Raw genomic sequence first — 57671 nt, 5'->3', positions numbered from 1 at the left:
AATATAATTACATTCCTTATAAATATCCTCAACATTATAAACTGGCTTAACTTCTCTAGAAAGATTAAGAGCTGCTGCCACTGATAAGTATGGATCATAACCATAAACTTCCATACCAAGGCTAATTGCTGCATTAGCAACTAACTGACCAATAGCACCAAGACCAATAACACCAAGCTTCTTTCCTGCAATTTCTCCACCAGCAAAAGCCTTCTTAGCTTTTTCAGTAGTCTTAGCAATATCAGAATCTGCCTTATTATCAGCTACCCACTTATTTCCACCAATTAAATCACGAGATGCAAGTAAAAGGCAAGCTAAAACTTGTTCCTTTACTGCATTGGCATTAGCACCTGGTGTATTAAATACAACCACACCATTTGCTGCACACTTTTCAAGTGGAATATTATTAACACCTGCACCTGCTCTTGCAATTGCAACTAAATTATTAGATAAATCTAAATCATGCATCTTAGCAGAACGAACTAATACAGCCTCTGCATCTTCATATGAGCTCTCAGTATTATAATCTGCTCCAAATAAATTAAGACCGCAGCTTGCAATATTATTTAAACAATGTACATTAATCATCTTTACTCTCCCTATACCAAAATTTATATTATCCATTTATAATTTTATGCATTTTCTTTTTCGAATTTTCTCATAAATTCTACTAATTTTTCTACGCCTTCAATTGGCATAGCATTATAAATAGATGCTCTCATACCGCCAACTGTTCTGTGTCCTTTTAAGTTAACAAAACCAGCCTTACTAGCTTCACTTATAAATTTAGCATTAAGATCGTCATCGCCTGTTATGAAAGGCACGTTCATTAAAGATCTGTCTTCTTTACGAACTGTTCCCTTAAACATCTTAGATTCATCTAGGAAATCATAAAGGATCTTAGCCTTCTTCTCATTATGTTCCTTCATAGCCTTTAAGCCGCCCATTTTCTTAATCCACTTAAATACCTTGCCACAAATATAGATGTTATAACAAGGAGGTGTATTATAAAGGGAATCATTATCGCTTTGTGTCTTCCACTTAAGCATTGTTGGTGTACCTGGCAATACATCGTCTGTAATTAAATCTTCTCTAATAATTGCAATTACAACACCAGCAGGTCCAATATTTTTTTGAACGCCGCCATAGACTACACCATATTTTGTAACATCCATAGGTTCTGATAAGAAACATGATGATACATCACTTACTAATATCTTACCCTTTGTATTTGGTAATGTCTTATATTTAGTACCATAAATTGTATTATTCTCGCAAATATATACATAATCCATATCATCTGTTATAGCTAAATCAGAACAATCTGGAATATATGTAAATGTCTTATCAGCAGAAGAAGCAAGTTCTACAGCCTCTCCATAAATCTTAGCTTCTGCAAATGCTTTCTTAGCCCACTGACCTGTAATAATATATCCAGCCTTCTTATTCTTCATTAAGTTCATTGGAACTTCAGCAAAAAACTGTGAAGCACCACCCTGAAGAAATAATACTTTGTAATTATCTGGGATTTCAAGAAGATCTCTTAAGTCTTTTTCTGCCTCTTTAATGATTTCATCATAAACTTTTGATCTATGACTCATCTCCATAACAGACTGACCGCTGCCCTTATAATCCATCATTTCATCTGCTGCTTCTTTTAATACTTCCTCAGGTAAAACAGCTGGACCTGCACTAAAGTTATAAACTCTTGCCACTTTCGCTTCCTCCTACATAGTTATTTAATTATCCTAAAGTAGCCATATTCTCAATTTGCGGTTAGAGAAATTAGGATAATTAGAACCCCCTTTATTTATCCTCATTAATACAAGGGGGTAGTTTAATAGTTGTACTTACAAACGTAAATACAACTATTAAAATCTAAATAAATGCCTTAGCAATTATTAGTTATTTAAGCCTGCTTTTCTCTTTTATTAAGATCCTCTCTATCAAATGCATCAGAAATAGCGGCACCTGGTGAAACCATAGGGAATACCTTATCATCCTTGCCAATCATACATTCAATTACGCAAGGTATATTAAGACTTAAACTTTCCTTTAGGGCATTATCAAATTCTTCAATTGTAGTAACTCTTACAGCGTGAGCACCTAGCCCTTCTGAAACCTTAACAAAATCAACCTGGTCATCAAGAACTGTAGCTGAATATCTCTTGCCATAAAAAAGATCTTGCCACTGTCTAACCATACCAAGTACCTGATTATTAAAGATAATTTCAATAACCGGGATATTATATCTAGTTGCTGTTGCAAGTTCATTCATATTCATTCTAAAGCAACCATCACCTGCAATATTAATAACAACCTTATCTCTTCTACCAACCTTAGCACCAATTGCTGCACCAAGACCATATCCCATTGTTCCAAGACCACCTGATGTAAGAAGTGTACGTGGGTTTGTAAATTTATAATGTTGTGCTGCCCACATCTGATGCTGTCCAACATCTGTTGCTATAATTGCTTTGCCCTTAGTTATTTCATCAATATGTTCCATAATATTAGGGCCATTTAATGTATCCTTATTAAATCTTAATGGATATTTAGAAGCATACTCACTTATATGATCAATCCACTCTTTATGATTTTGCTGTGTTAATTCTTTATTAAGTCTAGTAAGTACTTCCTTAGCATCCCCAATAATAGAAGCATCGCTATGAATGTTTTTATTGATTTCAGCTGGATCCACATCAATATGCAAAATCTTAGCGTGACGGGCAAACTTCTTAGCATTACCTGTTACTCTATCAGAGAATCTTGCGCCTATTGCAATAAGTAAATCACATTCTGATACGCCAAAATTAGATGTCTTTGTACCATGCATACCTATCATACCTGTATATTTACTATCATGACCTGAAAAAGCACCCTTACCCATTAAAGAATCACAAACTGGTGCATCTACTAAATTAGCAAATTCACGAAGCTCATTAGATGCATCTGATAAAATAACACCACCACCTACATAAAGGAATGGTTTTTTAGATGCTTTAATCATATCTACAGCCTTTAAAATATCCTCATCTTTTAAATCTGTAACTTTTCTCTTAATAGGCATTATTTCTTTCTTAACATAATCACATACATTAGCTGTTACATCCTTTGTAACATCTACAAGTACAGGACCTGGTCTGCCTTCCTTAGCAATTCTAAAAGCATCTCTTATAGTATCTGCTAATTTTTTAACATCCTTTACAATGTAGCTGTGCTTAGTAATTGGCATAGCCACACCTGCAATATCAACCTCCTGGAATGAATCCTTTCCAAGAAGAGGTACTGTAACATTACATGTAATAGCAACAACAGGAATAGAATCCATATATGCTGTTGCAATACCTGTTACTAAATTTGTAGCGCCAGGGCCAGATGTTGCAAAACATACACCAACCTTACCTGTTGCCCTAGCATATCCATCAGCTGCATGAGCAGCTCCCTGCTCATGACTTGTAAGTACATGAGTAATCTCATCTGAATGCTTATAAAGGGCATCATATACATTAAGGATAGCTCCTCCTGGATATCCAAAAACAGTATCAACGCCCTGTTCTTTTAAACATTCCACAATAATTTCTGAACCATTAATTTTCATAATCCTTCTCTCCAATTTGCTTTTTATTTTTATGGATATAAAGAAAAGCCACTATCTTTATAGTCCATCTCGTAAAGCTTTTGTAAATGTGTCTTAAAGTTACTATTTATCACATCAATAAGTTGACGCGTTAGTGCAACTTAATGTTTAGTTTATAACTTTTTTGAAAATAAATAAAGTCCAAATATCAATTTATCACTATTTAACTTCTAGAATTGCACCTCTATTACCTGATGTAACCATTGATGCATATCTTTTTAGGTATCCTGTAGTAACCTTTGGTTCTCTTGGAGTCCAAGCCTTCTTTCTCTTTTCTAATTCTTCATCAGAAACCTTTAGATTAAGGCTTAGATTTGGAATATCAATAGAAATAATATCTCCTTCTTCTACTAATGCTATAGGTCCACCCACAGCAGCCTCTGGTGATACATGACCAATTGATGCACCACGGCTTGCACCTGAGAATCTACCATCTGTAATTAAAGCAACTGATGAGCCAAGTCCCATACCTGCAATTGCAGATGTTGGGTTAAGCATCTCTCTCATACCTGGGCCTCCCTTTGGACCTTCATATCTAATAACAACCACATCACCTGGCTTAATTTCTCCGCCCTTAATTGCAACAATTGCATCATCCTCACAATCAAATACTCTTGCTGGTCCTTCATGTACAAGCATTTCATCAACTACAGCTGAACGCTTAACAACTGAACCATCTGGAGCTAAATTTCCTGAAAGAACTGCAAGACCACCTGTCTTAGAATATGGATTTTCCACAGGTCTAATAACTTCAGGATTAAGATTTTTAGCTGATGCTATATTCTCTCCTACTGTCTTGCCTGTAACTGTCATACAATCCTTATTAATAAGGCCAAGCTTATCAAGTTCCTTCATTACTGCATAAACACCGCCTGCCTCATTTAAATCCTCCATATATGTTGGACCTGCTGGTGCAAGATGACAAAGATTAGGTGTTTTTTCTGAAATTGGATTAGCAAATTTAATATCAAAATCAAAGCCTACTTCATGAGCAATTGCTGGTAAATGAAGCATTGAATTTGTAGAGCATCCAAGGGCCATATCAACTGTTAAAGCATTCATAATTGCTTCCTTTGTCATAATATCTCTTGGACGAATATTCTTTCTATACATTTCCATAACTGCCATACCTGCATGCTTAGCAAGCTTAATTCTCTCAGAATAAACAGCCGGTATTGTTCCATTTCCACCAAGTCCCATACCAAGTACTTCTGTTAAACAGTTCATTGAATTAGCTGTATACATACCTGAACAAGAGCCACATGTAGGACATGCCTTATGCTCATATTCCTTTACATCCTCTTCACTCATCTTACCAGCTGCACAAGCGCCAACTGCCTCAAACATAGATGAAAGACTTGTCTTGTGTCCCTTTACACGACCTGCAAGCATTGGACCACCTGATACAAAAACAGTTGGTACATTAACTCTAGCTGCTGCCATAAGTAAACCAGGAACATTCTTATCACAGTTTGGCACCATAACCAATGCATCAAACTGATGTGCAAGAGCCATTGCCTCTGTGGAATCAGCTATTAAATCCCTTGTTACTAAGGAATACTTCATACCAATATGTCCCATTGCAATACCGTCACATACAGCTATTGCAGGAAAAACCACTGGTACACCACCAGCTTCTGCTACTCCAAGTTTTACAGCATTAACAATCTTATCTAGATTCATATGACCTGGAACAATTTCATTATAGGAACTTACAATACCAACTAATGGCTTTTCCATCTCCTCTTCTGTAAATCCTAATGCATTAAATAAAGATCTGTGTGGTGCCTGTTGCATTCCCTTTTTTACATTATCACTCTTCATAAACTCTTCTCCTTTTACTTTTATTAAATTCTATCTGCTATTAAGCTACCCATTTCCTTAGTTCCAACAATTTTTTCACAATCACTATCTGCAATATCAACAGTTCTATAGCCCTCTGATAATACTTTTGCTACAGCCTCCTCAATTGCATCAGCTTCCTTAGTTAAATTAAGGCTATATCTTAGTAACATAGCTGCTGAAAGAATAGTTGCAATTGGATTAGCTTTGTTTTGTCCTGCAATATCTGGAGCTGAACCATGACTTGGCTCGTATAAACCAAGCTTTGATTTACCAAGGGATGCAGAAGATAACATTCCAATTGAGCCTGTAATCATACTTGCCTCGTCTGATAGAATGTCTCCAAACATATTCTCAGTTAAAATAACATCAAACTGCGCTGGATTCATTACTAACTGCATTGCACAATTATCAACTAACATATAAACTAGCTCAACTTCGCTATATTCCTTACTAACCTCTGCTACTACCTTTCTCCAAAGTCTAGAAGAATCTAGAACATTAGCCTTATCAACTAAAGTTACCTTCTTTCTTCTCTTCATGGCAATTTCAAAAGCCTTAATTGCGATTCTTCTAATTTCGTTCTCATTATATGAAAGTGTATCTATAGCTGTTTCTACACCATTAACTTTCTTAGTTTCTCTCTCACCAAAATAAAGACCACCTGTAAGTTCTCTTACAATTACCATATCAAAGCCATCGCCAATTATTTCTTCCTTTAATGGGCAAGCTTTTTGTAATTCCTTATAAAGGTAAGCAGGTCTTAAATTTGCAAAAAGTTGTAATTCCTTTCTTATCTTTAAAAGTCCTGCCTCTGGTCTTAAATTTGGTGCCACATCATACCATCTTGAATTTCCCACATTGCCGCCTACAGCTCCAAGTAATACTGCATCACTGTTTTTAGCAATTTCAATTGCTTCATCAGTAAGTGGAACTCCGTATTCATCAATTGAACAGCCACCCATTAAAATCTTAGTAAATAAAAAGCTATGATTAAATTTATCAGCCACCTTATCTAATACTTTAACTGCTTCTGCAACAATTTCTGGACCAATACCATCACCTGGTATTAACGTAATATTATAAGCCATATTCTTTACCTCATTTTCCTATTTAAAAATAAAAGCATATCCCTTAAACTATCCTCATTATTTAAGGTCAAAGCTAATTATTTTTTAATTATATATTATAGTTGTCTAACCACATTCGTCAAGTTGTATTACAACCAAAAATTAAAAAGGCCAAACAGGAAACCTAAAGGGTTCCTATTTGACCAAGTTTAATTTACTTTAATTGATCCACTATCCAGTCCATAACCGGATGGTCTTCCTCCCCTTCTTTAACTTCCCTCTTAACAGACTTAGGTTTATCATCTGCGCTGTCTGTTTCTTCTAATTTTTCCTCTTCTTTTTCAAGTCCCTTTTCTTCAATGCTTTCTATTTCTTCTTCATGTCCTTTTTCTTCAATACTTTCTATTTTTTCATGTCCTTTTTCTTCATTACTTTCTATTTCTTCTTTATGTCCTTTTTCTTCAACGTCTTTTTCGTCAATGTCGTTTTTTTCAAGTTCTTCTTTAAATCCATCCAAACTTTCTTTTTTAACATTCTTTGTTTGCTGCCTTTGTTCTTTAAGTCTTTCCTTTCTTTCCTTCCTTGCCTTATATATAACCTTTGTTGCCTTTAAATAAGCATAGGCATTTCTATAAAAATCCGGTATATATACATAACAAATTGAACAAATCAGACATGTTATAAGCCAAATAATAACTAAGGCAATAATAAAAATTCTTACATTAGCAATCCATCTAGCTGTTGATACTGAAATTGTAACAGTGCCAACTACAACAGACTTTTCGTTTGTTAAATTGCCACCTTTATATATACAGAGCTTATTATTTACCTTACCTATTGATGCATTCTTTTTTAGAACCAACTTAGTATAATAATCGTAACTAAGGCCTCTGCAAAAGCCCAAATCATAAGCCCCTGAATCTACTAAATAAACCATTCTATTATTATCTATATCAATATAGAGAATTCCTAAGTCGTAAATATCCCTATTAGATTCCTTAATTAAAGCTATTTCCCTTTGTATAGTTTTATATTCTTCATATTCCTTTAAATGACCAAAAGCTGATACATGGTCCTTATTTACTTCATTTTCACCAAGGGAAATATTTCTTGAGGAGAAAATTGTCCCTACATATTCGTTTAATTCCTCTAGATCTCCTAAAGATATATTATTTTGTATACTTGAACTAGTGCTTTTGATTAAGGAATTACTTCTGTTAATAAAGCTTATTGATAAAATGCATACACCAACTAAACATACTATAAATGCATATAAAAAAATGATTGCATTTAGCTTAAATAAAGCTTTTACTTTACTTTTCATTATTCCCCCAAAATAAAAATCACAATAATTTTAGATAATTATACCATAAGTAAAAATTATTTGCATTAAAAAAAGACTTAAAACTTTAATAAGTTTTAAGTCTTTTCTATTTAAGAAAAATTAGTTTTCTGAATTATCAGTCTTTTCAACCTGAGCAATAGCCTTCTTCTGAACTGTTATTCTGCAATTCTTGTTACCACCAAATTCAACAATAACATCATCTTCGAAAATGCTAACTATTGTACCATAAAAGCCGCTTGTTGTTAAAACTGCATCTCCTACTGCCATAGATTCTAAAAGCATTTCCTGTTCTTTTTGCTGCTTTCTCTGTGGTCTAATAGCTAAGAAATACATCATAACCACGATAGCAACAATATAAATAATCATAATAATTGCCTGATTCATAAAATCCTCCTATATTTTGCTTAATATGATTGGTCTAATCCCTAACATACTTTAAAAATAATAAACCAAAATCCATTATATGTCTATTAAATAATAATAAATTACAAGTTATTTCTTATCGTATGTCTTAAGAAGATATAATCTCTCATCCTTAAAGCTCTTATAATTACCTGCTTCAATAGCAGCTCTTATATCTGTCATTAAATGATTATAGAAATAAAGGTTATGTAATACACAAAGTCTCATACCAAGCATTTCCTTAGCCTTAAGTAGGTGTCTTATATAAGCTCTTGAATAATTACGACATGCAGGACAATTACAGCCTTCTTCAATTGGCTTTAAATCCTTCTCGTACTTAGCATTAAAGAGATTAATCTTACCAAATTTAGTATATACATGACCATGTCTACCATTTCTTGAAGGGTAAACACAATCAAAGAAATCAATACCTCTATCAACAGCTTCAAGAATATTAGCCGGTGTACCAACACCCATAAGATAAGTTGGCTTATCCTTAGGTAAATAAGGAACTGTTACATCAAGTACATGATACATTTCCTCATGAGTCTCACCTACTGCAAGACCTCCTACTGCATATCCATCTAAGTCCATTTCTGCGATTTTTTTAGCATGCTCAATTCTAATATCATCATAAACTGCACCCTGATTAATACCAAAAAGCATCTGATGTGGGTTTACTGTATCTTCTAATGAATTTAATCTATCCATTTCCTTTTTACAACGATTAAGCCAGCGAGTTGTTCTTGCTACGGATTTTTCAACATAATCTCTATCAGCCTTAGCTGGTGCACATTCATCAAAGGCCATGGCAATAGTAGAACCAAGGTTTGACTGTATCTGCATACTTTCTTCAGGTCCCATAAAAATCTTATGTCCATCAATATGTGACTGGAAAGTAACTCCCTCTTCCTTAATCTTACGTAATCCAGCTAAAGAAAATACCTGGAATCCGCCTGAATCTGTAAGAATTGGCTTATCCCAATTCATAAATTTATGAAGTCCACCTAACTCCTTAATTAATTTATCTCCTGTACGTACGTGAAGGTGATATGTGTTAGACAATTCTATCTGTGTGTCTATTTCTTTCAAATCTGTAGTTGCCACTGCTCCTTTAATGGCAGCCACTGTACCAACATTCATAAATACAGGTGTCTGAACTGTACCATGAACTGTTTGGAATTCAGCTCTTTTGGCATTTCCAGATGTTGCTAAAATCTTATACATCTTTTTCTCCTACTTTCATTATTGTGCTTTTTATATTTTTATCTTTTATAAAATGATACAATCTCATCCATTTTAGAGGTCATGTTCATAAAAATCAAGTCCACAAGTGTAATTGCTGCCATTGATTCTACCACAACCACAGCTCTTGGCACTACCATTGGGTCATGACGCCCCTTAATACTTACATCTATTTCTTCCATTGACTTATTTACTGTTCTTTGAAGCTTAGAAATTGAAGGTGTTGGCTTAAAGGCTGCTCTAAATACAATGTCACTACCATCAGCCATTCCACCAAGAATGCCTCCTGCATGATTAGTCTTCTTATCTAGCTTTCCATCATTAACTGTAAAACTGTCATTATTAGTACTTCCAAGGGATTTTGAAACTTCAAAACCATCACCTATTTCAAAGCCCTTACAAGCTCCAATGGACATAATAGCCTTAGCTAAATTAGCATCAAGCTTTTCAAAAACCGTTTCTCCAACTCCAGGCATAACTCCTTTAATAACGCATTCAATTACGCCACCAACTGAATCACCTTCTGCTCTTTTTTGCGCAGCAAAATCCTCTATAGCTGCTGCTGCCACACTATCTGGCATATAAAAAGGATTATTATTACATTCCTTTGCATCAAATCTAGAATAGTCTATTGAAATGCCGCCAATTTCCTTAGAATAAGCATTAATTCTAATGCCAAGTCTATCAAGAATCTTTATGGCAATGGCGCCTGCTGCCACTCTTCCAATAGTTTCTCTACCAGAGCTTCTTCCACCACCTCTATAATCTCTAAATCCATATTTAGCATCAAATGTATAATCCGCATGTCCTGGTCTATAATATGAGGCTATTTCACTATAATCTATTGATCTTTGCTCTTTATTATAAACAAGCAATGAAATAGGTGTTCCCGTTGTCTTACCTTCAAAAACCCCTGAAAGAATCTCCACCTCATCATTTTCTTTTCTTGGTGTTGTAAACTGCGATGTTCCAGGCTTTCTTCTATCAAGAAAAGTTTGAATATCATCTTCACATAAATCCAATCCTGCCGGACATCCATCAATAACTACTCCAACTGCTTTGCCATGAGATTCACCCCATGTGGATATTTTAAAAATATTACCTAATATTGATCCTGCCAATTTTACCTCCCACAAGTCAATCTGACTTCCTACAAGCTTTAACTATTAGTTAAAAACACATTTATTACCATAATAAATTACCATATTTCAAGCTAAATATAAACAATAAATTCTCATAAGCTAAATTTATACTTTTTTTATTATTTATTATTGTTTATGCATTTTAAATTGAAAATTACATGCTAAAATATAACTTAGTAAAAACAAAGGAAAGGCTATTTATGGGAAAAGTTATTGGCATTGATTTAGGTACAACAAACAGTTGTGTTGCCGTTACAAGAGGGGATTACCCAGTGGTTATAACCAATCAAGAAGGTTATCAAACAACCCCTTCTGTAGTTGCTTTTACTAAGCAAAATGAACGCTTAGTTGGTGATCTTGCAAAAAGACAAGCAGCTCTTAATCCGGAAAACACAATTTTTTCAATAAAACGATATATGGGAACTAACCATCAAAAAAAGATAGGTTCAAAAACCTTCTCACCACAGGAAATATCAGCATATATTCTTATGAAGCTTAAGGAAGATGCAGAAAGCTATTTAGGCGAAGAGGTAACAGATGCTGTAATTACTGTTCCTGCATACTTTAACGATGCACAAAGAACTGCAACTAAGGATGCTGGAAAAATTGCAGGACTAAATGTAATTCGAATTATAAATGAACCTACAGCTGCTGCCCTAGCCTACGGTCTTGACAATGGTAAGCCACAAAAAATCCTTGTTTATGACTTAGGAGGAGGCACCTTTGATGTGTCTATTATTGAAATTGATGATGATACCATTGAAGTACTAGCAACATCAGGAAATAACCGCCTTGGCGGAGATGATTTTGATGAAAGAATTTGTCAATTTCTTATAAAGGAATTTAACGAATCCACAGGAATTAACTTATCTAAGGATTATGTAGCCTTAACTAGACTTAAAGAAGAGGTTGAGAATGCTAAGAAAGTACTATCCTGTGCCCTAAGCTTTACAATTAATATTCCCTTTATTACCCAGGTTAAAGGTGTACCATATCATCTAGAATATAACCTTACAAGAGCCAAATTTAACGAACTTACTAAGGACTTAGTTGATAAAACCCTTATACCTGTAGAAAATGCCCTTAAAGATGCCAGACTAAAAAAAGAAGACATTGATTCTGTAATATTAGTTGGTGGGTCAACTCGTATGCCAATTGTAGTTGATACCCTAAGACAGGTTATGAAACAAGAGCCTACAAGAAATATTAATCCTGATGAATGTGTAGCTCTTGGTGCTGCTATATTAGGAGGAAAGCTAAATAATCAGCTAACTCCAAGCTCTAGAGCCTCACAAATTCTACTTATGGATGTTACCCCTCTATCTTTATCCATAGAGACAATAGGTGGTATTTCCAATAGATTAATTGAGCGAAATACAACTATACCAACTAGACATAGTCAAATTTTTACAACTGCAAGTGCTTTCCAGACCTCTGTAGATATTAAGGTTTTTCAAGGGGAGAGAAAGTTTACAAGGGACAATAAACTAATTGGAAATTTTAGACTTTCAGGAATTAAAAAAGCTTTAAGTGGCGTACCTCAAATTGAGGTTACCTTTGATATAGACGCCAACGGTATACTTAGTGTTTCTGCCAAGGACCTTGGAACCGGCAATAAACAATCAATAACCATTACTGCTAATAACACCATGTCAGATGAAGAAATTGAAAAAGCAAAATGGGAAGCTAATATTTTTGGAAAAAAGGACGAAGAATATCAAAAATTAATTGATATATATAATGATTCAGTGCAAACATTAAATCAGTATAGTAGCTATATTAAAGCCCATAAAAAAGAGCTTGATAAAAGCACCTATAGAGAATTAAAGCACAAGACCTATGAATTAAAGCGATGCATCTCAAAATGCAAATTGGATAAATTAGACACTAAAATAATAAACAAATTATCTGATATAACAACAAGTATAAAAAATACATACAGATTTTAAATAAACCCTAATTGATTATTATAATCAATTAGGGTTTTTATTTTAAAGCATTATATCCTTTAGAACTCTTAATAGTTCATCTACATTAACAGGTTTTACAATGTATGCATCCATTCCAGCATCCATTGCTCTTTCCTTATCCATAGGATAAACATTGGCGCTAATTCCAATAATTGGAATGGAAGCAATAGTTCTATTATCTAGCTTTCTAATTTCCCTAGTTGCCTCATCTCCATCAAGAATAGGCATCTTAATATCCATTAATACAGCATTATACTGATATATATCACTATCACTAATTATCTTAATAGCATCCATTCCGTTAGTTGCAATATCAATTGTTGCTCCTAAATCCTGTAAAAAAGTAGATAATATCTCTAAATTAGCCTCATTATCATCCACAATTAAAAATCTCTTCTTGTTGAATGTTCTCTGATTAGCAATATCTTCTGCTCTTCTTAGATTTCTAATATTAAAATCCTCATATTTAGCTAAAATATCCTGTCTAAATGGCTTAAAGCTTAAGTCTATTACAACCTTAGTACCCTCGTATTTCACGCTTTGTATATCAATCTTACCATCAAGTACCTTTATGATTTCCTTTGTAATTGATAGTCCTAGGCCTGTTCCTTGAATTTGAGCGATTTCTCTATCATTCTCCCTTTCAAAAGGCTCAAAAATTCGCTCTAAAAAGCTTTTATCTATTCCAACGCCATTGTCTTCAATTTCAAATCTATAGCCTAAATTACCATCAGCCACGTCCCCTTTAGCCAAAATTCTAAATATGATTTTTCCGCATCTATGAGTGTATTTAATAGCATTATTAAGTACATTTATAAGAATTTTTTCCACCTTAATCTTATCCATTAATACTTCATCATTCTCATATGATTTCTCAACAATTAATTCCTGCTCTTTTTTATTAGCAAGGGGAGTAATTAAAGCTACAATTTCATCAACCACTTCATTTATGCTAAACTTTTGCTCATCTACTGTTACTCTACCACTTTCAATTTGAGAAATACTAAGTACATCATCGATTATTCCAAGTAATTGGTCGCAATTTGTGTTTATCTTTTTTAGATAATCTTCAACTAATTCCCTATTATCAAGGTGCATATTGGCTAAGTTTATATATCCCATCATAGAACTTATAGGAGTTCTTAAATCATGGGACATATTAGATAAAAACCTTGATTTTGACTGACTAATTTCTTTTATCTTATTTAATTCTTCTTCAAGTAAATCCCTATGTTTTTGTCTTTCTTTTTTTAATTTAAAAGCACTAGCTCTGTCATCTTCTAGTCTGCAAAATGACATTAAAACCTTTCTTATATCATCATTATCTAGTGCTTCTACCCTTCTATATTCTACAGTTCTAACCTTTCCGTCATATCCTGCAAAACTAAATTTAAAACTAATTTTTTCCTTTAATTCTCTTCTTAAATTATCAATAGCACCGCGTCTTTCAAATTCTCTTGAATATTCTTTCTCAATTTGATTAATCGCATATTTTGAATTTATTAATGAATATCTTCCCTCATCTAAAAAATTGCTTAGATCTTCTCCTTCGTCCTTATAAACCAAACTAATTAAGTCTTTATCCAAATCAATTTCGTAAACCACTATATAATTTGTAAAAATAGCATTTACTATTTCCTTACGGTATTCCTTCATTTTTCCTCCAACAAACTATCTTTTGATAGCCATTTCCTTACTTTGTCTTTTATATTTGCAATCTCTGCAAACATAAAATTGATTATCTACATTAGTTGTACCACCCTCGCTTAAAGGAACAATATAATCTACAACTCTATCTGTACCTACAAGTTTCTTACCACAGATATTACAGGTATCTGACCACTTTACTTCCATTCCATTATGACCACAACAGCTCATATCTTCAAAAAAATCCATAAATACCTCCAATTAATCATTGGTCAGCTATATTTAATTCTTAATATATAGCAATTTTTGTTCTTAACAACAGTATAGCATATAAGCATAAATTAACAAAATCGATAAAAAAAGACCCGAATAGCATTACTATTCGGGTCTTTGCGTACCAACTGTTCTTAATAACTAATCCCTAGTTATTATCTATTAAATTAAAGTCTTTATTAGTCTTCCTGTCCGTAAAGAGCAACAAGCTTCTGAAGATGCTTAAATCTGTCATTAGCAGCCTTTTCTGATTCAGCGAAGAGTTTTTCAGCTCTTTCTGGGAATGGCTTAACAAGTCTTGTATAACGAGCTTCATTGTTAAGGAATTCCTGATAAGATCCGTCACCTTCCTTAGATGTAAGTGTGAATGGATTCTTACCTTCAGCCTTATTAGCTGGGTTGAATGAGAAGAGGTTCCAGTAACCAGACTTAACAGCCTTCTTCATTTCATCCTGACAGTGGTTCATACCACCCTTAGCGATACCGTGAAGTTCGCAAGGAGCGTAACCTATGATAAGTGATGGACCTGGATAAGCTTCAGCTTCAGCAATTGCCTTAACAGCCTGAGCTGGGTTAGCACCAAGAGCGATCTGTGCTACATAAACGTAACCATAGCTCATAGCGATTTCAGCAAGAGACTTCTTACCGATTTCCTTACCAGCAGCAGCAAACTGACAAACTTCACCAATGTTAGAAGCCTTAGATGCCTGTCCACCTGTATTAGAATACATTTCTGTATCGAATACCATTACATTAACATTCTCGCCTGAAGCAAGTACATGGTCAAGACCACCGAAACCGATATCGTAAGCCCAACCATCACCACCGAAGATCCATACAGACTTCTTAGCAAGGTAATCCTTCTTAGCAAGAACTTCTGGAGCGATGTCACAACCTGCAGCAGCAGCCTTCTCTAATTCAGCTACTAATACATCAACAGCCTGTGAGTTATTTCTTGTATCTTCCTTAGTTTCAATGAACTTATCGTAAGCAGCCTTAAAGCTATCTGTAGCCTTATCTGAGTTATACATTTCTGTTAACTTAGCAATAGCCTGCTCTCTAAGAACCTTCTGTCCTAAGTACATACCGAAACCATGCTCAGCATTATCTTCAAATAATGAGTTAGCCCAAGCTGGTCCCTTTAATGAGTCTTTATTTACTGTATATGGTGATGTAGCAGCTGGACCACCCCAGATTGAAGAACAACCTGTAGCGTTAGAGATGTACATATGCTCACCAAATAACTGTGTAATTAATCTAGCATAAGATGTTTCTGCACAACCTGCACATGAACCTGAGAATTCAAGTAATGGCTGGTTATACTGAGAACCAATAGGAGTAAGGTCTGTAAATGCAGGCTTAATCTCCTTCTTACCAACATTTTCTACTAAGTAGTTAAATACTGGCTGTTCTTCTGCCTGTGATTCCTGTGGAACCATCTTTAATGCACCCTTAGCAGCAGCTGGACAAACAGTTACACATTCGCCACAACCCATACAATCAAGTGGAGATACAGACATTGTAAACTTCATTGTTGTATCTACTGCATGCTTAGAATCAGCTAACTTAATATTAGCTGGAGCAGCCTTAACTTCTTCTTCATTTAAGATGAATGGTCTGATTGTTGCATGTGAACAAACAAATGCACAGCTATTACACTGAACACAGCTTGTTGGATCCCATTCAGGAACCATAACAGCTGTACCTCTCTTCTCATACTGAGAAGCACCTGTTTCAAACTGACCATCTGCACAATCCTTAAATGCAGATACTGGAAGGCTATCACCATCCATTAATCCGATAGGATCAAGTAATTCGTTAACCATCTTAACTGTAGCTGGACGACCCTTACGATCTACTACCTTCTTCTCAGCTGTAGCATTAGCCCAATCAGCTGGGATTTCTACCTTATGAAGAGCGTCAACACCAGCATCAATAGCCTTGTAGTTCATTTCAACTACTGCGTCACCCTTCTTAGAGTAAGACTTCTTAGCAGCTTCCTTCATAAATGTAACTGCTTCATCGATTGGCATTACGTTAGCAAGCTTGAAGAATGCTGACTGTAAGATTGTGTTAGTTCTCTTACCCATACCAATTTCAATAGCCTTATCAATAGCGTTAATTGTATATAACTGAATATTGTTCTTAGCGATATACTGCTTAGCTTCAGCAGGCATATGTTCATTTAATTCTTCGTCTGACCACTGGCAGTTGATCATAAAGATTCCGCCTGGCTTAACGTCCTGAACCATCTTGTAACCCTTGATTACATATGATGGGTTATGACATGCAACGAAGTCAGCCTGGTTAATATAGTAAGGAGACTTAATTGGGTTATCGCCAAATCTTAAGTGAGAAATTGTGATACCACCTGTCTTCTTTGAGTCATACTGGAAGTATGCCTGAATATACTTATCTGTATGGTCACCGATGATCTTAGTAGAGTTCTTGTTAGCACCTACTGTACCATCACCACCAAGACCCCAGAACTTACATTCTACTGTACCTGCAGCAGCTGTAATAGGAGCTGGCTTAACCTCTGGAAGTGAAAGGTTAGTAACATCATCAACGATACCAATTGTAAATCTATTCTTAGGAGCATCCTTCTCTAATTCCTTATAAACAGCGAATACAGATGAAGGTGGTGTATCCTTAGAACCAAGACCGTAACGACCACCAACTAATGTGATGTCATTTAAGCCTGCTTCACGAAGTGTTGTAGCAACATCAAGGTAAAGAGGTTCACCAAGAGAACCTGGTTCCTTTGTTCTATCAAGAACAGCAATCTTCTTAACTGACTTAGGTAATACCTTAAGTAAGTTCTTAGAAGACCATGGACGATATAATCTAACCTTAATAAGGCCGACCTTCTCACCCTTAGCTGTTAAGTAATCAATAACTTCTTCACATACGTCGTTGATTGAACCCATAGCTACGATAACTCTATCTGCATCAGCTGCACCATAGTAGTTAAATAAATCATAGTTAGTACCTAACTTTTCATTAACCTTAGCCATATATTTTTCAACAACAGCTGGAAGAGCATCGTAAGCTGTGTTACATGCTTCTCTATGCTGGAAGAATACATCGCCATTTTCATGAGAACCACGCATTGCTGGATGATTTGGATTAAGAGCATGAGCTCTGAATTCTTCTACTGCATCCATTGGGCACATATCCTTAAGGTCTTCGTAGTCCCATTCTTCAATCTTCTGAATTTCATGAGATGTTCTAAAACCGTCGAAGAAGTTAAGGAAAGGCACCTTACCTTCTAATGCTGCACAGTGAGCTACTGGAGAAAGATCCATAACTTCCTGTGGATTTGTTTCACAAAGCATTGCAAAACCTGTCTGACGACATGCGTACACATCACTATGATCACCAAAGATATTAAGTGACTGTGTTGCTACTGTACGAGCAGATACGTCGAATACACAAGGTAACTGCTCACCAGCAATCTTATACATATTAGGGATCATAAGTAAAAGACCCTGAGAAGCTGTAAATGTTGTTGTTAAAGCACCTGCTGCTAAAGAACCATGAACAGTTCCTGCTGCACCTGCTTCAGACTGCATTTCAGAAACCTTAACTGTGTTTCCAAAAATATTTTTTCTACCGGCTGCAGACCACTGGTCTACTACATCAGCCATAGGGCTTGATGGTGTAATTGGATAGATACCAGCTACTTCTGTGTAAGCATAAGCTACATGAGCTGCGGCTGTGTTACCATCCATAGAATGTTTCACTCTTGCCATTTTTATTTCATCCTCCTTTTGATGATTTGACATTATTAGTTCATAACGCCAACTATTGTTATTTTATTATTTTCGCACAAAAAAGTAAACCGAAAAACATAAACTTTTAATTAAAATACATAAATTGACACTATAATTTGTATACCATCAATTTACTTAGTTAAATTTTTCACGTTATGTGATAATAAAATAACTATGTTATTAGTGAGGTTTTGTTTTTTTATCTATTACTATAGTTGAATGTTATAAAATTAACATTATATATTATAGAAATAATCAATAGTTTATGGATTAATTTTACCGCCTATTATGATTTTTTGAATAAATTGGACATAATTTTATTGACATTAAATTCTTATATTATTATAATAATACTATATATTACTACAAAATTTGTTTTTTTATTTTTAGTAACGTCGTATATTTTATAAAATAATATTAAGGAGGTAAATATGAGTATAGCTAGTAATATGATTCAGCCTTTCTTTGGATTAGACACTAGTGCATTTACAGTTACTACTAATACACTATATTCGCCTAGTCGAATGGTTGTTTACGAACTTGATGCAAGTAAAGCTACACCACTTACACTTAGAATTATCCCTTCTCCTTATACAGAATGGATAATTGGTTACAATGATGATGACGATGATTCTATCTTTTGTTGTATAGGTTTACACACAGAATATACTGAGGTAAATCTTAAAGCATATAAGCATTTCTTTGGAATTCGCTTTGATGAAAGAGGAGCTTATTTTGGTAAGGGCGCTGATAATTCATCATATCCTGCACTTTTAAAAGATACTGTTTCGGATTATACTCCTGAAAAAGATTCATATGAAAAAATGCTCGTAGATTCCCTTAGAAACTGCAAATCATCAAAGGAACGTTTAAAGGCATTTACATCTTACTTAGCTAATAGTAAGACTTATGTACCTGTAGCTCCTTTTGTAAATACTTTACTTGATGATATTATTAATAGCGACGGTTCGTGTTCAATTCTAGATTTTGCTGCTAAGTACGGATATTCATCAAGACATATTACAAGGATATTCTATACAGCATTTGGTATTACACCTAAGGATATGGCCAAACTAATAAGATTCCAATGCGTTATTAAGGAATTTATTAAGTATCCTAATCTTGAAATTGGTAAATTAATTTCAGGCTATGGATTCTCAGATCAGTCTCATTTCCATAGAGAATTTAAGAAATTTATGGATACTACACCTAAGACATTTGCTAATTCTTATAGAGAATTCCTAGAAAGTAAAGAAAAAAAATAAAAGAAAACTCCGTAGTCTAGATTAATCTAAATTACGGAGTTTTATATATTATATGATAAAATCAGACATAACTGTATTGCTTATATCAATACCCTTAGCTGTTAATTTAAGTCTATTATTTTCTAAAATTAAAAGACCCTTATTTATATTGTCTTCTATTTCTTTGCTATATTGTTCATAAATCTCTTGATTAAATTTTTCCTTATAATCAAGAATTGATATGCCTTGAATCTTTCTTAAACCAAGGAACATAAATTCTTCTTTTGCATCATTAATGTCCAATTTTTCAAAGCTAGCATAAAGAGAAGATAAATCTATATTTATTAACTTATTATCCATAAGCTCATCCATTAATTTAGATGTGATATCTATATAGCTATTAATATCCGTAATATTAGAATATCTCTTCTCATCTATAAAGCTTGCCGCTCCTATACCAAAGCCTAAATATTCCTCTCTATTCCAGTATTTTAGATTATGAATACATTCATAGCCAGGCTTTGCATAATTAGATATCTCATATTGAACATATCCTGACTTTATAAAGCTCTTTCTTGTAATGTCATACATCTGCCTATCAAGTTCTTCGCTTGGTATTGGCGGATATTCATTGATTCTATCAAAGAGAACTGTTCCCTCCTCTAATATAAGGCCATAAGCCGATATATGCTCAGGTTTAAAGGCAAGGGCAGTCTTTAAAGTCTTTAATAGGCTTTCCTTTGTTTGACCGGGTAGGCCTGTCATTAAATCCACGTTAATATTATTAAATCCATAATTTCTTGCCATTCTAAAGCTGTCTCTAAAATCATCAAAATCATGAATTCTTCCAAGCATCTTAAGCTCTTTATCATCACATGACTGTAATCCAAAACTAATTCTATTAATCCCTGCATTTCTATAACTATAGGCCTTATCTTCACTTAGGGTTCCTGGATTACATTCTATAGTTATTTCTGCAAATTCGTTTACTCTAAAATTATTCTTTATAGTATCTAATACGCTTTGAATTAACTCTGGGTCTATGCAACTTGGAGTTCCTCCACCAAAGAAAATAGAATTAACCTCTATTTCTTTTTCTTTATTATTTAGACCTACAAGCTCTATTTCTTTTTTTAGCGCCTCTATGTATTTAATTTTCACATCATTAGTTGCTGGTGCAGATAAAAAATCACAATAGACACATTTCTGCACACAAAAAGGGATATGTATATATATCCCTAATTGATTATTATTCTTCATCTAATTTTAGAACGCTCATAAACGCCTTCTGTGGAATATCTACATTACCTATCTGGCGCATTCGCTTCTTTCCTTCTTTCTGCTTTTCAAGCAATTTTTTCTTTCTAGAGATATCACCACCATAACACTTAGCAAGTACATCCTTACGAAGTGCTTTAACTGTCTCTCTAGCAATAACCTTACTTCCAATTGCTGCTTGGATTGGAATTTCAAATTGCTGTCTAGGAATTTCAAGCTTTAACTTCTCACACATTTTTCTTCCACGCTCTTCTGCGCTTCCAGCAAATACAATAAATGATAAAGCATCCACTTCTTCTTTATTAATAAGTATATCAAGCTTAACAAGCTTAGATCTTACATATCCCTTCATTTCATAATCAAATGAAGCATAACCTCTTGAACGAGACTTTAAGGCATCAAAGAAGTCATAAATAATTTCATTAAGTGGTAATTCATACTTAAGTAATGCTCTTGTCTGTTCTATATATTCCATGCCAAGATAAACGCCACGTCTTTCCTGACATAATTTCATGATTGGTCCAACAAATTCTGTTGTTACCATAATTTCTGCTGTTACAAATGGTTCCTCCATAAAATCAATTTCTGAAGGATCTGGCATATTGGATGGATTAGTTAAATCAATAACTTCTCCGTTAGTCTTATGTACTTTATATACTACACCAGGTGCTGTTGTTACAAGATCTAGATTATATTCTCTTTCTAGTCTTTCCTGTATAATTTCAAGATGTAATAATCCAAGGAATCCACATCTAAAGCCAAATCCAAGGGCTATACTTGTCTCTGGTTCAAAGAAAAGGGATGCATCATTTAACTGTAATTTTTCAAGGGCATCTCTTAAATCCTGGTATTTAGAGCCATCTGCTGGATATAAACCGCAATAAACCATAGGATTAACCTTCTTATATCCTGGAAGAGGTTCACTACATGGTCTATTAGCATCTGTTACTGTATCACCTACTCGTGTATCTGATACATTCTTAATACTTGCTGTAATATAACCAACCATACCTGCTGAAAGTTCATCACAAGGGATAAACTGCCCTGCGCCAAAATAGCCAACTTCTACTACTTCCTCAGATGCGCCTGTGGCCATCATCTTAATCTTAGTACCCTTCTTTACTGTACCTTCCTTAACTCTAACAAATATAATTACACCCTTATATGCATCATATATAGAGTCAAAAATAAGAGCCGAAAGTGGAGCATTTCTATCACCTGTTGGTGCTGGAATCTTAGTTACAATCTGTTCTAGAACTTCTTCAATATTAATGCCATTCTTAGCTGAAATAAGTGGAGCGTCCTGTGCTTCAATTCCTATTACATCTTCAATTTCATCTATAACTCTTTGTGGCTCTGCACTTGGCAAGTCGATTTTATTAATTACAGGAAATACATCTAAGTCATGATCTAGAGCTAAATATACGTTAGCTAAAGTCTGAGCTTCGATTCCCTGTGCAGCATCTACGATTAAAATAGCGCCATCACAAGCTGCAAGCGCTCTTGATACCTCATAATTAAAATCCACATGTCCTGGAGTATCAATTAAATTAAAAATATATTCTTCACCATTCTTAGCTTTATAGACTGTTCTTACAGTCTGAGCTTTAATTGTAATGCCTCTTTCTCTTTCAAGGTCCATATTATCTAAGACCTGTTCCTGCATTTCTCTACTAGTAAGTAATCCTGTCTTCTCAATAATTCTGTCGGCTAATGTTGATTTACCATGATCAATATGTGCGACTATGCAAAAATTTCTAATATTTTCCTGTTTAATGCTAGCCATATTTTATTCCTTTTCTATATATTACTTTCCACGCCTTTGGCGTTTTATATTATACTCATTTTCGTCTAAAGAAACAACAACATCTAATAATCGATATTAATCAAAGTATATCATAAGAACAATTACAATTAAGGTTATTATTGATAACAAGGCAAAAATCCTGTCATAATAATAACTTTTCTTCTTTTTCTTCTTCATATACTTTTGTCTCCTAATATAATTTCAGATTAATCTGTAAAAACAAAAATCCGGACGATTGGTTACCCCCGTCCGGATTTAATATTCATTAAATCTAAATTACTTCTTGCTTTTCTGTAGGAATGTAGGAATTGTTATTCCTTTCTCCTTAACATTACTTGTAATTGGTTCTGGTTGCTTTAGACCAGGAAGTGGAGTTTCTTCAGCCTGAGCTACCTTAGGTGCTGTAGAACCGCCATTATATGTATATGTTGGCTTAATTACAGTCTTAGGTGCTGTAGTTGCCTTAGCTGAGAATCCTGCAAGAGCTAAATTAACATTGCTATCTTCAAGACCTGTAGCAATTACTGTAATTGTTGCTCTATCAGTAACTGTTTCATCGATCATAGCACCAAAGATAATATTAGCATTATCTCCTGCTAAATCCTGAACATAACTTGCTGCTTCATTAGCTTCCATAAGGCTTACATCACCTGAAATGTTAATAATAACATGTGAAGCACCTTCAATTGTTGTTTCAAGAAGTGGACTTGATACAGCCTGCTTAACAGCTTCAATTGCCTTGTCATCACCTGTTCCTGTACCAATACCAATATGTGCAATACCCTTATCTGTCATTACAGTCTTAACATCAGCAAAGTCTAAGTTAATAAGACCTGGAACATTAATAAGATCTGTAATTCCCTGTACTGCCTGTTGTAAAACTTCATCAGCTTTTCTTAATGCATCTGGCATAGATGTTCTTCTATCTACGATCTGAAGTAATCTATCATTAGGAATAATAATAAGTGTATCAACACTTTCCTTTAACTTCTCTATACCTACATTAGCGTTGCTCATACGAGTCTTACCTTCGAAAGCAAATGGCTTTGTTACTACACCAACTGTAAGGATGCCTAATTCTTTAGCTACTTTAGCTACAACTGGTGCTGCACCTGTACCAGTTCCGCCACCCATACCACAAGTTACAAATACCATATCTGCGCCTTCTAGTGCCTGAGTAATATCTTCAATATTCTCTTCTGCTGCTTTTTCTCCGATTTCAGGAACTGCACCTGCTCCTAAACCCTTTGTAAGCTTCTCTCCAATTTGAATTGCTTGTGGAGCCTTACACAATTGAAGTGCCTGACCATCAGTATTAATGCCTACGAATTCTACCCCACTGATATTCTCATCTATCATTCTGTTAACAGCATTGTTGCCTGATCCGCCGACTCCCACTACTATAATCTTTGCAGAGCCTTCTGCGTCGTTTGTCATAATTTCTAACAAAGTTGTTGCCTCCTTCTACTCCCTTAAAAATCACTTATAAAATATAATATCGTTTTTCATTCAAAATATCAACCGTTTTGAGAATCTTTCTTAAAAATAATTGAGGATGTGTTGCCGTCAAAACTGTCTAAATATAGGGTTCCGGACAATCCATTTAATTTCTCATATAGTTGTTTTAGTTCAAATAATCTTTCACTATAATCATCTGTATTTCCCATAGCTACCTTAACATTTTGTATGTTTAGGTAAATGTTTCCTTCGTTATCAAAGAAAATAGAATCCACATCCATATCGTATTTATCAAAACCCTGGGCCAGATCTAGTATCTTATCAAAAATACTTGTATCTGATACCTGAAGTTTCTCATTTAACACAATTGATGAATAATCTAATCCTTGAATCTCTGGGAGGGAGTTTACTAACTCATTAGAGCTTTCAACCACAATTCCATCCTTATCAAAATACATATAACTGCCCATGTATTTAACATAGCCTATAATAGCTTTCTCATAGACATTTACATGAATCTTTCTTGGCCATTCAATCTCGACATCATATTTTTGGATAAAGGGAATCTCAATATTCGTATTACCAAATAAAAAATATATAAGTGAATTTGGTGTCTTATCATTAAAAATGCATTTAGACATTTCCTCATCACTGTAATGAGTATTGCCTTCATACTCTATTACATCTACTTTAAAACCAAAATAAACGCCACCACAAATGCAAGTTACAATCAAAAATATTACCAAAATTTTCATTAGAAATCCATCTCTTTTTTTATTTCTTTTTTGGCGTTTATTTTTTTTAGATTTCTTAGATGATTTTTTAGTCCTACTTACTCTGTCCTTTTCTTCCTGTTCATCATCCACATCTATAATCTGAAATCCTTCTAACTCATCTACTTTACTCATTTAGTTCATCCTTAATTTGACTACTTACATTAAATACTACTCCCATTTCCATAAGAAGAATAAGAAGCGCCGTTCCACCCTTACTTATAAATGGTAATGTAACACCAGTGTTTGGTATAGTATTAGTTACTACAGCAATATTTACCAATACCTGTAAAGAGATATGGGCAAAAACCCCTGTACATAACAGTGCTCCCAAAAGGTCTGGAGCATTTTTTGCCACATGGGCAATTCTCCAAAGCAAAACACTGAAAGCAAGTAATACGCAAAGCGCACCAAATAAACCAAGCTCTTCACAAATTATGGTAAAAATCATATCATTATATGCTTCTGGCAATTTTATTTTTACCATACTCTTTCCAAGTCCCTTACCAAAAAGTCCGCCAGAGCCTATGGCATATAAACCATGAATTGTTTGGTAAGCCTTATTATCTGCGTAATCCTCAGGATGTAGCCAAGCAAGTATTCTTGCATGTCTAAAATTGTCTCCTGAATTTAGTGTACTAACAAGTCTTGTTACAAGAAGGGTTGCAAAAGCGCCTCCTACACCAACTACTGCAGCAAAGGGCTTATACCCTGGAAATGCCACAAATGTTATTATAAAGCACATTCCAGAAATAATAATAGCACTACTTAAATTATTAGATATTACATATAATAATCCCGCAGGTACTACTCCATAAAAAAACCATAGCCAAAATAAACTAAAAGTATTATTCATTCTATCCCCTAAGTTGACTATTCTAAAGGATAGTGCCGCTATGACACCTACCTTAACCACTTCAACAGGCATAAATGAAAAAGAGCCTAGTCCAATCCAACGTGTGGCACCATTAACATTTTTACCAAGTGGTGTTAAAAGTAATAATACTAGGAAGAGTGAAAAAATATATAGTCCATATGAAACCCACTTTTTACTATATATATGATAATCAACTATTCTAGCTTCTAGTATCATAAAAAATATTCCAACTACCGCAAATAAAACCTGACTTTTTAATATATCAAAAATCGTTTCTTTGGTGGTTGAAGAACTACTATATACCATAACAAGGCCAACACCTATAAGTAAAAGCATTATAAACATTAAAGAATAATCAAGATAAAATCCTGCTTTTCTTTTTATGTTTAATCTAAATCTTTTCTTTCTTCTATGGCTTTTTATGTAGTTTTGTTGCTTCTTTTTTGCTTGTCTATTTATCCTTGTCCTACTGATATCTTTTTGAGTATTACGTTTGTTTGTAGATCTTTTTCTTACATCATTTGCCATATACTCTCCATTAAATATTAAGGAAGCTTATTAACTAAATCCTTAAATATTCTTCCTCTTTGCTCATAGTTATCAAACATTCCCCAGCTAGCACAAGCAGGTGATAATAAAACTGCCTCTCCTTCTTTAGCAGTTTTGGCACAAATATCAACAACCTCTTCCATTGAATTAGCAAATACATAATCTGTAAAACCATACTTATTAGCTGTATCTGCTATCATCTGGCTTGTCTGACCAAGTAATACCATAAATCTTACTTTACCCTTAAAGGCCTTAATGTAGTCGTCAAATTCTACGCCCTTATCATAGCCACCAGCTATAAGAATTGTTGGTTTTACCATTGCCTCAATGGCCTTAATTGCTGCATCTGTATTAGTTCCCTTTGAGTCATTATAATAATCAACTCCAGATTTTGTTGCTACATATTCAATTCTATGTTCAACAGCTCTAAAGTTCTTTATTTCTCTAATAATTACATCATCAGGTACTCCCATTGCCTTAGTCATGGCAATTGCTGCACATACATTCTCATAATTGTGTACTCCAAGAAGTCTCATGTCATGTACATTTAAAAATTCTTTATCATTAACGCCATCTGTATAATGAATCATATCTCCATCAACATATGCGCCAACTTCTACTTTTCTCTTTGATGAGAACCAAACTATCTTAGCTTTGCAGTTCTTTTTAAAATCCTGTAGCCACTCATCTTCATAATTTAATACACATACTTCATCTTTATTCTGCATTAAGGCTACTCTTTCCTTAGTTTCTGCATAACATTCCATTGTATGATGTCTATTTAGATGATCTGGTGTAATATTAAGAATTGCTGATACTCTAGGGTGGAAATTCTTAGTTGTTTCAAGCTGGAAACTACTAATTTCTGCTACTGTAACTGAATCTTTACTTGTATTTAGCACTTCTCCAGTATAAGAGCGTCCAATATTACCAACTACAAATGTCTTCTCATTATATGCCTTCATTATCTGGCCAACTAAAGCTGTTGTAGTTGTCTTTCCATTAGTTCCTGTTATGGCAATTATCTGGCCCTTATCATAGTTATAAGCTAATTCAATTTCGCCCCAAACTTCAACGCCAGCTTCCTTAAATCTTATTACAAGTTCGCTATCTATTGGAACACCTGGGCTAATTACTAATAAATCAACTCTCTTTATTAATTCATCGCTACATTCACCTATAATAATTTCTGCCTTATTAAAACCTAGTTTATTCTCTACATCTTCTACTTTTAATTTATCATTGCAATCATAAAGGATACAATCTGCACCTACTTTATTAAGTAAGTTTACAGCTCCTATTCCACTTATTCCGGTTCCAACTACCATTACTTTCTTATTTTTTAAATCCATAACTTCCTCCAATTAATTCTGTGTAGTATTTGGTACTTCTACAGTTAGTTCATCTTCACTATTTTGTGTATTAATCTCGCTAGCTGTTAGATCCTCATATATACCTAAATAAGGTAATAAACTCTCTAAAACATCATGACTTAGTGTTAATACATCTGCTGAAGAACCGGATGTTCCTGTTGTTCCATCTGGCTCATCAATAATAACATATATAGCAATCTGTGGGTCATCTGCTGGCACATGTCCAATAAATGAAATAAGCCATTTTTGTTCATCTCTGTTAGCTTTCTGAGCTGTACCTGTCTTACCTGCAACACTGTATCCCTTAACTGCTACTTTCTTAGCTGTACCTTCATTAACTGTTGAAAAAAGGTATCTTCTAAGTAATTTTGATGTATCTGCTGTACAAGTCTGTTTTATAAGTGTTTGATTAAAGGATTTTACCACATTACCATTAGAGTCCTCAATCTCTTTTACAATATGTGGCTGATAGTAATTACCATCCTCAATTAATGAGCAATATGCTGATAACATCTGGACCATATTAACATTTATATTCTGTCCAAATGAGTTTGTTGCAGCATCAATTACTGTCATTTTATCTGCCGGATATATAATACCGCCTGTTTCTCCAGGTAAATCAACACCTGTAAGACTACCAAATCCAAAAACTGATACGTATTGAGCAAACTTAACTGTTCCAAGCTTAATACTTAAATTAATCATATATGGGTTACAAGATTCCATAATTGACTGTTCTAGGGTTAATTGTCCATGTCCTCCTTGTCCATAAGCATGACACTTAACCTTCCAACCACTTACCTCTTCATAACCGTTACATACATAGGTATCCCCATCCTTAACGACACCCTCATCAAGTGCTGCTGCCACAGTTATTGGCTTAAATACAGAACCTGGCTCATAACTTTCTGATACACAGAAATTCTTCCATAAGTCATACATAGCATTAGTCTTATCTTCATCAGACATAGCCCCTAATTGTTCCTCAGTAAAGCTTTTTGTTAAATCCCTCGGATCATTTAAATTAAATGTTGGATAACTTGCCATTCCAAGGATTTCACCATTACTAGGATTCATTACCATTATTGCTGTATTTTTTGATGGTTTTTCCTGATTGTAAGCTATTATTTTTTCTTCGATTATTTTTTGAATATTATAATCGATTGTTGTTACTACATTTAATCCATCTGTAACGCCCTTTGTTTCATTGGCTATTTCAAGGCCGTCATCTACGTAACTATATGTAAGTCCGTTAACCCCTGTTAAATAATCATTATATTCTAATTCTAATCCTAATTCTCCGCCGTTGTTCTGGCTATAAAAACCCACAACATCCGCCGCTAGATTATCATATGGATATCTTCTAACATAAGTCTCTTCAAACCAAACATCCACGACACTTGTCTTAGTTTCGTTTCCCTTATCATCTGTTACAATCATAAGATTTTTAAAGCCTTCCATCTCTTCACTAGAGATTTCTTTTACAAGCTTTAGATATCTGCTAGATTGGTTGTCATACACTTTAGCTATAAGTTCTGATCTATCTATATTAAAGTAACTACTTAAGGCGTTAATAGTATCTCCTGTTAAATCACTATCACTTTCTTCATCATCACTAAATAGCTGAGCCACATCAAGTATTACATTATACATCTTCTCACTATAGGCAAGTACTGTTCCATCACTTGATTGTATCTGTCCTCTTTTGGCAAGAACTGTATTTAGTGACTTTGTCTGTTCATCTAATACACTTTGTGTATATTCATCGCCCCTAGTATAAATTATATAAAAAATACGACCTCCTAAGCCTGCAAGTAAAATCGCCACTATAAGAAATAGCACCTGGACTTTCTTACCTGCCCTTCTTAGAACTTTTCTGGCTTTCTTTAATTTTCTTTCTCTAATTTTTTCGTAATCAGCCATTACTACACTCCCAATTTTTGCCTTTTAAACATAAAATGCTGGCCTTATTTACAAAGCCAGCATTAATTTTATTCAGTACCAGGTACATCCTTATATTGTTTAACATACTCACTTTCGCCTGACTCATAAAGAATAACCTGACTTGAATCGGGATAAACCATTCCCAATTCATTTACCGCTGTATCATAAATCTTGTCATAATCTATGTTTGCATTAATCTGAAGTTCTAACTCGTCATTATCTTGCTTTAAATCCTGATACTCTTGTTGTAATTTATCTAGTCTCGTTTGATTAGCCTTTGTTGATGTTTCAAGACTTACCAATCCATAACAAACAGCTACTATAGTAACAACTATGGCTGCCATTGCAGTTAAATAAATAAGATTTAGCTTATTTTGACGCTTCTTTATTCTTAAACGTCTTCTTCTTTCAAGACGTTCTTTTTCTGTTAACTCCTGGCGTCGTTTTATTTCTCTTTCAGGCTTTGGTGCAAGTTGTCTTGCAGCACTTCCAGATACATATGTTGCTCTCTTAGCACTTTTATATTGTTTCCTTTTGCCATAGTTTGCCATGCTGTTTCTCCTCCTTTGCAAGATTTATTTAATACCTTTACTATCTTTTTTCAAAAACCCTTAGCTTAGCACTCTTAGATCTAGAATTTTCCTCTAGTTCCTTATCACTAGGTAATATAGGCTTTCTTGAAATTACCTTACCCTTTGATTTCTTACCACATACACATACCGGAAAATCTGGTGGACATGTACATGGATTCTGTGCAGTCTTAAATTTAACCTTTACAATTCTATCCTCTAATGAGTGGAATGTAATAATACATAATCTTCCACCTACATTTAATCTATCAATCATATCATCAATTGAATTCTCTAAGACATCTAGCTCTTTATTAAGCTCAATTCTAATTGCTTGATAAGTTCTCTTTGATGGATGACCACCTGTAGCTCTTACCTTAGCTGGAATTGCTGCCTTAATAATATCGTTTAGCTCAAATGTTGTCTCAATTGGCTTTTTAGCTCTTTCAATTACAATGTGCTTTGCAATGTTTTTTGCGAATCTATCTTCACCATAATCTCTAATTATTCTATATAAATCAGCTTCGCTATAGTCATTAACTATATCTCTTGCTGTCATTTGCTGTCTGTTATCCATTCTCATATCAAGGGGAGTATCCACATTATATGTAAATCCTCTCTCAACTGTATCTAACTGATATGAGGAAACGCCAAGATCAAGAACAATTCCATCAACCTTATCAATTCCTAAATCATCTAGGACTTTTTTAAAGTTAACATAATTATCTCTAACTATACTTACCCTATCTTTATAGGGTTCAAGTCTTAAAGATGCTGCTTCTATAGCATTCTCATCCTGATCAATTCCTATAAGTCTTCCCTTATCAGATAATTTGCTAGCAATAACACTTGAATGTCCTGCTCCGCCAAGTGTTCCATCCATGTAAATTCCATCTGGCTTAATGTTTAAATTTTCAATTGTTTCTTCTAATAAAACTGAATAATGCTTAAATTCCATTATGAAACCTCTCTATTCTTTATGAACATTAAATAGTAAAGCCAAATTCTAACATAGATTCTGCTACATTTTCAATATTCTCAAAGCTTTGGGCATTAACTTCGTTGTATTTCTCTAGGCTCCAAATTTCTACTTTGTTACCAACGCCAAGAGAAACCACATCTTTAACTAAGCCTGCGTGGCTTCTAAGTGTAGGCGAAACAAGGATTCTTCCCTGTTTATCCACCTCAACTTCACTTGCGCCACCTATGAAAAAACGTGTTAATGAACGTGCTCTTGCATCATTTAGGGGTAATTTAGAGATTCTGTCTTTAAGAGCTTCCCATTCATTATCAGCGTATGCATAAATGCAACCATCAAATCCACGAGTTATTGTAAATTTATCTCCTAAGCTTTCACGTAATTTTGCCGGAACGATTAAACGACCTTTAGAGTCTATTGTGTGCGTATATTCACCTTGCAACATAGTCGTTCCCCCTTTCCTACGTTAAGCTTTATGGGTCAATTGCGATTTTTAAAAGTAACCACTTTCAACCACTTTTATTCACATTCCCTCCACTTTCACCCCTATTGTAACCCTTTATAAGATAAAAAGCAAGCCCAAACAGCCCAAATTAGCGCTAAATTCTAGCTTTGCGAAATGTGGTATTAAAGTGGGGATTTTTCCCATATATTGGTGTTTTTTTATTGTTTTTTGTAAAATCTGCTCTATATTTGTTTAAATTAAAAATAAATCTCCCATATTTAGCTAAGTTATGCTAAAATATTCCTTGCGTTAATCGGGAAAAATATCCCTAAATAAAAAAACTCAGTTTATTAATAACTGACTTTTCATAAAATTATTTCCACTATATGTGGCATGGAGGTTACAATGAAATTAGGAATCGTAGGTTTACCTAACGTTGGTAAATCAACTCTATTTAATTCACTTACAAAAGCAGGAGCTCTTGCAGCTAACTACCCATTTGCAACAATCGACCCTAACGTTGGTGTTGTTACTGTTCCAGATGAAAGACTAGATAAGCTTGCAGCTCTTTATAATTCAGCTAAGATTACACCTGCTGTAATTGAATTCGTTGATATTGCAGGTTTAGTTAAAGGTGCATCAAAGGGTGAAGGTTTAGGAAACCAGTTCCTTGCTAATATTCGTGAAGTTGATGCTATTGTTCATGTTGTAAGATGTTTTGAAGACTCTAATATCGTTCACGTTGATGGTTCTATTGATCCTGTAAGAGATATTGAGACAATTAATTTAGAATTAATTTTTGCTGATCTTGAAGTTTTAGAGAGAAGACTTGCTAAGCAAAAGAGAGGCGCTTATAATAACAAGGATTTAGCTCGCGAAGTTGAATTCATTGAGAAACTTATTAAGCACTTAGAAGATGGTAATTTAGCTTCTAGCTTAGAAATCGAAGGCGAAGAAGAGGAAGCATTCTTAAAGGAATATAACCTTTTAACAGCTAAACCAGTTATCTTTGCTGCTAACGTTTCAGAAGATGATTTAAGCGATGATGGCGCTAGTAACGAATTCGTTGCAAAGGTTAAGGATTTTGCTTCTAAGAATAACTCAGAAGTATTTGTTATCTGTGCTCAGATTGAGCAGGAAATCTCTGAACTTGATGACGATGAAAAGAAGGAATTCTTAGAGGATTTAGGTCTTAAGTCATCAGGTCTTGATAAGCTTATTGCAGCAAGTTATAAATTACTTGGTCTTATTAGTTACTTAACAGCTGGTGAAACAGAAACAAGAGCTTGGACAATCACTAATGGTACTAAGGCTCCTGGCGCTGCTGGTAAGATTCACTCAGACTTTGAAAGAGGTTTTATTAAGGCTGAAGTTGTTTACTATCAGGATTTACTTGATTGCGGTTCTTATAACGCAGCTAAGGAAAAGGGTCTTGTACGTATGGAAGGTAAGGAATACGTTGTTAAAGATGGAGATGTAATTCTCTTTAGATTTAACGTTTAATTTTAATATAAGTGTAAATAAAGCTAACATTTTAAAAATTGCTAGGTTCAAAAAAAGGCGCTACAGACTAATCTGTAGCGCCTTTCATTTTTTACTTTATTATTTTACTTTATTAATTCCAAGCACTCATTACTTCCTTGAATTTCTTAACATTCTCTGCTGCATCACCCTTAAAAATTGCTGATCCAGCAACTACTACGTTAACACCTGCTTCAAGAACAGTTGCTAAGTTTTCAATGTTAATTCCTCCATCAATTTCAATATTTACCTTATTAAGATTTTTCTTCTCTAATTCAGCTTTAATAGCCTTAACCTTATCAATTGAGTCTGGAATAAATTTCTGTCCACCAAATCCTGGATTAACACTCATAACCAAAACCATATCTACCATTGAAAGATAAGGCATAATGGCCTTTACTGGTGTACCTGGATTTAATGTAATAGCTGCCTTAACTCCAAAAGACTTAATCTTATCTAGTGTTGCAGCTACATCCTGACAACTTTCCACGTGAACTGTAATAATATCTGCTCCGGCATTAACAAATTCTTCAATGTATCTAATTGGTTCATCAATCATAAGATGTACATCAAAAACCTTCTTAGTTGCACTTCTAATTGATTTAATTACTGGTAAACCAAGTGAAATATTAGGTACAAAGCTTCCATCCATAACATCTATATGGACATATTCTGCTCCTGCCTCGTCAATTGTCTTAAGGTCATTTCCTAAATTTTTAAAATCTGCTGATAAAATTGATGGTGATAAATAATTCATATTCTAATTTCCTTTTTTAATATTTCTTTTTATTTTTTAATTCTTCATATATTTCTATATAACTTTGATAACGTCTATTACTTATCTGTCCATCCCCTAGAGCCTCTTTGACGCTACAATTAGGTTCATTTACGTGAACACATCCATTAAAGCGGCAATTACCTTCATGCTCTTTAAATTCCTCAAAATAAAATCTTAATTCTTCTTTTTCAATATCTGGTAAATTAAGCGATGTAAATCCTGGTGTATCTGCAATATAAGTATTATCACTTACATTAAAAATCTCAGAATGTCTAGTAGTATGTCTACCTCTACCAATTCTACTAACTTCGCCAGTTTCATTAACTTCCTTAGGTAAAATTAAGTTAGTAAGAGAAGATTTACCTACACCTGAAGGTCCTGCAAGAACTGTTGTCTTTCCCTTTAGGCTTTCTAGAACATCTTCAATTCCCTTATTATCATATGTGCTCATCCATATTAACTTACATCCGCACTTATTATAGATTTCTTCTAATTTTTCTATTTCATCTGCTGTTGCCAAATCAATTTTATTAAAAACCACAATTGTTGGCACATCCTGATAATCCATCATTAGTAAAAATCTATCAAGTAAGTTGTAATTAATATCTGGTTGTTTTACGGCAAAAATTACCATTGCTTGATCTATATTGGCAAAAGCTGGTCTTATAAGCTCATTTTTCCTTGGAAGTATCCTAGTTATATTTCCCTTTAAATTAGCTTCATCAACCACATCAAGTTCCACATTATCTCCAACAAGTGGCTTGATTTTCTTATTTCTAAATATACCCTTTGCCTTACATTCATATATATTGCTGGCTTCTTCCACATATACGTAGTAAAAGCCAGCAATGCCTTTAATTATCTTTCCTTGCATAAACTACCTAGTTAGAAGCCTTTGCTGATGTTGTCTCTTCTGTTGTTGATTCTTTTTCAGCCTTTGTTGGAACTTCTGCTTTTGTTGTCTCTTCTGTTGTTGATTCTGTTTCCTTTATTGTAGGTTCTGCTTTTGTCTGTACTTCTGGACCTCTACTTATTGTAATTGTAATTGTTGATTCCTCCTGAGCACTACCAGTTGGTGAATAGCTAATTACTAAGCCCTGATTAACCGAAGAACTATAAGCATATTCTACAGCAACATCAAAACCTGCATTCTTAAGTGTCTGTGTAGCTCTTGACTCTGTCTGACCAATTACATTAGGTATTGCCACAGCCTTATCTTCCTTACCTGAACTAATTGTAAGTACAATCTTAGAATTCTTAGCTGCCTTTGTTCCTGCTGCTGTACCCTGTGAAATAACTGTATCCTTTTCTACTGTATCTGATGACTGTCTTACAACAGAATATCCTAAGCCAGCTCCATTTAACTTAGCAACAGCCTTTTCTCTTGTAAGTCCTGTAACATCAGGTACTTCAACCATATTAGAATCATCTTCTACTGTTGTAGATTCTGTTTCAGTTTCATTAGTCTTTGATGTACCACATCCAGCAAGTCTTAATAAGATGAAAATCACAATTATAAGAATAATTGCAGCAATTCCAAGTCCGATATATTTCATGATCTTATCAAGCTTTTCATTGCCTTCATCATCAATATCATCCTCATCAACTTCTTCCTTTGTAGCATCATCTGCTAGAACATCTTCATCAAGCTCGTCTAAATCTAATTCGTCATTGATGTTCTCATCTAAATCTTCTTTTCTTGACATTGTATCCTCCATTGTAGGTGTTGTTTGTACAAAATCTACATCCGGCATAACTAGAGACTTCTTTAAGTCCGCAAGCAATTCTTCTGCTGATTGATATCTTCTATCAGGCTTTTTCTCTGTACATTTTGCAACAATCTTATCTATACTTACAGGAATACCTTCAGCTCTTGAAGAAGCGTATGGTATCTTGTCCTGTATATGTTTAACAGCTACTGTAACTGAATTCTCATCATCAAAAGGTACAGTACCTGTTAACATTTCAAAAATTGTAACGCCCATTGAATAGATATCTGTTCTTGCATCTAAAAATCCACCCCTTGCCTGTTCTGGCGAAATATAATGAACAGATCCCATTGTTTGAGAAGAATTAATTGTTGTATTAGATGACACTTTAGCAATACCAAAATCTGTTACCTTTACCTTGCCATCTTTAGAGATAATGATATTCTGTGGTTTAATATCTCTATGAACAATTCCTGATTTATGGGCTGCTTCCATACCATTTACTATCTGAATTGCAATACTTACTGCTTCCTTAAATGGTATCTTTCCTCTTTTTTCTATATATTTTTTAAGAGTAATTCCCTCTACTAATTCCATTACAATATAGTAGACTCCATCCTCGTCTCCAACATCATATACACTAACTATATTTGAATGTGTAAGACCTGCTGCAGATTGAGCTTCTGCTCTAAATTTAGAAACAAATGTTGAATCGTCACTAAATTCCTTCTTCATCACTTTGATAGCAACACATCTATTAAGCTTAGTATCTTTAGCCTTATATACGTCAGCCATTCCTCCCGTGCCTATCTGCTCTAATATCTCATATCTGTCAGCTAAAAACTGTCCTTTTCTTAACATATTAACTTATACCTTTCTAATCAATTTTAATAATTACAACTGATATATTGTCTGCTCCACCATTCTTATTTGCCTTGTCTATCAGTTTTTTTGCGGCATTATTAATATCTGATTCACTATTTATAATATCAGCGATTACATTGTCTTCTACCATATTAGTTAATCCATCACTACACATTAAAATATAGTCGTTTTTCTTAATATCAATTCTAAATAAATCTGGTTCTACCACATCGGTAGCACCAATTGCTCTAGTGATGACATTTTTTCTTTCGTGTGTTCTAGCTTCTTCTTTATTGATTTCACCAGCCAAAACCATTTCCTCAACTAAAGAATGATCTCTTGTAATTTGACGAATATCCTCGTTTACAACATATAGTCTACTATCCCCAACGTTAGCAATTAAAAGTGTGTCATTAGAAAATGTTGCACAAACAAGTGTTGTTCCCATGCCTGTATATTCTTCTGATTCCTTTGCTTTTTCAATAAGCAATTTGTTAACCTTTGTAATTGCGTTCACTAGTGTAGTTACTGCATCTTTACTTGAGCTTTCTCTTAAAAGCTTAACAAGTGTTTCCACAGTATACCTAGATGCCATATCTCCTGCTTTATGGCCCCCCATTCCATCTGCTACTATAAAAAGGTTTGGGAGAATTCCTATCGGTGTCATAGACGTATAGACAAAATCCTGATTGGTTTTTCTTTGTTTACCAATATCAGTCATTGCTACTGCTTTCATGACTATCCTCCATATAACTTTTTCTTAATTGACCGCAAGCTCCATCAATGTCGCGACCCATTTCTCTTCTAATAGTAACATTAATTCCACATTTTTCAAGTTTATTTTTAAATGCCATTATTGCTTCCTTATTAGATTGCTCATAATCTCGTTCCTTAATTGGATTAACCGGAATAAGATTTATATGGCAATTTAGGCCTGTTACTAAATCAATTAATTCCCTTGCGCACTCTTTAGTATCATTAACACCCTTCACTAAGCTATATTCAAAAGAAATTCTTCTTCCTGTCTGCTCTAGATAATATCTACAAGCATCAATTATCTCTTCAATTGAATATTTATTAGCTATTGGCATCATTGTCTTTCGTAGTGTATCATTAGGCGCATGAAGTGATATTGCTAATGTAATCTGTAATTTTAAGTCAGCTAACTGCTTTATACGTGGCACAAGACCACATGTTGAAACAGTAACATTACGAAGACTTATATTAAGTCCTTTAGGAGAATTTATCAACTCCAAAAATTTACATACATTATCATAATTATCCATTGGCTCACCAGAACCCATAATTACAATATTAGACACTCTCTCACCCGTGCTATCCTGTATTCTATAAACTTGGTCTAGCATCTCTGATGGCAAAAGATTTCTTACGCAACCATCAAGGGTAGATGCACAAAAGCGACATCCCATTTTACATCCAACTTGGGATGAAATGCAAACTGAATTACCATGATGATACTTCATAAGCACACTTTCAATGACATTCCCATCATATAACTTAAATAAGAATTTCTTAGTGCCATCAATTTTAGATGTCTGAACTCTAATTGGTGTAAGAGCTGTCAAATGCGCATTTTCTTTTAATGTGTCAAGTAATTTAGAAGGCACATTCTTCATAGAATCAAAATCAGTAACCAGCTTTTCATGCATCCACTGATAAATTTGATTTGCTCTAAACTTCTTCTCTCCTAGGCTCTCAATATATGAAGTTAATTCATCGGCATTTAGGCTTTTTAAATCCACTCTTCCATCATTTATCTTATAATTAATTTCCATATATCTTTCCTCTATAATTTTTTCATTCTTGCATAGAAAAATCCATCAGTATCAGAATTTAGACCTGGTAATAATTGTCTTTTTTCTTCACATTTAAATCCAAGGCTTTCAATGAATCTAACCTGATCTTCATTTTCTTCTTTATTAATTGTACATGTGCTATATATTAAAAAAGCCCCATCTTTAACATATTTTGCAGCATTAACTAAAATATCTTTTTGTATTTTAACTAACTCTCTACATTTATCCATTGTAGCATTATATTTAATATCTGGCTTTCTGCCTATAATTCCAAGGCCTGAACATGGTAAATCTGCAATTACTACATCACATTTATTTACCATATCCTCATCGAAATCTGTAGCATCAAATACATCCACATCTACATTTAATAAACCTAGTCTATCAAGATTTTCCTCGATTTTATCTGTCTTCTCATAGGAAATATCTCTTGAATAAACCCTTCCTTTTTCTTTGGTTAATAAACTAGCATTAACGCTTTTACCACCTGGTGCTGCGCATACATCAAGAACAATATCCCCTTCTTTAATATTAGAATTAAAGCCAGCAATAATTGAGCTTAAATCCTGAATTATAAATAAGCCCTCATTAAAGCTATCTAAATTGGTTAAATAGTCATATCCACTTATTTCAAGGGCATAGTCTATATCTGTCTTTTTAACAGTAACTCCTTCTTTTGTTAGAATTTCTTCTAACTTAGCAACTGTTGTTTTATTTGTGTTAACTCTAATATATGTTCTTTTTTCTTTAAAAAGACCAGCAAGTATATCAGACACAACTTCCTTCTCATAGTCTTTAAGCCACATTTCAATTATCCATTCTGGCATTGAATACTTAATACTATTATAAAAAACAAAATCCGAGCTATCTGGGTATTTAATTGATTCTTTATTTCTAGCAATATTTCTAAGAACTCCGTTAACAAAGCCCTTTAAATTAGAAAAACCTCTTTTATTAGCTAATTTAACAGCTTCATTACATACAGCTGATTCCGGAACCATATCCATATACATTAACTGATAAATCGACATTCTAATTAAAGACCTAATTAAAGGCTTCATTTTATTAGTCTTTGTCTTTGAAAATTGATTGCAAATATAATCTAATTCTATCTTTCTTTCTATAGTTCCAATAAATAGCTTAGCGATAAATGAGCGCTGGCTCTTTTCCAAATATTGGTATTTAGCCAGCGCATTATTTAAAAGATAATTAGAGAATTCGCCATTTTTTTCATTTTCTAAGAGCATATCTAATACAACTGCTCTTAGATTAACTGAATTAATCGCGGTCATCACGTCCTCCAAATAATATAATTAATCTTAATAGCTGTAAAACTGCAGATGCTGCAGAAGCTACGTATGTAAATGCTGCTGCAGTTAGAACTGCTCTAGCATATGAGTTTTCTTTTTCTATTAACATTCCGTTATTTTTAATAATATTAAGGGCTCTTCTAGAAGCGTTAAATTCAACAGGTAGAGTAACTATCTGAAATAATACAGCTAAAGAAAACATAAGTATTCCCACTGTAATAAGAGTCTGATTAAAGCCCATTAATACACCAAGTATAATAAAAATCCAAGATGCCTTAGATCCTATATTGGCAAAGGGAACTAGTCCAGATCTTAATGCTAGTGGTACATAGCCCTTATTATGCTGAATTGCATGTCCACATTCATGGGCTGCCACAGCAATAGCTGCCACACTTGTAGCATTATATACCGAATCAGATAAATTTACCATCTTAGTTCTTGGATCATAATGATCTGTAAGATTTCCTGAAACATGGCATACACCAACATCAAATATACCCTGGCTTCTTAAAATCTCTTCAGCAACCATTGCCCCACTAAGACCTCTAGCACTTCTTACTTTCTGGTATCTTGCAAAAGTAATTGAAACTCCAGCCTGAGCAATTAATGCAATTACAGCTGCAATTATAATTAAGATATATGTTGGATCAAAATAATATCCATAACCTAAGCCATATCCATAATACATAAATTAGTCACCTCGCCCTTAAAAGTCTTTATGAATTAAAAATAGTACCTTCTTCTAAGTTATATCCTCTTAAGAATGAACCTGCATCCATTCTTTTCTTACCTTCAAGCTGTACGCTTAAAGCTTCTAGATAGCCTTCCTTGCATTTTATTACAAAAGAATTTTTATTGATTTTAATTACCATTCCAGGCTTAATCTCAGTCAACTTAGATGAATCATATTCCACATCAGTTAAGCAATTAGCTTCCCAAATCTTAAATGTCTTACCATCTAGAGATGTATAAGCTGAAGGCCATGGGTTTAAACCTCTAATAAGTCTTTCTATTTCAATAGCTGACTTATTAAAATCAATTTTACCCATGCTCTTTTTAATCATCTTAACATAAGTTGAATCTTCCTCAATCTGCTTAGTTCTTGTGATTGTACCATCTTCTAACTTAGAAAGTGTTGTAACTAATAACTTAGCTCCAACATCTTCTAATTTATCAAAAAGAGAACCACCTGTTTCTTTCTCATCTAACTTAACCTTAGATACCAATAAAATATCACCTGTATCAAGGCCTTCATCCATTAACATTGTTGTAACACCTGAATACTCGCAACCATCAATTACTGCATATTGAATAGGTGCTGCACCTCTATATTTTGGAAGTAGAGAAGCATGTACATTAATGCATCCATACTTTGGCATATCTATAATTTCTTTAGGTAAAATCTGGCCATAAGCCACAACTACAAATACATCTGCATTATATTGTCTTAATTTTTCAATAAAAGCCTCATCCCTTGCCTTAACTGGCTGTAGCACTTCTAAATTGTGTGAAAGGGCTGCCTCCTTTACTGGAGAATACTGTAGGGCTTTACCTCTTCCCTTTGGTTTGTCTGGCTGTGTAACTACTGCCATAACCTCATGGCCTGCTTTTATAATTTCTTCTAAAGTTCCCACCGAAAAATCCGGTGTTCCCATAAAAATAACCTTCACTTAAATTCCTCTTTTCCTAGATTAGTCTTAATTAGTCTTCATCATAGTCAACATCCATTAACTCGCCTTCAACCTTATCTACATACATAATTCCATTTAAATGATCGATTTCATGAAGCATACATCTTGCAAGTAATTCTTCACCTTCAACAATAATTTCTTCCATGTTCTCATCAAGAGCCTTAACTTTAGCGTAATTTGGACGTGTTACAATTCCTACCTTGCCTGGTACAGAAAGACAGCCTTCCTGACCTGTCTGTGAACCGCTAGTTTCTAATACAACTGGGTTAATAAGTACTAATGGATCATCACCACAGTCAATTACTACAAGTCTTTTTCTAATACCAACCTGAGGAGCTGCAAGACCTACACCATTAGCCTCATACATTGTTTCAAACATATCTTCAATTAATTCCTTAATTCTAGGTGTCATTTCCTTAATTTCTTTACACTCAGCTCTAAGTGTATCATCACCTAATTCTCTAATATTTCTAATTGCCATTTTATTTCTCCTATCCGCTTATTTACTAAGCATTAAAATCATAATTCACACTAACATTTCTAAATTTAGGATTACCTACTACATAAGCATCCAAGTTCTCATATATCAACGTTAGTTTATCATATTCTTTATTACGAATATATATAACTTTGCTAAAAATATCATTAATTTTATAAATATTTGCTTTGCTAGGTCCTAAAACTATGGAATTATCTAAGTTACTAGCCCTATCCTTTAGTAAATTACTAGCCTCATCTAGAGCCTCCTCAGATGCGCTTGATACTGTTATTTTTAGCATATTTATTATTGGTGGATAACCAAGTAATTTTCTATAAGCAATTTCCTGCTCATAAAAGCCTATATAATCCTGATTAGCTGCAGTCTCTATACTGTAATGTTCTGGTGTATAGGTCTGTATAACAACCTCACCTTTTTTATTACCTCTACCAGCCCTGCCAGCACTTTGTGTAAGTAACTGGAAAGTAACCTCAGGAGCTCTATAATCCCCTGCGTATAATGACATATCTGCTGCCACTATTCCCACAAGTGTAACATCTGGAAAATCATGTCCCTTAACAATCATCTGTGTTCCAACTAAGATATCAGCTTCGTGATTTGCAAACTGCTCAAGGATTTTTTCATGTCCCCCCTTATTCTTAGTTGTATCCATATCCATTCTTAGTACCTTAGCCGTCGGATACATCTTATTAATAAGACTTTCTAAGGCCTGTGTACCCGCTCTAAAACCTGCAATATATTTAGAACCACACTCTGGACATATAGTAACATTTGGCTGCTCATAACCACAGTAATGACACATTAATTTCCCATTATTATGCGCTGTTAGAGAAATATCGCAGTGTGGGCACTTCATTACATGTCCACAAGATCTACAAGAAATAAATCCTGCAACACCTCTTTTATTTAAAAACAGCATTATTTGCTGCTTTTTTTCTAATCTATCTACTATTAAGCTTTGTAAACGCTTACTAAAAACCGAGCGATTTCCCATTTGAAGCTCTCTTCTCATATCCTCCACATAAATCTTTGGAAGAGTTGCATTTCCTGCTCTATTATTTAGCGTTATAAGCTTATATTCGCCTCTTTTGGCCAATTCATAACTTTCTATGCTAGGGGTTGCAGAACCAAGAATAACTGGAATCTGCTTATTCTTTGCAATATGAATTGCCACAGGTCTTGCATGATATCTTGGTGTCTTATCTGATTTATAAGCACCTTCGTGCTCTTCATCAATTACTATTAAGCCAAGATTAGGAAATGGTGTAAAAAGTGCGGATCTAGGCCCTATAATTACACTTATTTCTCCCTTCATGCTTCGCAAAAACTGGTCATATCTCTCACCCTTAGACATCTTCGAATTTAGAATTGAAACCTTACTACCAAATCTATGATAAAACCTAAGCACTGTCTGAAATGTAAGAGCAATTTCTGGAATAAGCACAATTGCTTGCTTACCCTCATCAATAACCTCTTTAATTACATCTAGATAAACCTCTGTCTTACCACTTCCTGTAACTCCATGTAATAAATAAGTATTATATCTTTGTTCCTCTACATCTTTTTTAATTGTATTAGCTGCCTCTTCTTGTTCTTTATTTAGCACAATAGCCTTATTTTTCTTAAAAGCATCATTGTCCTTAACAGGATTTCTATAATACTTCTTAGTAGTTACTTCAATTACGTTATCTTTTTCTAGCAAATTAATGGTTGATGTAGAAATATTTAACTTATTTCTTATTATTTCCATTTCAAGCACTGGTTCTTCTATCAAAGCCTCTATTAGTCTAACTTTGGCCTTTGAATTCTTCTTTTTGTATGTTTCATTTAGGATAACTGCTTTTTCTTTAGTTACCTTTAAAACTACACTTTTCTTTTCCTTAGGACCCACTTTATCCTTTACAGGAATTACAGTCTTTAAAGCCTGGTTCATTGTTGATGCAAAATTTTTCTTAATCCAGTAAGCTAGATTAATCATATCACTTGCTATTCCTACCCTATCTTCTAGACAAGATTCAATATTCTTTATCTTATCCACTGGATAATTTGCTTTACTTGTTATATCAATAACATAACCTGTAATAAGTTTATTTCCTCTTCCAAAAGGGATTCTAACCTGGCTTCCAATCTTAACAATATCCCGGAGATTATCCGGGATATTGTATTGAAAAGTTCTATCTAGTTGTTCATGAGATATATCTATTATTATATCAGCAAACATTTTTACCTCTTAAGTTCTTCTAATACCTCTGCAATTAACTCTCTTTCATCCATATGATGCTTAACGCCTTTAATTATCTGGTAATCCTCATGTCCTTTTCCTGCAAGAACAATAATATCACCTGGCTCACCATTAGCAATTGCATATTTAATAGCTTCCTTACGATTAACTATATCCACATGCTTTCCATTTGTCTTTGAAATACCAGTAATTATATCCTGTATAATTGCTTCTGGTTCCTCATCTCTTGGATTATCTGAAGTAATAATTGTTAAATCCGATAATCTACCTGAAACTTCACCCATTTCAAATCGTCTATCTCTTGATCTGTTACCACCACAACCAAATAAAGTTACAATTCTATGTGGATTATATTCCCTAAGTGTTGTAAGTAAGCTCTCAAGGGACATAGCATTATGTGCATAGTCTATCATTAAACTAAATTTGTCAGATACTTTTACTAACTCAATTCTACCCTTTACCTTAACATCTAATAAAGTCTTTAATAAATTCTCATTTGAAACATTAAAATGTCTTGTTACTGCAATGGCTGAAAGTGAGTTATATACTGAAAATCTACCTGGAAGATTTAATTTTACATCTAAATCTTCATCCATAGCTTTTCCTGTTAATTTATATGTTAAGCCAATATTGCCACCCTCATGGAAAAGTTCTATGTTATCAGCCTTTAAATCAGCATCCTTATCAATTCCATATGTCTCTATTTTACAAGTTGCCTTTTCAATAATTTTTGAAACATGCTCATCATCTGCATTAACAATACCTGTTGTACACTGTCTAAATAACTTAGCCTTACATTCTAAATATTCTTCAAAATCAGCATGTTCATTTGGTCCAATATGATCTGGCTCAAGGTTTGTAAATACGCCTATATTAAACATAATACCTGCTGTTCTATCTAATTTAAGTCCCTGACTTGAAACTTCCATTACAACAGCCTCACAACCAGCATTTACCATTTTTCTAAATGTCTCATGAATCTGGCTTGATTCTGGTGTAGTATTCTCTGATGGAATATGTTCCTCACCAATAATTGTTTCAATTGTTCCTATAAGACCTGTCTTAATACCACAATTTTCCAAAACATTTTTAATCATGTATGTTGTTGTAGTCTTTCCTTTAGTTCCTGTAATTCCAATTGTAAAAAGTTCTTTATCAGGGTTACCATAATTAGCAGCTGACATTAAAGCTAGTGCTAAACGAGTATTATCTGTAGCAATAATTGTTAAATCATCAGGTGTTTCTGGTAGTGTAGCATCTTTATCTACTACGATTGCCTTAGCTTTTCCTAAAACATTCCCTATGAATTTATGTCCATCCACTACAGCACCCTTTATTGCTACAAAAACCCCATCTTCTTCTACTTTTCTAGAATCTGATGTAACATTTGTAACAAAAATATCTTCTCTTCCTTTTACTAACTCATAAGTAAAGTTAGTGCATTCGTTTTCTGTACATTTTTTTAATATCTCTGATAAAATCATAATCTCATAACAAGTTAAAAACTTGTCCTCCAATTTCTAATTAATTTACTAGATTTTGTTTTCAATATAAGCAAATGTCTTTTTTATTCACTTAGAATAATCCTGTTATTCTATCAGCTTCTTCATCGTAATCAATTCCAAGTGCTGCTGGTTTTTTGGGTAGACCTGGCATTGTAAGAATTTTACCAGTTAAGCAAACTACAAAACCTGCACCTGCATTAACATATACTTCTCTTACATTTATATTAAAGCCTGTTGGTCTTCCTAATAAACTAGCATCATCTGATAATGAATATTGAGTCTTAGCCATACAAATTGGTAAATTAGAATAGCCCATTTGTGTAATCTTATCTAGAGCCTTTCTAGCCTTTGTATCAAAACTTACTGAAGCTGCACCATATATTTCCTTAGCGATTGTTTCAATCTTATCCTCAAGGGATAAATCAAGAGAATATATTGGCTTATAATTACTTTCCTTATTCTCTAATGTTTCAAGGACTTTAGTTGCAAGTTCAATGCCGCCCTCGCCGCCTTTAGCCCATACATTAGCTAATGCAAACTCACATCCAAGAGCTTCGCAATGCTCCTTAATAAATGCATATTCTGCTTCTGTATCGCTAACAAAAGAATTAAGTGTAACAACAACTGGAATACCAAATTTATGAATATTCTCAATATGCTTATCTAGATTAACAATTCCTTTTTTAAGTGCTTCAAGATTTTCTTCATTTAAATCTTGCTTTGCAACTCCACCATTATACTTTAGTGCTCTTACAGTAGCAACTAAAACTACTGCATCAGGCTTAAGACCTGCCATACGACACTTAATATCTAAGAATTTTTCTGCTCCTAAGTCAGCACCAAAACCTGCCTCTGTTACTGTAATATCAGCAAGTTTTAAAGATAGCTTAGTTGCTCTTACTGAATTACATCCATGTGCAATATTAGCAAAAGGGCCGCCATGTACTAACACTGGTGTATTCTCTAATGTCTGAACCATATTAGGCTTAATAGCATCCTTTAAAAGTGCTGCCATGGCACCTGTTGCACCAAGATCATTTGCTGTTACAGGATCTCCACTTCTATTATATGCAACAATTATTTTACCTAATCTTTCCTTTAAATCTGCCATATCATTAGCTAAGCAAAGAATAGCCATAATTTCAGATGCAACAGTTATAATAAAATGATCCTGTCTTGGAACGCCATCTGTTTTTTCTCCAAGTCCTACTACTATATTTCGTAGAGCTCTATCATTCATGTCTAGACATCTCTTCCAGACTATATTATTAACATCAATATCCAATTCATTTCCATGATGGATATGATTATCTAACATTGCAGCTAATAGGTTGTTAGCCGATGTAATTGCATGGAAATCTCCTGTAAAGTGTAAATTCAAATCTTCCATTGGGACAACTTGTGCGTATCCGCCACCTGCTGCTCCTCCCTTAATACCAAAACATGGTCCAAGTGATGGTTCTCTTAAAGCCGCCATTGCTTTCTTACCCATCTTATTAAGAGCCTGTGTAAGACCAATACTAATAGTTGTCTTTCCTTCTCCTGCTGGAGTTGGATTAATAGCAGTTACTAAAACCAATTTTCCATCTTTGTTCTTAGAAACTCTCTTGATTGCCTCATCAGAAATCTTAGCCTTATATTTACCATACATTTCAAGATCATCTTCTGAAATGCCTACTAAACTAGCTACTTCCTTAATGTGTTTTAATTTTGCTTCCTGTGCGATTTCAATATCACTTTTAATTGCCATACAAATCCTCCAAAAATTAAAAGATACGTTTTTTAAACGCATGTTGATTGTACCATAATGTAAGCAGTCAAACAATTGCAAATTAGCATAAATACTAACTCGGTCACATTTTTAACCCAGCCTTTCAAAAACAATCATTTAATATTTTTTTGATTTATTTTTATTAGGCATTAGGCACTTTGCCCTGGATTAGACCCAAGCATTTTTTCAAAATCTGCTATACTCATTTCAATTTTTCTTGGTTTTGTACCCATTTCCTGACCAACAACACCAGCCTCAAATAACTGATCCATAATTCTTCCTGCTCTATTAAAGCCAATTTTAAAGTGTCTTTGAAGCATTCCAATTGAACCCTTTTCGTTCTCAATAACAAATCTACCAGCATCTGCAAATAAAGAGTCTCTGTCATCACTAGCACTAGATTGTCCCACAAATGCAGCGCCTATTTCTGTTTTTGAAATACTCTCATCATATACAACAGGTGGATTTTTCTTCTTTACATCCTCAACTATTGCTGCTACTTCGTTATCTGTAACAAAGGCTCCCTGAACTCTAATAGGCTTAGGAATATTAGATGGGAAGTAAAGCATATCGCCCTTTCCCAGCAATTTTTCTGCACCGTTCATATCAAGAATTGTTCTTGAATCCACACCTGATGATACTGCAAAAGCGATTCTTGACGGAACATTGGCCTTAATAAGTCCTGTTACTACATTAACTGATGGTCTTTGAGTTGCAATTACCATATGAATACCTGCCGCTCTTGCTAGCTGAGCAAGTCTACAAATTGCATCTTCAACTTCATTAGCTGAAACCATCATAAGATCTGCAAGCTCATCAATAATAATTAAAATCTGAGGTTTCTTATCCTTTATTACTTCACCTGCATCATCTATTACTTCTCCCTTTGCCACCTTCTCGTTATAACCCTCTAGATTTCTAACTCCATACTTAGCAAAATCCTTATATCTTCTGTCCATTTCAATTACAGCCCAGTTAAGTGCCTTAGCAGCTTCCTTAGGATCTGTAACAACTTTTTCTGCCAAATGCGGAATTCCATTATAAACACTAAGTTCAACAACCTTAGGATCTACAAGAATCATTCGTACATCTTCTGGAGAAGCGTTGTATAAAATACTTGTAATAATTGTGTTAATACATACCGACTTACCTGAACCTGTGGCACCAGCAATTAACATATGTGGCATCTTAGCAATATCAGCTAAAATAACCTTACCTGCAATATCTCTACCTGTGGCAAATACAAGCTTTGACTTACTATTTTTAAATTCCTTGGATTCAATTAATTCTCTTAGACCAACTGCTACAGGCTCTTTATTTGGCACTTCAATACCAATTGCTGACTTACCAGGAATAGGTGCCTCAATTCTAATATCTGCTGCCGCAAGGCTTAATTTAATATCATCAGCTAAGGATACAATCTTACTTACCTTAACACCTTGTTCTGGCTGAATTTCGTATCTTGTAACCGATGGGCCATAACTAATTCCCACAACATCAACTGCTACCCCAAAATTAAGAAGAGTCTGTCTTAGGGTATTAGCAATTTCGTCATTCTTTCCCTTAACGCAACCAAGTACAGCCTTTTGTTTGCTCTTGTTAAGGCAGTTAATATCTGGCTTTCTATACTTTAAATGACTCTTTGTGGCATCATCATTTTTTGATTTAGGATTAGCATATGTGTCTGTAAGAGCCTCTCTTGTTGCATTATCATTAACGCTTGGAATTTCATCACTTTCAAATGCCTCTTGCTCTTTATTAGGCTCTAAATCATCATGATTTCCTTCTATCTCATCTTCAATCAAACTAGAATCAAAGCCATTAAAAATCTGAGTATTATCATTTGGATCATAAATATCATCGCTATACTCGTCCGTTTCAGCGCTAGATCTATTAATTCCTTCAATGTCAACGTCTTCATCTTCAGGCTTTGTAGCTGTATCAGTAATTAAGATATCACTTGTGACACCACGGGCTTTTTTACCCATTCTAGATACACTCTTAACCTTATTCCTTAGGGAATCACTAGTTTTCTCTTTATTTGTTTCTTCTAAATCTCCATCAAAGTCATCTTGTGCATTTTCAAGTTCTAATCTATTTGATTCCCTGTAATTACTATATTCTTCCTTAGCAACTTTTAAAAATTCTGTACTCTTATTCTTCGCATTTTTCATACCCTTAATAAAGGATTTCTCTGTTATTACTACAATGCAAATTATTAAAAGGGCAAGCATAATTACAAAAGAGCCCACTGCCCCTAATGGGTGGAGAATCTTACATATTAAGCCTCCAAAAAATCCGCCACCTCTTTTTTCATTGGCACAAATTGTAAAAAAGTCAAAAATATTACCATCAATTCTTGGATAATTAGTGATTCTTTGCCACATTCCCGCAAGAACAACCATAAGTCCATAAACAGCTATAGATTTAATTCTAGCTGCCTTAATATATTTTTTATTAACTGATAAAAAAATGATTGTACCTGCCGCAACAAATGGGAAAAAATATTCCATGACGCCAATAAAGCCAAATAAAATCCACTTTATTGCCCTACCTACTGAACCCGCAAGTTCAAAATTACTTAAAACTAAGATAGCAGCACAGGCAAAAGCGCTTAAAATCACCACTTCTTCCTTTAAGCCATATTCTTCTGTCTCTTCTTTCTTAGCTGATTTTTTATTAGTATCAGGCTTAGTTTTGCCTGCTTCCTTAGCTTTTTTTGTATTTGCTCTATTAACAGTTTTTACCGGTCTTTTATTTTGTCCGTTTATTAAAGCCATTTAGCTCCCTCCCGTAAATATCCTTTAAACTTATTAATTATAACATATAGAGTAAAAGTAAAACAAGGAAGCGAAATGCAAATATGCATCTCACTTCCTAAAGTTTATAATATATTATTTGTAAAGTGCTTATTCTAAATCAGCTTTACTTATTATTCAAAAGCTGCATCGCTTTAAGTCACTGCATTTAAAAATCTAATATTAATTAGTCTTCATCCTCTGATGCAGCATCTGCAAATCCCTGACGCTTTCTAGCCATTTCATCACTTTCAAGGTATTCATCATAAGTTGTAATCTTATCAATTAACTGACCTGATGGAACAATTTCCATAATTCTGTTAGCTGTAGTCTGAATAAACTGATGATCGTGTGAAGTAAAGATTACAACACCACTAAACTTAATTAATGCATTGTTAAGTGCAGTGATTGATTCCATATCTAAGTGGTTAGTAGGATCATCAAATACTAAACAGTTGCAACCCATAATCATCATCTTAGAAAGTAAACATCTTACCTTCTCACCACCTGATAATACCTTAACCTTCTTAACACCATCATCACCAGCAAATAACATTCTTCCAAGGAATCCTCTAACATATGTTGGATCTGGATCTGGTGAATACTGTGTAAGCCATTCAACAATTGTATCTTCTCTATTAAATTCAGCAGCTGAATCCTTAGGGAAGTATCCCTGAGATGTTGTAACACCCCACTTATAGCTACCTTCATCTGGTTCCATCTGACCTGTAATAATATTAAAAAGTGTTGTTGTAGCAAGCTCATTAGAACCTACAAAAGCAATCTTATCATCATGGTTAACGATAAATGATACATTATCTAAAACCTTAACGCCATCAATAGTCTTAGAAATACCCTCAACCTGTAAAACTTCATTACCGATTTCTCTTTGTGGTCTAAAGTCAATATATGGGTACTTTCTTGAAGAAGGTCTGATTTCATCAAGCTCGATCTTCTCTAATGCTCTCTTTCTAGATGTAGCCTGCTTAGACTTAGAAGCATTAGCAGAGAATCTCTGAATAAAGTCCTGTAATTCCTTAATCTTCTCTTCCTTCTTCTTGTTAGCTTCCTTCATCTGCTTAATAAGCAACTGGCTTGATTCATACCAGAAATCGTAGTTACCAGCATATAACTGAATCTTAGCATAATCGATATCAGCAATATGTGTACAAACCTTATTAAGGAAATATCTATCATGTGAAACAACAATAACAGTATTATCAAAGTTAATTAAGAATTCTTCTAACCAAGCAATAGCATCTAAATCTAAGTGGTTAGTAGGCTCATCAAGAAGTAAGATATCAGGGTTACCAAATAAAGCCTTAGCAAGTAAGACTTTAACCTTTAATGAACCATCAAGTTCGCTCATCATCTTATAATGGTTCTCAGTTTCAACACCTAAACCATTAAGTAACTGAGCAGCATCTGATTCAGCTTCCCAACCATTCATATCAGCAAATTCTGCCTCTAATTCAGAAGCCTTATTACCATCTTCTTCAGTAAAGTCTTCCTTAGCATAAATTGCTTCCTTCTCCTTCATGATTTCATAAAGTCTTGCATTACCCATAATTACTGTATCAAGTACAGAATATTCATCATACTTAAAGTGATCCTGCTCTAAGAATGATAGTCTCTGGCCTGGTGTAATTGAAACATCACCTTTACTAGGTTCAATCTGACCAGTTAATATCTTAAGGAAAGTTGACTTACCAGCACCATTAGCTCCAATAAGACCATAACAGTTGCCTTCTGTAAACTTAATATTAACATCTTCAAAAAGAGCTTTTTTACCAATTCTTAATGTTACGTTATTCGCACTAATCATCTAATTTAATACCTCCAAATAGAGAAATCTAAATATCTCTTCTTATCAAAATTAACAGTCAATGCGCCATTAAAGCACAAACATAATAATTATAGTGGTTTCCCTTACTAAATGCAAGTAAAACAAAAATCATGGCTTTAACACAGGATTAAACCCCATTAAAGCCATGAATATTTAATAATCTATCTCTTTTTAACCCTCACTTAATAAAACATTTGGAAATGTGTATTTAAAAAATACATCAAATGGATCATCCTTGCTTCTTAAAATCTGAACGAAGTTACCGTAACGATCTACAATCCATGATAAAGCTTTAGGTAATTCTTCATAATCATACATTAAAAATCTAACTCGAATAGCATTACGCTTTAAGAGTTTACGAACCATATCCAGGTATTTTCTACCCTTTTCACTATAAATTACAGATTCATCTAATGAAACTATAATCATCTCATGCCCACACATCATATTCTCAATTTCATCGAAAGTTATACTATTCCACATATCCTTAATATTGAAAATATTATAGAAAAAATCCTCAAACATCTTAGTAATGTTGAAGTTACTTATAACAGAGTCATTACTTCCTAAATAAAGCATCTTTGCTACCTCCCGACGTTTATCTTGTGCTAAATCTGCGTATAAATCGATCTAATTGCGGAGATTTACACATATACCCAACAGATTTAATTTTTTGTTACTTCTTAAAATATTAAGTTTTCCCCACAATAACTGTATTCTGTATTTATAATTTCTAAAAATTGTATTCTTTACAATTCATAACCTTTCACGAATACTCTATATTGCTTTTTCTTTCGTAAACTTACAAATCACTCTTTTGTAAACTAGGTAAAATCATATGTTTCTTAGCTAATCTTTTAAAACAGATCCAATTAATTCTTAGTTTCTATTCTTAATCGCTTTCTTTTGTTTAATACTTTTTTGTTTAATATTCTCTTTTGTTTATTACTCTCTTTCGTTTATTACTCTCCTTTGTTTATTACTCTCCTTTGTTTATTACTCTCCTTTGTTTATTACTCTCCTTTGTTTAACATTCTCCTTTGTTTATTACTCTCCTTTGTTTAACATTCTCCTTTGTTTAATATTCTCTTTTGTTTACCACGCTTTTTTGTTACTAATCTTTTTAGAAAATAAAATCCTTATACTTGGCTTATTAATAGTTCACTTCAGTTTAGTAATTAGATATCGTGTCAAACAAGCGAGTGCAAATGCATATTATCAAAATAAAAACCCTTTGTAAAGTAGTGTTTTTATTCCGATGGTAACAGTTTCCATTTCTAGTTTACTATTTATCTGTATTTCTTCCATGAAAAGTTTTTGCAAAATAAAAATGAGTTTTTTATATAAGCTAAATTCTTTAATTTTTTCAGGGAAACTTTAAAAAATAGCAGTTTATAAAAAATCTCTAGAATTCAATCATCTACAATTTTTTGCACAAAAAAATAAGCCATGTATTAAATCTATCTTAAATCTAATACATGACTTTATTTTTTCTAAAATTAATTGTTAAATATAATTTTTGTATTTATTATCCATAGAATTATCTAAACTTCTATGCCTTAACATTTATCTTAACTTCTATGCCTTAATATTTATCTTAGCTGCTATGCTGTAATTGTTGTGCCTGACTTGCCATTAACAGCTTCTCTTGCCTTCTCAAGATTAGCAATAATAGCCTTAGAATCCTCAATTGCTGTTACAAATCTTACAGATGCATCTACTTTTGGAAGAGTAGTAATAGCTGGGAAATTGCCTTCCTTTATGTGCTTAATTAAAGCCTCAGCCTTAATATCATCTACTTCTTCTTCATTGTCTGTATCAATACCAATCTTAAGCTTGTCTGCAGCTGTTAAGAATAAAAGTGTCTTAGCTCCTGTAAATTCTGCTAATTTAGCTGCTGTGTAGTCCTTCTCAATAATAGCTGAAGCACCCTTTAGATGTGTTCCTTGCTGTAATACAGGAATTCCGCCACCACCTGCAGCAATAACAACCTGTCCTGCATCAAGAAGTGCTCTAATAGCATCAATCTCGTAAATATCTATTGGCATTGGTGCTGCAATGATTCTTCTAAATCTACCAGGTTCTTCCTCAATTACATGATTTCCCTTCTCTTCCTCAGCTTCAGCCTCTTCCTTAGTCATATATCTACCAATAACCTTAGTAGGGTTTGAAAAAGCCTCGTCAAAAGGATCAACTCTAACCTGTGTTATAACCGTTGAAACTGTCTTATAAATACCTCTATTTAGCAATTCCTCACGTATTGCATTCTGTAAATCATATCCTATATAACCCTCGCTCATAGCGCCACATACGGACATTGGAGCTACAGTTCTATCCTCAGGCTCTAATCTAGCATATTCTGTCATAGCAGTCTGAATCATACCAACCTGTGGGCCATTACTGTGTGTAACAACAACCTGATACTTATCCTCGACTAAATCTGCAATAGCTTTAGCTGCCTTAGCAACATTTATTTTTTGTTCATTAAAAGTTGTACCGAAAGCATTTCTTCCAAGCGCAACAACAACTCTCTTATTATCCATATATAAGACCCTCCCAATATTATTAACTATGCTTACATTATAGTTTATCCCCAAATCCGGTGCAAGCAAAAAACACAAACATTATAATCATTTTCTCTCATAATAGTTTTTCTTTGGATTGATATTTTTTTCATATAAAGATGGAATTATGTCAGTTATTTGCAATTAATTTTTTAAAATATTCTCTCAAAAAAAAATTTATTTCTAAGTTATTTTTTTATATTTTGTCTGAAAATTAAAAATACTGACCTTAAAAAACTCTAAAAATTTTTATACAATCAAAAGTATAGAAAGAATTTTTAAAAGGTCAGCATGATTATTATTTTTTATTTATTCACATGAATTGATTATATTTATAATCCAATCATTACTCGCGCAAAATTTACAAGTTCTGTGGAACTTTCTTCAGTTCCTGTTGGTGTTGTTTGCATTGACTCATTTGCCCACTGTAAAATGTCCATCATAAAATAATTTAATGCAATTAAAGCAATTGCTAATGCAACAATAACTACAAAAGGTATCCATTTATTCTTCTTTAAATTATCAGATACTCCTCTACTATTCTTGTTATTAAAGTTCTTAAAATTACGACTATCTACCATTTTTATCACCTTTCAGATTTAATCCTACTGTGGTAGAATACCATTTTACCCATCAATAGTAAAGAAACATTTTATAAAATCTAATAAAATTGTTCCTTTAAAAACTTTTTTAAAAAAACAATCCCCCAATTTTTAAAAAATAAAAAATGCCTTGGCCAAATCTGACCAAGGCATACCTAACAACTATTAAATTCAATATATTACAATATAATTCAAATTATAACTGAGGACCAGCTGCAACTAATGCCTTACCAGCATCGTTTGTCTCGTACTTCTTGAAGTTCTTAACAAATCTTTCTGCAAGATCCTTAGCCTTCTTATCCCATTCAGCTGCATCAGCATATGTATCTCTAGGATCTAAGATACCTGTATCAACACCTGGAAGTTCTGTAGGAACTTCGAAATCGAAGTAAGGAATCTTCTTAGTTGGAGCCTTAAGAACATCACCTGAAAGAATTGCATCAATAATACCACGAGTATCCTTAATTGAAATTCTCTTACCTGTTCCATTCCAACCTGTGTTAACTAAGTAAGCCTTAGCACCACTCTTTTCCATCTTCTTTACAAGTTCTTCAGCATACTTTGTTGGGTGAAGCTCAAGGAAAGCCTGACCGAAGCAAGCTGAGAATGTTGGTGTAGGTTCTGTAATTCCTCTTTCTGTACCAGCAAGCTTAGCTGTAAATCCTGAAAGGAAATAATACTTTGTCTGCTCTGGTGTAAGAATAGATACTGGAGGAAGTACTCCGAAAGCATCAGCTGAAAGGAAAATAACATTATCAGCATCTGGACCTGAAGAAATCTTATTAACCTTCTGAGCAATCTTATCAATATGATCGATTGGATATGATACACGAGTATTCTCTGTAACACTCTTATCATTAAAATCAATCTTACCATTAGCATCAACTGTAACATTCTCTAAAAGAGCATTTCTCTTAATTGCATTGTAAATATCTGGTTCTGATTCCTTATCAAGACCGATAACCTTAGCATAGCAACCACCTTCAAGGTTGAATACACCATTATCATCCCAACCATGTTCATCATCACCGATTAATAATCTCTTAGGATCTGTTGAAAGAGTTGTCTTACCTGTACCTGAAAGACCAAAGAAGATTGCTGTGTGCTTACCTTCCATATCTGTGTTAGCTGAACAGTGCATTGAAGCCATACCATTAAGTGGTAAGAAGTAGTTCTGCATTGAGAACATACCCTTCTTCATTTCTCCACCGTACCATGTATTAAGAATTACCTGTTCACGGCTAGATACGTTAAATAAAACAGCTGTTTCTGAATTAAGACCTAATTCCTTGTAATTAGTAACCTTAGCCTTTGAAGCATTGTAGATTACAAAGTTAGGTTCGAAGTTAGCTTCTTCTTCTGCTGTTGGCTTAATGAACATATTTCTTACAAAATGTGCCTGCCAAGCTACTTCCATGATGAATCTTACTGCAAGACGTGTACCCTTATTTGCGCCACAGAATCCATCAACTACATATAACTTCTTACCAGAAAGTTCTTCAACTGCTAACTTCTTGCAAGCTTCCCAAGCTTCCTGTGAAGCTGGATGGTTATCGTTAGGATATTCTTCTGATGTCCACCAAACAGTATCCTTAGATTTCTCATCCATTACAATAAACTTATCTTTAGGAGAACGTCCTGTATAGATACCTGTCATAACATTAACAGCGCCAAGTTCAGTTTCTTGTCCCTTATCAAAACCTGTAAGACTTGGATCTGTTTCTGCCTTATAAAGTTCTTCATAAGATGGGTTGTAAACTACTTCTGTAGCTCCTGTAATCCCATACTTGCTTAAATCAATTGATGCCATATTAAAACCTCTCTTTATATTTAATATTGTTAGAATTTAAACAACTTAATTCCTATTATACATAAAAGATTAATAAAATCAATAGATTTCTAACTAGGAAATAAAATTTGTATGACAACTTATACCAGTTGTATTACAACTAATCTTATTAATAAACCTATATAAAGGTATAAAAAAAGTGCTAGTCAATGGCTAACACTTTAACTAATAAAACTATAAAGGCATAAAAAAAGTGCTAGTCAACGACTAACACTTTAGCTAGCAGGGGTGGAGAGAATCGAACTCCCACCAAAGGTTTTGGAGACCCCTATGATACCACTTCACCACACCCCTAAACAAGGAATATTGCTTTCTCATTCCTTCAAAACTGCACATTAAATATATTCATCCGTAAGTCATTCTCTAAGAATAACCCTCGTTTATGTTCAGTGATTTCTCACTCTCTATCCAAACCTTAACCTTTCTTGGTTAAGCCCTCGACCTATTAGTACAAATCAGCTCCACATGTCACCACGCTTCCACCTTTTGCCTATCAACCTCGTCGTCTTCAAGGGGTCTTACTACATTCGTATGGGATATCTCATCTTGAGGGGGGCTTCACGCTTAGATGCCTTCAGCGTTTATCCCGTCCCGACTTGGCTACTCGGCCATGCACTTGGTAATGCAACCGATACACCAGAGGTCAGTCCACCCCGG

43 protein-coding genes, 1 tRNA gene and 1 rRNA gene (1 of these 45 running past the window's edge) are annotated in these 57671 nt (G+C 34.0%); 3 read left to right on the top strand and 42 right to left on the bottom strand.

Annotated features, from left to right (window positions below; translation table 11 throughout):
* The 9 genes from T537_RS0105675 to aroC all read right to left on the bottom strand — a co-directional run.
* Positions 1-588, bottom strand: partial view of a phosphoglycerate dehydrogenase gene (locus tag T537_RS0105675; protein WP_027437805.1) — the 5' portion only. The gene continues 576 nt to the left of window position 1, outside the view; the window shows 588 of its 1164 coding nt (coding positions 1-588); it begins with the start codon at positions 586-588; its stop codon lies beyond the left edge, outside the window.
* Positions 589-632: 44 nt separating this feature from the next.
* Positions 633-1715, bottom strand: coding sequence for a 3-phosphoserine/phosphohydroxythreonine transaminase (gene serC / locus T537_RS0105670; protein ID WP_027437804.1), 1083 nt, complete (start codon positions 1713-1715; stop codon positions 633-635).
* 194 nt (positions 1716-1909) lie between these two features.
* Entirely contained in the window at positions 1910-3601 is a 1692-nt protein-coding gene (gene ilvB / locus T537_RS0105665) for a biosynthetic-type acetolactate synthase large subunit (RefSeq protein WP_330372592.1), read from the bottom strand.
* 198 nt (positions 3602-3799) lie between these two features.
* Positions 3800-5464: a dihydroxy-acid dehydratase gene (gene ilvD, locus T537_RS0105660; protein WP_027437802.1), complete on the bottom strand. Its 1665-nt coding sequence runs from the start codon at positions 5462-5464 to the stop codon at positions 3800-3802.
* Positions 5465-5487: 23 nt separating this feature from the next.
* Positions 5488-6573, bottom strand: coding sequence for a 3-isopropylmalate dehydrogenase (gene leuB, locus T537_RS0105655; RefSeq protein ID WP_031556671.1), 1086 nt, complete (start codon positions 6571-6573; stop codon positions 5488-5490).
* Between the two features lie 193 nt (positions 6574-6766).
* Positions 6767-7876 (bottom strand): hypothetical protein, encoded by a 1110-nt coding sequence (locus tag T537_RS11995; protein ID WP_034244323.1) that lies wholly within the window; start codon positions 7874-7876, stop codon positions 6767-6769.
* Positions 7877-7996: 120 nt separating this feature from the next.
* On the bottom strand, positions 7997-8281 hold the full coding sequence (gene yajC, locus T537_RS0105645; RefSeq protein WP_031556670.1) for a preprotein translocase subunit YajC: 285 nt from the start codon (positions 8279-8281) through the stop codon (positions 7997-7999).
* A 108-nt stretch (positions 8282-8389) separates the two neighbouring features.
* Positions 8390-9526: a tRNA guanosine(34) transglycosylase Tgt gene (tgt, locus tag T537_RS0105640; protein WP_031556669.1), complete on the bottom strand. Its 1137-nt coding sequence runs from the start codon at positions 9524-9526 to the stop codon at positions 8390-8392.
* A gap of 38 nt (positions 9527-9564) precedes the next feature.
* Positions 9565-10665: a chorismate synthase gene (gene aroC, locus T537_RS0105635; RefSeq protein WP_031556668.1), complete on the bottom strand. Its 1101-nt coding sequence runs from the start codon at positions 10663-10665 to the stop codon at positions 9565-9567.
* Between the two features lie 221 nt (positions 10666-10886).
* Here aroC and dnaK point away from each other — a divergent pair, with 221 nt between their 5' ends.
* A complete protein-coding gene (gene dnaK, locus T537_RS0105630; protein ID WP_031556667.1) occupies positions 10887-12635 on the top strand; it encodes a molecular chaperone DnaK in 1749 nt (582 codons plus the stop codon).
* Positions 12636-12677: 42 nt separating this feature from the next.
* Here dnaK and T537_RS0105625 read toward each other — a convergent pair whose 3' ends face one another.
* The 3 genes from T537_RS0105625 to nifJ all read right to left on the bottom strand — a co-directional run bounded on the left by T537_RS0105625 (position 12678) and on the right by nifJ (position 18331).
* On the bottom strand, positions 12678-14312 hold the full coding sequence (locus T537_RS0105625; RefSeq protein ID WP_031556666.1) for a hybrid sensor histidine kinase/response regulator: 1635 nt from the start codon (positions 14310-14312) through the stop codon (positions 12678-12680).
* Between the two features lie 15 nt (positions 14313-14327).
* Positions 14328-14552: an HNH endonuclease gene (locus tag T537_RS0105620; RefSeq protein ID WP_027437794.1), complete on the bottom strand. Its 225-nt coding sequence runs from the start codon at positions 14550-14552 to the stop codon at positions 14328-14330.
* 203 nt (positions 14553-14755) lie between these two features.
* Positions 14756-18331 (bottom strand): pyruvate:ferredoxin (flavodoxin) oxidoreductase, encoded by a 3576-nt coding sequence (nifJ, locus tag T537_RS0105615; RefSeq protein ID WP_031556665.1) that lies wholly within the window; start codon positions 18329-18331, stop codon positions 14756-14758.
* A gap of 452 nt (positions 18332-18783) precedes the next feature.
* Between nifJ and T537_RS0105610 the strand changes: the two genes are divergently transcribed.
* Positions 18784-19617 carry a helix-turn-helix domain-containing protein gene (locus tag T537_RS0105610; protein WP_027437792.1) on the top strand — a complete coding sequence of 278 codons (834 nt, stop codon included), beginning with the start codon at positions 18784-18786 and terminating at the stop codon, positions 19615-19617.
* A 48-nt stretch (positions 19618-19665) separates the two neighbouring features.
* On the opposite strand, the gene hemW is transcribed toward T537_RS0105610, so the two are convergent.
* From hemW to mraZ, 10 genes are all read right to left on the bottom strand, one after another.
* Positions 19666-20856, bottom strand: a complete 1191-nt coding sequence (gene hemW, locus T537_RS0105605) for a radical SAM family heme chaperone HemW (protein ID WP_027437791.1) — start codon at positions 20854-20856, stop codon at positions 19666-19668.
* Positions 20846-22660 carry a translation elongation factor 4 gene (lepA, locus tag T537_RS0105600; RefSeq protein WP_027437790.1) on the bottom strand — a complete coding sequence of 605 codons (1815 nt, stop codon included), beginning with the start codon at positions 22658-22660 and terminating at the stop codon, positions 20846-20848. Before lepA ends, hemW begins: the two co-directional genes overlap by 11 nt.
* 297 nt (positions 22661-22957) lie before the next feature.
* On the bottom strand, positions 22958-24130 hold the full coding sequence (gene ftsZ / locus T537_RS0105590; RefSeq protein ID WP_027437789.1) for a cell division protein FtsZ: 1173 nt from the start codon (positions 24128-24130) through the stop codon (positions 22958-22960).
* 68 nt (positions 24131-24198) lie between these two features.
* On the bottom strand, positions 24199-25047 hold the full coding sequence (locus tag T537_RS0105585) for a cell division protein FtsQ/DivIB (protein WP_051554947.1): 849 nt from the start codon (positions 25045-25047) through the stop codon (positions 24199-24201).
* Positions 25040-26317 carry an FtsW/RodA/SpoVE family cell cycle protein gene (locus T537_RS0105580; RefSeq protein WP_081823257.1) on the bottom strand — a complete coding sequence of 426 codons (1278 nt, stop codon included), beginning with the start codon at positions 26315-26317 and terminating at the stop codon, positions 25040-25042. The genes T537_RS0105585 and T537_RS0105580 overlap by 8 nt, the downstream gene beginning before the upstream one ends.
* A 17-nt stretch (positions 26318-26334) precedes the next feature.
* Positions 26335-27690, bottom strand: coding sequence for a UDP-N-acetylmuramoyl-L-alanine--D-glutamate ligase (gene murD, locus T537_RS0105575; protein ID WP_031556663.1), 1356 nt, complete (start codon positions 27688-27690; stop codon positions 26335-26337).
* A 12-nt stretch (positions 27691-27702) separates the two neighbouring features.
* Entirely contained in the window at positions 27703-29634 is a 1932-nt protein-coding gene (locus T537_RS0105570; protein ID WP_031556662.1) for a peptidoglycan D,D-transpeptidase FtsI family protein, read from the bottom strand.
* Positions 29635-29702: 68 nt separating this feature from the next.
* On the bottom strand, positions 29703-30206 hold the full coding sequence (gene ftsL, locus T537_RS0105565) for a cell division protein FtsL (RefSeq protein WP_027437785.1): 504 nt from the start codon (positions 30204-30206) through the stop codon (positions 29703-29705).
* Between the two features lie 40 nt (positions 30207-30246).
* Positions 30247-31182 (bottom strand): 16S rRNA (cytosine(1402)-N(4))-methyltransferase RsmH, encoded by a 936-nt coding sequence (gene rsmH / locus T537_RS0105560; RefSeq protein WP_031556661.1) that lies wholly within the window; start codon positions 31180-31182, stop codon positions 30247-30249.
* 28 nt (positions 31183-31210) lie between these two features.
* Complete coding sequence (gene mraZ / locus T537_RS0105555) at positions 31211-31648, bottom strand: division/cell wall cluster transcriptional repressor MraZ (protein WP_027437783.1); 438 nt, start codon at positions 31646-31648, stop codon at positions 31211-31213.
* A gap of 405 nt (positions 31649-32053) precedes the next feature.
* Between mraZ and ychF the strand changes: the two genes are divergently transcribed.
* On the top strand, positions 32054-33151 hold the full coding sequence (ychF, locus tag T537_RS0105550) for a redox-regulated ATPase YchF (RefSeq protein ID WP_031556660.1): 1098 nt from the start codon (positions 32054-32056) through the stop codon (positions 33149-33151).
* Positions 33152-33263: 112 nt separating this feature from the next.
* On the opposite strand, the gene rpe is transcribed toward ychF, so the two are convergent.
* The 20 genes from rpe to T537_RS0105450 all read right to left on the bottom strand — a co-directional run.
* Positions 33264-33926: a ribulose-phosphate 3-epimerase gene (gene rpe / locus T537_RS0105545; RefSeq protein ID WP_031556659.1), complete on the bottom strand. Its 663-nt coding sequence runs from the start codon at positions 33924-33926 to the stop codon at positions 33264-33266.
* Positions 33927-33942: 16 nt separating this feature from the next.
* Entirely contained in the window at positions 33943-34821 is an 879-nt protein-coding gene (rsgA, locus tag T537_RS0105540) for a ribosome small subunit-dependent GTPase A (protein ID WP_031556658.1), read from the bottom strand.
* 7 nt (positions 34822-34828) lie between these two features.
* On the bottom strand, positions 34829-36517 hold the full coding sequence (pknB, locus tag T537_RS0105535; protein ID WP_051637172.1) for a Stk1 family PASTA domain-containing Ser/Thr kinase: 1689 nt from the start codon (positions 36515-36517) through the stop codon (positions 34829-34831).
* A gap of 16 nt (positions 36518-36533) precedes the next feature.
* Positions 36534-37256: a Stp1/IreP family PP2C-type Ser/Thr phosphatase gene (locus T537_RS0105530; RefSeq protein WP_027437779.1), complete on the bottom strand. Its 723-nt coding sequence runs from the start codon at positions 37254-37256 to the stop codon at positions 36534-36536.
* Positions 37234-38316, bottom strand: a complete 1083-nt coding sequence (gene rlmN, locus T537_RS0105525) for a dual-specificity RNA methyltransferase RlmN (RefSeq protein ID WP_031556656.1) — start codon at positions 38314-38316, stop codon at positions 37234-37236. The genes T537_RS0105530 and rlmN overlap by 23 nt, the downstream gene beginning before the upstream one ends.
* An 11-nt stretch (positions 38317-38327) precedes the next feature.
* Entirely contained in the window at positions 38328-39629 is a 1302-nt protein-coding gene (gene rsmB, locus T537_RS0105520) for a 16S rRNA (cytosine(967)-C(5))-methyltransferase RsmB (protein ID WP_031556655.1), read from the bottom strand.
* On the bottom strand, positions 39616-40335 hold the full coding sequence (locus T537_RS0105515; protein ID WP_031556654.1) for a zinc metallopeptidase: 720 nt from the start codon (positions 40333-40335) through the stop codon (positions 39616-39618). Before T537_RS0105515 ends, rsmB begins: the two co-directional genes overlap by 14 nt.
* A gap of 28 nt (positions 40336-40363) precedes the next feature.
* Positions 40364-41317, bottom strand: coding sequence for a methionyl-tRNA formyltransferase (gene fmt / locus T537_RS0105510; protein WP_031556653.1), 954 nt, complete (start codon positions 41315-41317; stop codon positions 40364-40366).
* A gap of 31 nt (positions 41318-41348) precedes the next feature.
* Positions 41349-41819, bottom strand: a complete 471-nt coding sequence (def, locus tag T537_RS0105505) for a peptide deformylase (RefSeq protein WP_027437774.1) — start codon at positions 41817-41819, stop codon at positions 41349-41351.
* 25 nt (positions 41820-41844) lie between these two features.
* Entirely contained in the window at positions 41845-44058 is a 2214-nt protein-coding gene (gene priA / locus T537_RS0105500; protein WP_031556652.1) for a replication restart helicase PriA, read from the bottom strand.
* Between the two features lie 2 nt (positions 44059-44060).
* Positions 44061-45563 (bottom strand): UDP-N-acetylmuramoyl-L-alanyl-D-glutamate--2,6-diaminopimelate ligase, encoded by a 1503-nt coding sequence (locus T537_RS0105495; protein ID WP_031556651.1) that lies wholly within the window; start codon positions 45561-45563, stop codon positions 44061-44063.
* Positions 45564-45654: 91 nt separating this feature from the next.
* The gene (locus T537_RS0105490; protein WP_031556650.1) at positions 45655-47328 is read right to left on the bottom strand and encodes a formate--tetrahydrofolate ligase; all 1674 of its coding nucleotides are present in this window, start codon (positions 47326-47328) and stop codon (positions 45655-45657) included.
* A 176-nt stretch (positions 47329-47504) separates the two neighbouring features.
* Entirely contained in the window at positions 47505-50135 is a 2631-nt protein-coding gene (locus T537_RS0105485) for an FtsK/SpoIIIE family DNA translocase (protein ID WP_031556649.1), read from the bottom strand.
* A 205-nt stretch (positions 50136-50340) separates the two neighbouring features.
* Positions 50341-51978 carry an ABC-F family ATP-binding cassette domain-containing protein gene (locus T537_RS0105480; RefSeq protein WP_027437769.1) on the bottom strand — a complete coding sequence of 546 codons (1638 nt, stop codon included), beginning with the start codon at positions 51976-51978 and terminating at the stop codon, positions 50341-50343.
* A 192-nt stretch (positions 51979-52170) separates the two neighbouring features.
* Positions 52171-52578, bottom strand: coding sequence for a hypothetical protein (locus tag T537_RS0105475; protein WP_027437768.1), 408 nt, complete (start codon positions 52576-52578; stop codon positions 52171-52173).
* 1025 nt (positions 52579-53603) lie between these two features.
* On the bottom strand, positions 53604-54542 hold the full coding sequence (arcC, locus tag T537_RS0105470; protein ID WP_031556648.1) for a carbamate kinase: 939 nt from the start codon (positions 54540-54542) through the stop codon (positions 53604-53606).
* Positions 54543-54895: 353 nt separating this feature from the next.
* Positions 54896-55144, bottom strand: a complete 249-nt coding sequence (locus T537_RS0105465) for a hypothetical protein (RefSeq protein WP_027437766.1) — start codon at positions 55142-55144, stop codon at positions 54896-54898.
* A gap of 217 nt (positions 55145-55361) precedes the next feature.
* Positions 55362-56975 carry a phosphoenolpyruvate carboxykinase (ATP) gene (pckA, locus tag T537_RS0105460; protein ID WP_027437765.1) on the bottom strand — a complete coding sequence of 538 codons (1614 nt, stop codon included), beginning with the start codon at positions 56973-56975 and terminating at the stop codon, positions 55362-55364.
* A 262-nt stretch (positions 56976-57237) separates the two neighbouring features.
* Positions 57238-57308 (bottom strand) — tRNA-Trp (locus tag T537_RS0105455).
* A 131-nt stretch (positions 57309-57439) separates the two neighbouring features.
* Positions 57440-57671: ribosomal RNA gene (locus T537_RS0105450) — 23S ribosomal RNA — on the bottom strand; the annotation flags it as partial.

The organism is Lachnospira multipara LB2003 (genome assembly GCF_000702205.1).
Classification (GTDB): domain Bacteria; phylum Bacillota; class Clostridia; order Lachnospirales; family Lachnospiraceae; genus Lachnospira; species Lachnospira multipara_A.
This window is presented reverse-complemented; position numbering and strand designations above follow the sequence as displayed.

Coding starts and splice junctions, on each gene's coding strand:
- ilvB (WP_330372592.1), bottom strand. CDS start 3,601: ATGAAAATTAATGGTTCAGAAATTATTGTGGAATGTTTAAAAGAACAG.
- ilvD (WP_027437802.1), bottom strand. CDS start 5,464: ATGAAGAGTGATAATGTAAAAAAGGGAATGCAACAGGCACCACACAGA.
- leuB (WP_031556671.1), bottom strand. CDS start 6,573: ATGGCTTATAATATTACGTTAATACCAGGTGATGGTATTGGTCCAGAA.
- T537_RS11995 (WP_034244323.1), bottom strand. CDS start 7,876: ATGAAAAGTAAAGTAAAAGCTTTATTTAAGCTAAATGCAATCATTTTT.
- yajC (WP_031556670.1), bottom strand. CDS start 8,281: ATGAATCAGGCAATTATTATGATTATTTATATTGTTGCTATCGTGGTT.
- tgt (WP_031556669.1), bottom strand. CDS start 9,526: ATGTATAAGATTTTAGCAACATCTGGAAATGCCAAAAGAGCTGAATTC.
- dnaK (WP_031556667.1), top strand. CDS start 10,887: ATGGGAAAAGTTATTGGCATTGATTTAGGTACAACAAACAGTTGTGTT.
- T537_RS0105625 (WP_031556666.1), bottom strand. CDS start 14,312: ATGAAGGAATACCGTAAGGAAATAGTAAATGCTATTTTTACAAATTAT.
- T537_RS0105620 (WP_027437794.1), bottom strand. CDS start 14,552: ATGGATTTTTTTGAAGATATGAGCTGTTGTGGTCATAATGGAATGGAA.
- nifJ (WP_031556665.1), bottom strand. CDS start 18,331: ATGGCAAGAGTGAAACATTCTATGGATGGTAACACAGCCGCAGCTCAT.
- T537_RS0105610 (WP_027437792.1), top strand. CDS start 18,784: ATGAGTATAGCTAGTAATATGATTCAGCCTTTCTTTGGATTAGACACT.
- hemW (WP_027437791.1), bottom strand. CDS start 20,856: ATGAAGAATAATAATCAATTAGGGATATATATACATATCCCTTTTTGT.
- lepA (WP_027437790.1), bottom strand. CDS start 22,660: ATGGCTAGCATTAAACAGGAAAATATTAGAAATTTTTGCATAGTCGCA.
- T537_RS0105585 (WP_051554947.1), bottom strand. CDS start 25,047: ATGAGTAAAGTAGATGAGTTAGAAGGATTTCAGATTATAGATGTGGAT.
- T537_RS0105580 (WP_081823257.1), bottom strand. CDS start 26,317: ATGGCAAATGATGTAAGAAAAAGATCTACAAACAAACGTAATACTCAA.
- murD (WP_031556663.1), bottom strand. CDS start 27,690: ATGGATTTAAAAAATAAGAAAGTAATGGTAGTTGGAACCGGAATAAGT.
- T537_RS0105570 (WP_031556662.1), bottom strand. CDS start 29,634: ATGGCTGATTACGAAAAAATTAGAGAAAGAAAATTAAAGAAAGCCAGA.
- ftsL (WP_027437785.1), bottom strand. CDS start 30,206: ATGGCAAACTATGGCAAAAGGAAACAATATAAAAGTGCTAAGAGAGCA.
- rsmH (WP_031556661.1), bottom strand. CDS start 31,182: ATGGAATTTAAGCATTATTCAGTTTTATTAGAAGAAACAATTGAAAAT.
- mraZ (WP_027437783.1), bottom strand. CDS start 31,648: ATGTTGCAAGGTGAATATACGCACACAATAGACTCTAAAGGTCGTTTA.
- ychF (WP_031556660.1), top strand. CDS start 32,054: ATGAAATTAGGAATCGTAGGTTTACCTAACGTTGGTAAATCAACTCTA.
- rpe (WP_031556659.1), bottom strand. CDS start 33,926: ATGAATTATTTATCACCATCAATTTTATCAGCAGATTTTAAAAATTTA.
- rsgA (WP_031556658.1), bottom strand. CDS start 34,821: ATGCAAGGAAAGATAATTAAAGGCATTGCTGGCTTTTACTACGTATAT.
- pknB (WP_051637172.1), bottom strand. CDS start 36,517: ATGTTAAGAAAAGGACAGTTTTTAGCTGACAGATATGAGATATTAGAG.
- T537_RS0105530 (WP_027437779.1), bottom strand. CDS start 37,256: ATGAAAGCAGTAGCAATGACTGATATTGGTAAACAAAGAAAAACCAAT.
- rlmN (WP_031556656.1), bottom strand. CDS start 38,316: ATGGAAATTAATTATAAGATAAATGATGGAAGAGTGGATTTAAAAAGC.
- rsmB (WP_031556655.1), bottom strand. CDS start 39,629: ATGACCGCGATTAATTCAGTTAATCTAAGAGCAGTTGTATTAGATATG.
- T537_RS0105515 (WP_031556654.1), bottom strand. CDS start 40,335: ATGTATTATGGATATGGCTTAGGTTATGGATATTATTTTGATCCAACA.
- def (WP_027437774.1), bottom strand. CDS start 41,819: ATGGCAATTAGAAATATTAGAGAATTAGGTGATGATACACTTAGAGCT.
- priA (WP_031556652.1), bottom strand. CDS start 44,058: ATGTTTGCTGATATAATAATAGATATATCTCATGAACAACTAGATAGA.
- T537_RS0105495 (WP_031556651.1), bottom strand. CDS start 45,563: ATGATTTTATCAGAGATATTAAAAAAATGTACAGAAAACGAATGCACT.
- T537_RS0105485 (WP_031556649.1), bottom strand. CDS start 50,135: ATGGCTTTAATAAACGGACAAAATAAAAGACCGGTAAAAACTGTTAAT.
- T537_RS0105480 (WP_027437769.1), bottom strand. CDS start 51,978: ATGATTAGTGCGAATAACGTAACATTAAGAATTGGTAAAAAAGCTCTT.
- T537_RS0105475 (WP_027437768.1), bottom strand. CDS start 52,578: ATGCTTTATTTAGGAAGTAATGACTCTGTTATAAGTAACTTCAACATT.
- arcC (WP_031556648.1), bottom strand. CDS start 54,542: ATGGATAATAAGAGAGTTGTTGTTGCGCTTGGAAGAAATGCTTTCGGT.
- T537_RS0105465 (WP_027437766.1), bottom strand. CDS start 55,144: ATGGTAGATAGTCGTAATTTTAAGAACTTTAATAACAAGAATAGTAGA.
- pckA (WP_027437765.1), bottom strand. CDS start 56,975: ATGGCATCAATTGATTTAAGCAAGTATGGGATTACAGGAGCTACAGAA.